The sequence below is a fragment of the Pedobacter sp. CG_S7 genome (genome assembly GCF_040544395.1).
Classification (GTDB): domain Bacteria; phylum Bacteroidota; class Bacteroidia; order Sphingobacteriales; family Sphingobacteriaceae; genus Pedobacter.
Genome location: NZ_JBEONS010000018.1, coordinates 1 through 57,671 on the forward strand (window position 1 = coordinate 1; position 57,671 = coordinate 57,671).

A 57,671-nucleotide genomic window follows, 5' to 3' on the forward strand; every position below is an offset into this window, starting at 1 on the left:
CAGATAATAATAGATCCGAGCAAGCGATCCGAAATATAAAGGTGAAACTCAAAGTGTCGGGTATGTTTAAATCTACTAAAGGTGCACAGAACTATGCAATCATTCGTTCCATTACCGATACATGTAAGAAAAATCAGCAGCAAATACTCAATGCCTTCTCAACTATTGCTAATTCATAGACAACCTGAGTCGTTACCCTGGTTTTAGATGGCTACACCAGGTTAAGTGGGGTTAAAATTTATCCGAAGCAACGAAAAATAACAGGGTATGTAAACAACGGAGAAGGATTTAAAAAAGGTTGGAAGAGCTTTTTTGTAATGACCTTTGATAAGGACATAAAAAAATATGGTACTTGGGAAAATAAGAATAATACCGTTTTACCAGATTCAGTTACAGCAGAAGGACAAGGCTATGGCGCTTATTTAGAATTTAAAGCAGGTGAAACCGTACAGGTTAAAGTTGCATCTTCTTATATCAGTGCAGAACAGGCCGAATTAAATCTTGTGAATGAATTAGGTGGAGATAAAAATTTAGAGCAGACAAAAAAGAAGGCAGCAGCGGTTTGGAATAAATCGTTAAATAAAATTCAGGTTGAAGGAGGTAGTTTAGCTGATAAAGAAACTTTTTATTCTTGTTTCTTTAGGGCAAGTTTGTTTTCCAGAAAGTTTTATGAAATTGGTAAGGACGGAATGCCCTACTATTTTAGCCCATACGATGGGCAGGTGCATGAAGGATATATGTTTACTGATACAGGCTTTTGGGATACTTTCAGAGCGCAGTTTCCATTAAACACCCTTATGCAGCCAACCATGCATGGTCAATATATGCAGGCTATTTTGGATGCTCAAGTTCAATGTGGCTGGTTACCTTCCTGGTCTTTCCCTTCCGAAGCTGGTAGTATGATCGGCAATCACGCCATTTCGCTCTTTACAGATGCTTGGGTGAAAGGAATCAGGACTTTCGATCCAAAGGCAGCATTAAAAGCCTATTTACATGAATCTACAAATAAAGGGCCCTGGGGACCTGCAAATGGACGCGATGGCTGGAAGGAATATGCTCAGTTAGGTTTTGTACCTTATCCAAAATACAGGGAAGCTACTGCAAAAACCCTGGAGTATGCTTATGATGATTTTTGCGGTTATCAATTGGCAAAAGTTACTGGCAATGAATTTTATGCTGATATTTTTAAACGCCAGATGTATAATTACAAAAATGTTTATGATCCATCTACAACTTTCATGAGAGGCCGTGATGCAGAAGGAAAATGGGCTCCAAATTTTGATCCCTTTGAATGGGGAGGTCCCTTTACCGAAGGGAATGCCTGGCATTGGCAATGGTCAGTTTTTCAAGATGTACAGGGCTTAATTAACATGATGGGTGGAAATAAGAATTTCACATCAAAACTGGATGCTGTTTTTACATCTCCTAATACCGTAAATGTAGGTAATTATGGTGGTATGATTCATGAAATGACAGAAATGGTCATGGCTAATATGGGTCAATATGCACATGGTAACCAGCCCACACAACACATGGTTTATCTCTATAATTATGCCAATGAACCATGGAAAGCCCAGTTTCATTCGCGTGAGATTATGAATAAATTATATGACGCTACAGAGAATGGTTACCCTGGAGATGAAGACCAAGGTCAAACCTCATCATGGTATGTTTTAAGTGCGCTAGGATTATATAGTGTAACTCCTGGTACTGGTGAATATGTATTTGGAAGTCCAATGTTTAAAAAGATGACCATTAATTTAGAAAATGGTAAAAAGTTCGTCATTGAAGCGCCACTCAACAGCAATGAAAACGTATACATCTCATCAGCTAGCTTAAATGGGCAAAATTATAACCAAAATTTCATTACGCATAGTGACCTTATAAAGGGTGGTGTTTTAAAATTAGAGATGAATGCAAAACCAAACAAATCAAGAGGAATAGCAAATGAGGATAAACCATTTTCTTTAACAAAAATGGATTAAAATGATCAATAGGTAGATATTCCAAATGATTTAAATTGGAGTATTATTTATCTTACTTTTTTTGGATTAGTTTCCTGATAAAAAAGTCGACCGTAGCATGGTTGACTTTCATTACATTTTCGTATTTCATCCAGTGGTGAGTATCGTCAACAATGACAAGTGTTTCTACAGGTGTGCCATTTTCCTCCAGTCTTTTGTTAAGATCGGTGCTTTGGCTGAATTGTACATTTCGATCATCATCACCATGAATTAACAATACCGGTGATTTCCATGTTGCTATATCTGCTGCTGGGGAAGATTCCCATGCCACTTTTGCAGCTTCCTCTGCGTCTGGTGCCTTCTCATAGCGGTCGGTCAAAGTAATGCTATTGTTTTTTCCAGCAGTTAAGTCGCCAAGGCTATGGATACTTACACCGGCAGCGAAAAGTTTTGAATCCCTGGCCAATGCCATATTGGTTAGGTAACCTCCATAAGACCCACCATAAACACCAATTCTTTTCGGGTCTATATTCTTTTGTTTGGTGAGCCATATCGCTGCCGCTTTAATGTCCTGGTATTCTGCTGCACCCTCCGAACCACAGTTTTCTGCATTTTGGAAATCATCCCCATAACCAATACCCATCCTATAGTTAACAGATAAAACAGTAAAGCCCAGGCTAGCTAAATATTGATTGAGGGCATAAGCATTCGTATAGTACTCAGAATAGTTCCATCCCAAAAGCATTTGCCTTGAAGGTCCGCCATGAATATATACAATAGCAGGTTTATTGGAATTGTTCCCTTTTCCTTTAAATAATTGGGCATGGATATTTAATCCGTCTGGTGCATTAAACATTACCTGTTCTGGTACGATCAGTTTAAAAGTAGGAAAGTCGGCTGGTACGTTTTCCTTAGCTAGGATTTGGAGGTTTTTAGCAAAATGCTCTACTTTATCGATTTCGACCAGTGCAGGAAGGGGAGGCTGCTGGCCAATAGTAGTTATAAAGGCAATGTGCTTGGAATCGCCAGTCACAATAGGGGTCCATTCCAGGTTAGTACCGTTACTAAATACTTCTAATGCTGCTTTATCGACTGGAACCTTTGCAATGTGGCGGCGGTCAATATCTTTTTTGTCGGACCCCGTATTAGCACTAAAATAAAGCCATTTTTTATCTGGACTTAAGGTGATGTGCTCAACCATAAATTTCCCCGGAGTGAGTAACAGTGGATTGCCTCCTGATACAGGTATACTATAAAGCTGTGACCAACCATTCTGGGCAGATAAAAAGATAATACGGTTATTGGCTGCCCAATCAAGATTGGTTCCACCATGTGTTCTAGCTGGTGATCCAGCAATGGTTTGAGGTGCTTTCCATAGCTGTGCTGCGTTGCCAGTTTTAACATCAGCTTTCCAGATAGCCCATGGCTGGTGTTTTTTATTAAGAATCTCATCGGGTGCACCGCCACTTCCTGCTGTGCGCACAAATACTAAACCAGATCCGTCTGGCGACCAGCGTGGTGACCTGTCTTTGTAAAAAGAAGGTGAGATCCATTTAATGGGCGTTTTGTCATTCACATAGATACCCACAAAGGAATGGTCTTTCCTATTGGATACAAATGCGATCGCAGCACCATCTGGTGCCCATTTTAATTCACTGGTAATACCACGAGCGGTAAAAAGCTGTTTGGCAGCAGAAGTGCCATCTACACCAGCCGTCCATGCCTGTCCGTTTTTAGTAAATAAAATCACATCACTTTTAGGTGATATCGATGGATTTTCACCTTCGCCGATCTCGATATGCTTTTTGCCATCGAAAGAGATGGAATGGATTTGTACTTTAGGCGGCTGGGGGTCTGAATTCACATTTACCGGAGCATCATCATTCCAATTAGAGCCATAATCACCGCCCCTTTTGAAAACCACCCATTTTCCGTCGGCAGAGATAGATAAGCTGCTGATTTCCTGGCCATCATCTGTATTGTAATTGGTAAGTTTTCTCGGTTTAAAATCAGGACCTTCAGCTACATAAATGTTTCTTTTTCCCTGTTCGTCAAATGCCCATGATATTTTAGATCCTGTGGCAGAGGTGGTTAAGTTGTTTGGAAAAGGATAGCTTTTAGCATCTTCTAATTTAAATGATTGTGCGCCTACATGAAAAAGGCAAGAAAAAAAGAGAAATACAGTAGAAAAAATATTTAATGTGGTTCTTTTCATGGGTTATAGGTGTAGGATTTTAATTTTAAAGCCTATTTAGACTTATTCTTATTGCTTATGACGTAAAATACAATAGATTTTACATTATTATGAACAAAAATAAAAAAATTAAGCTTTTAAACAGGATAAATTTTATCTTGCGTTTGATAAAAGTAACTAATTATTGTCTAATGGCTCCTTATTCATTGATTTTAGCTTTAATATCAGTTGCCAAACTCAACCAACCAACCATCATTAACCTAAATTACACATTATGAAAAGAAATTTTACATTAAGTATTTTACCCATTCTTTTTTTCTGGGCCTCTGCTGTCATGGCCCAAACAAAGGATATAAGCGGTAAAGTGTCCGATTCAGAAAATGCTGCAACCTTACCAGGGGTAGTTGTAAAATTAAAAGGCACAACTACCGTCGTTGCTACAAATAATAATGGTCAGTATTCCATTAAAGTGCCAAATAATGGAGGTACATTAACGTTCAGCTATGTAGGCTATGAAACAAAAGAAGTTACCGTCGGTTCTCAGACGGTTATCAATGTATCATTGAACACAGATTCCAAGCAACTAACAGAAGTGGTGGTTACCGCAATGGGAATCAAGCGTGAACAACGTTCTCTGGGCTATACCGCACAATCAGTAAGTGGAAAAGAACTTACTGAAAACCGCCAAAGTAATGTAGTGAATGCTTTGCAGGGAAAAGTTGCAGGTGTTACCATCAGCAGTACCGGTGGTGCGCCAGGTCAGGGTGCCAGGATACAGATACGTGGTGTTAACTCCATCGATCCAGGTCGTGATAATCAGCCACTATTTGTAATAGATGGTATTTTTATGGATAACAGCACTTCAAGTCAAGGTTCAGCGGCTTATGGAATGAGTAACCGCGCGGTGGATCTAAATCCAGATGATATTGAGTCTATGAATATTCTTCGTGGTGGTGCAGCTACAGCGCTTTACGGACTAAGAGGTGCAAATGGTGTAGTGGTTATCACTACTAAATCTGGTAGAGCTGGAGCTATTAAAATAGGTTACCAGGGAACATTTGGATTTGAAAATGTGAATACCATGCCAGAAATGCAGAATAAATATACGCAGGGATGGAGAGGTGTATATGATAAAGATAGTTTTTGGCCTTCATTTGGCCCTACTGTAGCAGAAGCGATAAAGCTAGATCCAACTCATCCGGCAAAATTGTATAACCATATGGAAGATGCTTTTGTAACCGGTAGTCAGTACCGAAATGGTGTAACTGTTTCTGGTGGATCAGAGAAAATGACTTTCCTAACCTCCGTGTCTCAACTTCAACACAATGGAATATTACCTTCCACAGATTTTAAAAATCTTCAAGGAAGACTAAATACAACGTTTAAACCAAGTGAAAAATTTAATGCTGGAGCATCTTTAAATGTTTCTAATTCTGGTGGTTACCGTTACAATGCCGGTAGATATATTGAGCAGTTGATTTACTGGTCTCCACGCCATGATGTAAATGATTATCTGGAAGATAATGGTACCATGCGTTCTTATGGTGCTACAACAAACCCCCGTTATTTAGCAGAAACCAATCGTTTTAAAGACGATGTATTACGACTTATTGGGAGTGCCAATGCTTCTTACCAACCTTTTAAATGGTTAAACCTTTCTTATCGTGCAGGAATTGATACTTACCGTGACAGCAGATTGAATACCGCTCCCGGATTTCAGGAGTTAGTGGGCGAACGTCTTGTAGAGGAAAACGGTACCGACGCTTTTCCGGGTAGAGGTTTAATAAATAATTACAGTAATAATTTCCGAAGTATAAACAGTACGTTTATCGCAAGTTTAACACATTCTTTATCCGAGAACTTGAGCGGAACCTTTCGTGTAGGTCACGACTTATACAACAGGACCGTTTATAGTAATTCTATGGAAGGTTCAGATTTAACGGTTTATAACTGGTACAGCTTAGGCAATGCCAAATTTTTAACAGGTGTTACTAAAGAAGAGTCCTACAGGTTAATGGGCATATTTGGAGAGTTCTCTCTGAATTATAAAGATTATCTCTACCTTACTTTAACAGGAAGGAATGATATTACTTCTTCATTGTTGAGTCCGAAAAACTCTTTCTTTTATCCTTCTGCCAGTTTAAGTTATATCTTCTCAGATCATATTAAACTTCCTGAGGTCATCAGCAATGCTAAATTTAAATTTTCTTACGCGCAATTAGGTAAAGATGCCAATCCTTATTCTACCAGTCGCGGTTTTGCTAGCTATACTGGTTTACCTACTGGTAATACTGGTTTTACCAGACCTTCATTATTAGGCTCTCCAGATCTTAAACCTGAGTTTACTGATACTTATGAGGGTGGATTTAGTATGCGCTTTTTTAAAGGAAGGGTTGGTTTTGATGCCAATTATTACCACTCCTTAAGTAGAGACCAAATCATTAGCGTGCCTATCTCTTCTTCCACAGGATATGTAACTGCAGCAGTAAATGCGGGTAGTATGAGAAATAAGGGCGTAGAAATCACGCTTACAGGTACTCCCGTGAAAAGTAAAGACTTTAGCTGGGAAACTACCTTAAACTACTCTGCAAATCGCAATAAAATTGTTTCTTTAAGACCAGGACTAACTGAAATTGTCGGTGCGAATGAGCATGGTTACCTCAATGCAAGAGTGACCATGAAATTGATACCAGGTGAGGCTTATGGAACTTTATATGGAACAGAATTTAAAAGGTATTTCACTCCCGATGAGATTGCTGCAAAATTAGATAAATCGGCTGAAGCAAGTGATCCTTCCCGACCACTTTTAATTGCAGCAAATGGATTTCCAATTGTAGGCGCTTCCTCTGATCAAAAAAAATTAGGTAATGTACAGCCTAGATGGATTGGTGGATGGAGTAATAATTTCCGTTATAAAAATGTTTCCTTAAATGTATTGTTTGATGCAAGAATTGGCCAGGAACGTTACAATCAGTTAGCTAATTATTATTCTGCTTTTGGTATGGCCAAGCGTACTGAAGATAGAAATGACCATAAAGTTTTTCAGGGTGTACTTGCCGATGGCAAAGTAAATACTAAAGAAGTATGGTTAGGACAGGGTATTGATCTGACAACTGGAATAAACTATAATGATGGCTATTACCGCTTATATGACAGAGGTGTGTCTGAGCCTTATGTTCAGGATGCTTCCTGGGTGAGGTTGCGCTCTATGACCTTGGGATATACTATTCCGAAGGAATGGATTCAAAAAAGCTTCGTTAAAAATGTAAACTTATCAGTAACTGGAAATAATTTGATCCTTTGGACCAAATATGATGGTTTTGATCCTGAAAGTTCAACTACAAACAGCGGATCCAACATTGAAGGCTTTGCCGGTATGACGTATCCTGCTGTAAGAAGCTTCCTTTTCTCATTAAATGTTGGTTTTTAAGATATTAAGATTATGAAAAAATATAATAAAATAGCAATTATCATCCTGCTTGCTGGTTTTACCGGAATGACTCAGGGATGTAAAGATTATTTCGATTTAAATGAAAATCCAAATTTGGTGCAACAACCTCCAATTAACGCCTTATTGTCTACAGCAACACATAAGGCAGGATTAAATAGTCAGCGCTTTGCCAGTTTCAACGCCTTTTATGCGCAATACCAGGCTAGTCCTTCAGCGGGTGGTGCAACAGATACCTACCAAATCACTGATAATTCTTCACAATGGGATAATGCTTATTATGCCATGGCTGATTTAAGTGACATGATCAAAAAAGCGGAAGCTAGTGGGGCTACTGAACATTTGGGTGTTGGCGAATTGCTGATGGCATATACTTTAGGTCTGGTAGCAGATACCTGGGGTAGTGCACCCTATAGCGAAGCATTTGGTGTTGAGGGTATTCTAACGCCAAAATACGATTCAGAAGAAGCACTCTATCAAACCTCCCTCACTTTAATTAATCAAAGTATTGTTAATCTTCAGAAAACTACCGCAACAATTAAACTTGATGCTACAGCTGACCTGATCCATAAGGGTAATCGGCAAGCATGGTTGAAAACAGCCTATGGTATTCAGGCCAGGTTTTTGAATAAAATTTCAAAAAAATCTACTTACAATCCAGCGAGTGTGCTTGCCGCAGTTGATAAATCATATATTTCAGGTACTGATGATGCAGGAATGGCTGTCTTTTCCGGCATTAATCCATGGGCACAGCTTGCCGTAAGTAATGCGAGTAATTTATTGGGTGGTTGGTTGTCGGAGAACTTTGTTGACCACATGAATGGAGTAAAATATGGGCTATTGGACCCTAGAATTGCCAAGATTACTGATAAAACAGTTACCGGCACTTACAAGGGTACACGTAATGGCGCAGGAAACTTAGGCCCTGCTGCAAATACAGTGCATGATGAGAATTATGTGAGTTTGATTTCTCCTTTAACCAACAGAACGTCTCCTTTATTTGTCCTTAATTATTTTGAACTTAAATTTATTGAGGCTGAAGCTGCTTTTAGATCAGGAGTTTCAGGTAGGGCTAGGGCATATACAGCTTATTTGGCAGGAATACGTGCCAGTATGGATAAATTGGAAGTTAGTGCTGTTGATCGTGAGGCTTATATTACCAATCCGATAGTAAGTGTAGGAGAAGCTAATTTAACTTTAAGCTTAATATTCAAAGAGAAATATGCAGCTACCTACTTAAGTGAAGATGCATGGAATGATGTCCGCAGAAACGATTATCAATATAAGGATTTCAAAATGCCTGAAGGTGCAGTAATCACTGGATTTATCCGTAGAGTGGCTTATCCTTCAGCCGAAAGATCTAAAAATGGTGTTAACGTACCTGCTGAAGTTTCACTTGACACACCACTTTGGTGGGATAAACCATAACCCAACCTTGTTTAATACCTCAAGGATATTGGATAGCGCTGATCTTTACTGCTTTGTAATCAGCAGGGATCAGCGCTTTTTTTTATTCAGGTGTTAGTATTTATTAAAATAGTAAAGAATTCTTATAAATAAAATTTATGTCAAATAAATATAGAGCAAGCCTTTATTCGCTGGTGCTTTGTTTTTTTATTTCTACAGCTTTTGCACAACAACAACAGGCAATCCCTCCGGGGCTTGATGATTATATCGATAAAGTGTTGCAATCATTCCAAGTCCCGGGTATTAGTGTTGGGATTGTCAAGGATGGGAAGGTTATTCTTGCCAAAGGTTACGGTGTTAAAAAACTAGGGGATCCCTCGCCGGTAGATGAAAATACCTTGTTTAGCATTGCTTCAAATAGTAAAGCCTTTACTGCAACAGCTATGGGTATGCTGGTTGATCAGGGAAAGTTGAATTGGGATGATAAAGTAATTAAATACCTGCCGTGGTTTAAAATGTCGGATGAGTATGTAACAGCTCACCTTACCTTACGCGATCTGTTTGTTCATCATAGTGGTTTGCCTGGTTATGCGAATGATATATTGTTATTTCCTCCTTCAACATTTTCCCGCAAAGAGTTGTTAAGTAAACTAAAGGATGTTAAACTTTCCCATGATTTTCGTACGGTTTATGCTTATGACAATATATTATACCTTGCCGCTGCTGAAGTTATAGAAGTGGTATCTGGAACAAAATGGGAAGATTTTGTTAAATTAAAAATCTTCAATAAGGTAGGTATGAATAGGAGTATAAGTCGCTTTTCTACCCTCAGGCAACAAGCTAATGTTGCTTATGCTCATGTGCTAAGAAGTGGTGAACTGCGTGTAATAGATACATTTTTTGATCAAAATATTGGTGACGCCAGTAATCCTGCGGGCGGTATTGCCTCCTCCGCTCTTGATATGTCCAAGTGGCTAATTACACAACTGGATTCTGGTCAGACTCCTGATCATCACCGTCTTTTTAAAGCCAATACTACTAATGAGCTCTGGAAAATTATCAGACCTATGCCCGTGGGTGAGGAACCTGAGTGGCTCAAGCCTGCTCAAAAACATTTTTATGGATACGTTTTAGGTTTTCGTACCTACGATTATCGCCAGCATCAAGTTGTAGGACATGGTGGCTTACTTAACGGGTTTGTTTCCCAAATAGCCATGATTCCAGATATGGATCTTGGTATTGTGGTATTAACGAATCAACTTTCTTCGGGAGCTTACTGGTCTATTATTAACCATATCATAGATTATAACCTAAAAGTGCAACCATTCGATTGGTTGGGCGGTTATAAAAAGGAGTGGGACAAATCTCTTGTCCGAAGAGATTCTGTTCAGAAAGCACAAAGCAATGTTTTGCCAGACAAAAGTTTAAAACTTAGTCTTCCGCTAGAGAAATATGCCGGTATTTATAAAGATGAATTAATTGGCAATATAGTAATCACCAATGGAAAAGATGGATTGAGTTTAAACTTTGTTAAATCGCCTCAGTACAATGCAAACCTCATTCATTTTCATGGAGACTTATTTATCGCCAATTATAAGAGTGAAAATATGGGAGAAGGACCTTTTTTATCTTTTTCGCTAAATCCGGATCGGACCATCCGCGAAGCGAAGTTTATTAGTTCATTCTCTGGTGCCGATCGTGACCTAGAAGATCTTGTCATTAAACCTGATCTAAAAACAATTTTGGATACTGCAGATTTAAAGAAGCGCATAAAAGTTGAAACCGATAAGCATAAGAATGCAGGTTTTGCTATAGCTTTTCGGGAGCTAAGCACTGGAGAAACTTTTCTGATGAATGAGAAAATCAGTTTTCATGCAGCAAGTACAATGAAGACCCCGGTGATGGCAGAGGTTTTTAAGCAAGCAGAGAAAGGTAAATTTTCTATTACCGAATCTATTACGGTATATAACGTTTTTAAAAGTATTGCCGGTGGATCAAAATATAGTTTAAAAGCTGAAGATGACAGTGAGCAGGATCTTTACAAAAGGATAGGTGCTAAGGTCACTTTTGAAGATTTGCTGCTACGCATGATTACCAAAAGCAGTAACCTTGCTACAAATATCCTGATTGATATTGTTGGAGCCAAAAATGTAAATAAAACGATGCGGAGTATCGGTGCGAATGATATACAGGTGCTTCGTGGCGTGGAAGACGGGAAGGCTTTTGAAAAAGGCCTGAACAATACGGTAACGGCTTATGATTTAATGTTGCTCTTTGAACGGATCGGTGATGGGAAAATGGTGAGTAAAAAAGCGAGTGATGCAATGATTGCCATTTTGATGCAGCAAACCTTTAGAAGTGTTATACCTGCCAGATTGCCTAAAGATGTTAGCGTAGCCAATAAAACGGGATCTATAAAAGGAATTTATAATGATTCTGGTATTGTATATCTGCCCGATGGCAGGAAGTATGTGGTCGTTTTGCTCTCCCGTGGTGTGGAGGAAGCAGCTGCAAAGAAAACCTTATCTGTCATTTCTGAGTATATTTATAACTATGTAGCTCCTCAATAAATTATCTTTCCATGCGTAAACCCGCTCTACAATAAGTAAAGCTGGTTTACGCATTCTTTGCCACTTTGGCTAAAACCGAGACTGACCTTCCCATTTCTTCAACAGTCTGATTTCCAAAACCCAACCTCATCGCTGTTAATTCTCTCGTCTGGTACAATAAAGTTTGCGGCAGATAAAGTCCTTTACGTGCACAATCCTTACTCATGCGCATCAGGTTAAGCTTTGGGTGCCATTTGGTCCAAATGGCCAAGCCTCCCGAAGGAGCAGAGAAGGAAACAAGCCCCTCCAAATGAGTTTTTAATAACGCGCAAAAAACATTCCTGCGTTCCTGATAAACTTTTAGTGTCTTTTTTAAATGCCTTTGTATTTCCCCTTCTTCCAAAAGTTCGGCAAGGGCCTGTTCCATTAAAACATCTCCCTGCGGGTCTACAAGGCCTTTTAATTTCCCTAGTTCGGCAATCAGGTTTTCCGGGGCAATCAGGTAGCCAGAACGGAAACCGGGAGCCAACGATTTACAAAAAGAACCAATGTAAACCACCATGCCCTGCGCGTCGGCACTGGCAAGTGGTAAAACCGGACTACTGTTATAGTGGAAATCATAATCATAATCATCTTCTAAAATGATGAAGCCATAGGTCACAGAAAGTTGTAAAAGAGCTATCCTTCTTTCTACACTTAAGGTTACTGTAGTGGGGTAATGGTGATGAGGGGTAAGGTATAGAACTCTTATTTTGTGACGAATAACTATCTCCTTTACTGCAGCTACGTCAATGCCATATTCATCTACAGGCACAGATAAGAGTTTTGCACCAACTTTCTGAAAAATCATATTGGCAACATAATAGCTCAGATCGGCCACCAACACCACGTCTCCTGCCGTTAGCAGCAGGTCAGCAGCCAGGTAAATGCCCATGTCTAAACCGCGGGTAATCATCACATTTTTTTTAGTGATATGCAAACCCCTCGTGTTGTTTAAATAGGTAGCAAGCAGGGCTTTAAAATAATCGCTACCTTCATTTGTGGCAAAACCAAGATGTTTTTGGTTACTTCTGCGCTTTAAATTGGCACCATAAACCCGCGATAAATCTCCTAATGGTGCTAAACGTACATCAGGTAGTCCATCTGTAAATTCAAGTTCAGCGTTAGTTTTTGCTGTACTTTGGTCTAGTAAAATGCTTTTCTTAAACTTATATCCTGTATGGGAAGGATATGTAGCCAAAAAAGCGGTGTCGAATGCTGTAGGTGCTGCACCGCCTAACGGAAATTTAGTGCAAATAAAAGTTCCTTTATTTGGCTTAACCTCTATCCAGCCTTGTGCATCCAGCTCATCATAAGCAGCAATAATGGTCTTTCGGTGTAAGACTAATGTTTCCGAAAGCTGTCTGCTTCCAGGCAATTGTACTCCTGCCAATAGTACCCCACGCTGTATCGCATCAATCAGCTGGTAAGCCAGTTGCAGGTAAATGGGCTTGTCGGCCTTACGGTCTATTTTGATTAAACCCTTAAATGATAATGTAACCGGACTACTCATAAATTGAAAACTGGCTCCTTTAGTGATCCGGCAAGATACTAAGTTTGTTGAAAAAATTGATTATGCCACTTCAGCAACTGCTTTCGCAAATTATCAGTAATGATTCCTGCCATGCCAAGTTCCTCAATACGCTTTCCTATATGGAAAACTCTGGGGCAAGGAAGATTTCTGCCAGCGAACATCCTCAAACAGTGACTACCCTGATTTTAAAGCATGCCGCAGAAGAACATCGTCATGCTTATTATTTAAAGAAACAAATTGAAAAAATCGCTCCTGGTATTTGCCCCACTTATGCCATGGAAACCCTGATGGCTCCTGCAGAAAGTTGTTGCTACCTCAATAAACTGGATGTATTTACCAGCAAGTATCTAAAGAAAGAATTGGGATTGAGTGGTTCAGACCTGCGTTACGCTGCTTATTTATTTGTAACCTATGCGATAGAGTTAAGGGCTGATGATTTATACCCTATTTATCAGTCGCAATTGACTAAATTAAAAAATAAAGTAACCGTTAAATCTATCATTCTGGAAGAAGCAGGCCACCTCGAAGAAATGATTATGCAACTCACTCGTTTTTCTCCCCATTGGCAACTTCATGCTGCGGCAATTGTAGCGATGGAAAATAAGCTTTTCATAAAGTGGATAGCCGCTTTGAATACTGCTCTTCATTAATGAACGCTTTTTTGAACCCTTCAATTGTTGTTTTAGGCAAGCGATTGGAGGGACGGCAACAGTCAGGTTTGTTGCGGAAATTACCTGTACCTCATACTTTGCTAGATTTTTGCTCCAATGATTATCTCGGTTTTTCCTCTTCAGAATCCTTGCAACAGCAATTTTCCATAGCAAAGCAAACTTATGGCAATGCACCTTTGGGCGCAACCGGTTCCAGGTTATTGACTGGCAATTCCATTTTTGCTGAAGACCTGGAACAGCACATCGCTAATGTCCAGGGCCAGCAAGCTGCCCTATTATTTAATAGTGGATATACCGCAAATCTTGGGCTTTTTTCTTGTTTGCCTCAAAAGGGCGATACCATTATCACGGATGAGCTTATCCACTGTTCTGTTATTGATGGCTGCAGGCTAAGCTTTGGTAAACGTTTAAAGTTTAAACACAATGACCTGTCCAGCCTAGAAGAAAAGCTGAAAATGAGCTCAGGTATTTGTTTTGTCGCTATTGAAAGCGTTTATTCTATGGATGGTGATCTTGCTCCTCTTCTTGAAATCAATACCCTTTGTCAGAAATATGGTGCTTTATTAATTGTTGATGAAGCACATGCTTTTGGCGTATTTGGCAAAGGTCTGGTACACCTTACAGGGTTAACTGAACAGGTCTTCGCCGTATTAATCACTTTTGGAAAGGCTTTAGGTGCCCATGGTGCCATCATTTTAGGAAGTCGCTTGCTGCGGAATTACCTCATTAATTTTGCCCGTTCTTTTATTTACAGCACCGCCATGTCCTTTTCGCAATTGCTGTACATTCAAATGGCCTATCAATTTTTGCAGAATCAGGAAGAATTAACAATAACGCTGCAATATAAAATAAGGCTTTTTCATAGCTGTTTGTCCCAAGTTAAGGAAGTCGAAAATCACCGCAGTGCTGTTCATGCGGTAATAATTCCTGGAAATAGTTCCGCCTATAAGGCAAGCCGCCTGTTGTCAGAACAAGGTTTTGCTGTCCACCCAATTTTAAGTCCGACTGTTCCAATAGGTAAGGAACGGCTCAGAATATGTTTACATAGTTATAATACAGATGAGGACATTAAAAGGCTTTGTCATTTTTTAATCAACGCGCTCTAAACCCATGAATAAACCCTTATTTGTTACAGGCATAGGTACTGGTGTAGGTAAAACCGTTGTTTCGGCCTTATTGACGGAACAGCTTAAAGCAGATTACTGGAAACCCGTACAGGCAGGTGATCTTGAATATGGCGACCTTGATACCGTGAGGAGCCTGGTTAACAACAAACAATCCGTATTTCATCCAGAAACTTATCGCCTTAAAATGGCTGCATCTCCACATAAAGCGGCATTATCTGAAAAAATAGTCCTGCAAAAAGAAGCTTTCAAGTTGCCAATGACTAAAAATCAGTTAATTATTGAGGGTGCCGGCGGACTAATGGTTCCGCTTTCCGATAGTTTAAGGATGATTGATCTCCTGATGCAATTTGAAGCGGAAGCCATCTTGGTCATCCGCAATTACCTCGGCTGTATCAATCATGCCTTGCTTTCTATGGAAGCACTCTGTAGTCGTCAAATCTCCATAAAGGCTGTTATTTTAAACGGCGAAATGGATGAGGATACCATTCATATATTGGTCAACTATTTTCCTGCTGCAACAGCCTTTGCCAGGGTTCCCGAGTTTAAATTGCTGAACAAACAATCGATCTTTCAGTGCCCAAATTTACTGTCAGCGCTTTAAATAGGCTATATAAACCATTGCTCCTGATTGCTTCATCGCCTTTGAAAAATAAATTATATTAGAATGACTATAGAGAAAAACATTAGAACAGATTGGACCCTCGAAGAAATTAAGGCCATCTATCATCAACCGTTGCTGGAATTAGTTTATCAGGCAGCTACCGTTCATCGCCTTTGGCATAAGGCTGCTGAAGTGCAGGTCTGTACTTTATTGTCGGTAAAAACCGGTGGCTGTACAGAAGATTGTTCTTACTGCGGACAAGCAGCGCGCTACCATACCGATATTAAGGTAAAGGCATTAATGTCGAGAGAGGAGGTTATTGCTTGTGCTGTTCGGGCTAAGGAGGCGGGCTCTTCGCGTTTTTGCATGGCTGCTGCCTGGCGTGAGGTTAGGGATAACAAGGATTTTGAACGTATCCTGGAAATGGTAGCAGGGGTAAATGACCTCGGCCTTGAGGTTTGTTGTACCCTAGGGATGCTCACCGAACAACAGGCACAGCGTTTACAGCAGGCAGGTTTATATGCTTACAACCACAACCTTGATTCTTCAGCGGGTTTTTATGAAGAGGTTATTACCACCAGAACTTATGGCGACAGGCTAAATACCATTAATCATGTCAGGAAAGCGGGTATAACGGTTTGTTCAGGCGGTATTTTAGGTTTAGGGGAAACACATGAGGATCGCATGGGTATGTTATTAACCCTGGCAACTATGGTTAAACATCCAGAGTCTGTGCCCGTAAATGCATTGGCAAGGGTAGCCGGAACACCATTGGGCGACTTCCCAAAAGTAGATGCCTGGGATATGGTGAGAATGATTGCTACCGCAAGGATTTTAATGCCTGCAGCAATGGTTAGGTTGAGTGCCGGCAGGGCCGAAATGAAGGAAGAGGAGCAGGCCTGGTGTTTTATGGCCGGAGCCAATTCAATTTTCACCAGCGAAAGTGAAACTTTACTGGTAACACCAAATCCAGGCTTCATAGAAGATAAAAAAATGTTCGAAACCCTTGGCTTAAAACCTTTAGTGAAAAAGAAAATAACGGAATAATGAAGACTTTAACACAGCGGGATCAGCAGCATATCTGGCATCCCTATACACAAATGCACACCGCGGCCCCAGCTATTCCGATAGTAAAGGGCAGTGGTGCTTATTTATTTGATGAAAATGGCAAGCGCTACCTCGATGCCATTTCCTCTTGGTGGGTAACCTTGCATGGTCATGCCCATCCTTATATTGCCGAGAAAGTAGCCGCTCAATTGCTGCAACTGGAGCAGGTTATTTTTGCCGGCTTCACCCATCCTCCCGCTATTGAACTGGCCGAAGTATTGCTAGCGCTGCTTCCTCCCGCTCAAAAGAAGGTGTTTTATACCGATAATGGTTCTACTGCCGTAGAAGTCGCCTTAAAAATGTGCCTTCAGTTTTGGAATAATAAAGGCCAGGACAGAAAAAAAGTGCTCGCACTTACAAATGGTTATCATGGCGATACTTTTGGTGCCATGTCTGTGAGTGGCAGAAGTGTGTGGACTAAACCCTTCGAAGGTTTGCTTTTTGAGGCGGTGTTTATTGATCCGCCGACTACAGCGAACCTTCCTGAGCTGAAGTCTTTTATCTCTCATAATGCAGCTGATACGGTTTGTTTTATTTATGAACCCTTGGTTCAGGGTTCTGCCGGAATGTTAATGTACAGTCCTGATTGCTTAGATAGTTTAATGCATCATTGTCGTAAAGAAGGGGTTTTAATGATTCAGGATGAGGTTTTTACCGGTTTTGGTCGTACAGGAAAGAATTTTGCCAGTGATCATTTAAAGGAGTTTCCAGATTTAATGTGTTTTTCTAAAGGACTTACTGGTGGAACTATGCCACTCGGGGTAACTACTTGTAGTCAGGAGATTTATGATGCTTTTCTTTCTGAAAACCAACATAAAGCCCTATACCATGGCCACTCCTTTACCGCCAATCCTTTGGCATGCACGGCAGCTTTGGCCAGCCTGGAACTCTTGCTATGTGCAGAAACACAGGCGCATATTGAACGAATCTGCCAAAAACACAGCGGTTTTTTAATCAAGCTTCAAAAGCATCCGCGCATAAGAACAGTAAGGCAAATAGGTACAATACTCGCCATGGAATGGGAAACAGGCATGGAAACTTCTTACTTTAATGGTTTTCGGGAAAAGCTTTATCCTTATTTTCTGGAAAAAGGGATTTTATTGAGGCCATTGGGAAACATTATCTACTTACTGCCGCCTTATTGTATGAACAATGAAGATTTGGATTATATTTATGTGGCTATTTTATCGGCACTCGAAGAAAATTAGACTTGATTGGCTCTTCCGCTTTAAATTAGGTTAACATTTGATCATATAAACTTCTCTTAACATTAAAAAAACATAGACTACCTAGCTTAGCTGAAAAAAAAATAGTCCATGAGAAAAGTTTATTTAATTGCTGCTGGTTTATTGTTTACACTCGGGCTGAAAGCCCAAGATACGGCTAAAGGATATATTTATGCAGATGTTAATGGTAATAAAAAGCATGACCGGTCAGAAAAAGGCATCAGCAATGTTGCGGTAACCAACGGTAAGGAAGTAGTAGTGTCTAACGAAAAAGGTTATTATGAACTTCCGATAAGTAATGATCAGATTATTGCGGTCATTAAACCTGCAGGTTACAAGGTTCAGGTAAATGAAAATAACCTGCCGCAGTTTTTCTACAACCATAAACCAATGGGTTCTCCTGCTTTAAAATATAAAGGCGTAGCGCCAACTGGTAAACTTCCGGCTTCCATAGATTTTCTATTGACGCCGGTAAAAGAAAATCAAAATTTTACAGCCTTGATTTTTGGTGATCCACAGCCATACAATTTACAAGAGGTTGATTACTTTGATAAAGGGGTGGTTAAAGAAGTGGAAGGAATTAAAAACGTTGCTTTTGGTTTAAGCATGGGCGACCTGGTTGGCAATGATCCTGATCTTTTTAACCCCTACATCAAAGCAATTCAGAAAATAGGTATTCCCTGGTATAACTTAATGGGAAACCATGATATCAATTTTGATGTTACAGATGACAAACTTTCAGATGAGTCTTACGAAGCACATTTTGGTCCCGCAGATTATGCCTTCAATTATGGAAATGTGCATTTTATTGTTTTAGATGACATCATTTATCCTGACCCTAGAGATGGAAAATCCTATTGGGGAGGACTAAGAAAGGACCAGATCGAATTTGTAAAGAACGACTTAAAGTTTGTAGCCAAAGATAAATTAATCGTACTTGCCTTTCATATTCCAATAGATCTAGCTGGAAAAAACGAAAGTTTCAGGGAAGCAGACAGGCTGGCACTTTTCGAACTTTTAGCTGATTTCCCAAATACTTTATCTCTCTCCGCCCATACGCATAACCAAAAGCAAGTTTTCTTTACCGAAAAAGATGGTTGGAAACAAGATAAAGCACACCACCATTATAATGTGGGTACTACATCTGGTAACTGGTATTCAGGAGAATTAAACGAACAAGGGGTTCCGGTTTCTACCATGAGTGATGGTACACCAAAAGGTTATGCTTTTATTAATTTTACAGGTAACCAGTATGATGTGGCTTATAAAGTTGCGGGTAAACCTGAGGCTTATCAAATCGAAATATCGGCACCAAAAGTTATTGAACATAACAAGAAAACTTCGGCTGCTATTTATGCCAATTTCTTTATGGGTGCAGAAAATGATACGGTAGTTTACCGTGTTGATAAGAGCAATTGGAAAAAGATGACCTACGTGCCAGAAAGTGATCCAGCGTTTTTAAATGTTTTGCACAAATGGGACCATACGGAAACTTTATTGTCTGGAAGACGACCGTCTGCAGTAGCAGAAAGTACACATTTATGGAAAGCTGCAGTGCCAAATAAACTTGCCCCAGGTGAACATACCATTGAAGTAAAAGCAACTGACAGGTATGGTAAAAGCTTTACACAAAGTAAAAAGTATAAGATCATTAAGCCTTAAGGTCAAGTTATAGCTGGCCCAGACCTCCTACCGACCTCATTCGCACTTAGTACCGGATTTCCGCTATGAGGTCCGAATGAGGTCGGTAGGAGGTCTGGATAAGGCTGGTGTTAAATACGAGTTAATTAATACTTATTGAAGAGGGTATACTCTTTAAAACAACAGCTTGCATGGGTTGCAGGGTGAGGTAAAAACTAGTTTTCCTTTTTTTTGCAACCCGTTTTTTTGTGAGCAGGTTATAAACATCGGTTTTTTCTGTTGCAGAAACCTTGATGAGAATAGTCTTTTTGGTGGTGTAAGGATTGTAGTAGAGGTATACGGGAAATCTGTTATCCCCATAAAAATCTGTTGCATTTAAATCCAGCTGCAATATTCCTTGCACTTCAGTTTCTTTAACGATACCTCCAAATATGCCTACATGGGCACTGCCGTAAACACTGAATTGAGATACTTCCGGATTTTTCCCCGGTACCCATTTTGGTCCATCACCCTGTGCAACAGGAGCTTTTAAGGAAGTATAGAGGCTGTCGTATGTAGAAGCTTTCGCCATGCCTTCATAAGCAATAACCCCTTTGGTAACGGCTGCATATTCAGGCAGCGTTTGGTGGGCTGCAGGCATATATTGCGGGTAAAAGAACCGGGATGCATTAACCGCATTGAGCATCCATTTGCCAATAGCATTAGCATATTCAGGCTTATATTTAACCAAAGGAACCAGGGGCCATGCGGCATCAAAAGTATTCATTAGAAAGCTATACCCACCATGGTCTACCGTGCTCCCTACTGTACCCGAAATATCAATGCCATTCCAATTACCGGTTAAAAAACCCCAGCCTTCCCGGCAAACGGCAGTACCGTTAAAAGTCCACTCCAGCATTTTTTGGACATCAAAATTCGTTCCCTGTTCCGCATTCATGCGGGCAGCAACATATGCCCCAAAAGGCATTAATAACTCATAAGTCGGGTTAATTTTCTGACTTTCCAAAGCGTTCATCGCATTGATGGCACCTTTCAGGTAACGCGGATCAGCAAATTTAAGGTAGGCTGCATAAAGTACATAAGCATGGCCCGCGGCAGCATCTGCCTGCACGCAGATATTGTTGGTCATGGGCTTCATTTTTCCATAATCAAAATAAGAATAATTATAGTTGCCGTTTAGAATAGAGTCGGCTTTAAAGAACTGCTCCGCAATCGTTTTTGCGATCTTTTCATACTGTGGTTCATCAGGATATTTTTCATATATCGCATAAAAAAGCACATTTGGGTAAACATCATACCACCAATCACGGCCATAACCACCCCCTAAAAGAGCTACCTCTGGTGCTGTATTGTTCATCATGATGTTCCAACCCGTATCACTGTTAAAATAGTTCTTTAACATGCTCACATAATTTATACCACTGGATTTACTTTTGTCAATCCCCACCAGTGAGGCGCCTAATACCGCACCCATATTAGCCAATGCCTCATGAAACATGCCTTTGTTGTTTTCTGGTCCCTGTCTTACATCGCCTATGGCTGTATAAATGCCAACTGTTGGTTGCTTAAAGTTTTTACCTGTGCTATCTATCCATACCAATGGCCAATATTTGCCTTTGCTGTTAAAATTATACACGGTACTGTCAAATTTTAAGGCCATTTCTCTCCAGTCAATAATTTTTAAAGGCTGCGGTACATCCGCCATTTCATTGACCCGTGCAATAGAAATCTGACTTACCTGGGCTTGAGCCAAGCTGGCTATCAAGAGCAATAGCAATAAGGGTTTAAAAATAAATTTCATACTGCGTTAAAGTTAATATTTGTATTATTTAGGTTACGTTAAGTTAACAGAATTTTTAGTCAAGTTAACGAACAATGCCGTTATAAAAAACATAAAGAACAATTAATGGGCTTTTAGCGTTTAAGAGAGGTACTTAAACATATAAATACCATGACCTATAAAGAATTACTTCAAACGCTTGCAAATCAGGCTGCTGTAAATTACAAGGATTACCTGCAAACTAAAATTGAAGCCTTAGTAAATTTAACCGATAACCTTTTGCCAGAAAAAATACAGCAATACAAGGATGCTGCCGAAGGATATGAGAAGAACTTTATCACAGTGCTGGCTATAGTAAAGAAAGAACAGTCGCTTGATCAAAGTGTTACCGAAGAAGATGTTAATAGTTTTCTGATTTAATAGGGTTATTATAATAGCCAAATCTTTGTTAGCTTTGTTAAGATATGCTGTCAAAGAAAACAAAGTACGCTATAAAAGCATTGGTTGCGTTGGGTAAAAATGTACAAAACCCACCTATGCAGATTGTAAGGCTTGCCGAGCAGGAAATGATACCTAGAAAATTCTTAGAACAGATTTTGTTGGATCTTAGGAATGCCGGTTATTTATATAGTAAAAAAGGTGCAGGGGGTGGATATAGTTTAAATAAAGACGCCAAAGATATTTACCTGGTAGATATTTTACGCATTACAGATGGGCCTATAGCCATGGTGCCTTGTGCCAGCATTAAGTTTTATCGAAAATGTGATGAATGCCATGATGAAGTGACGTGTGGCATCCGTAAAACATTTCTTGATGTTAGGGATGCTACGCTCAAAATATTGTCGCACACCTCAATTGCAGATGTTATTGCCCGTGAAAATGAAACGCCTCTAGTAATTGAAAAACCATAAAAGAAAGCTGAAATACCGTTATGAATAAAATGAAGATGGATTTTTTATCTAAAAAAACTTTGAGTGTGGCCTTATTAGCCACATTGCCTTTTTTTGCTTTGGCTCAAAAAGCAAACTGGCAAAATCTTGACCTTAAAACTGACTCAACCTTCGGTATCAGTACTGAAAAAGCGTATAAAGAATTATTGAAAGGCAAAAAAGCAAAGCCAGTAATTGTAGGTATAATTGATGGAGGTGTAGACTTTAATCATGAGGACTTGAAAACTGTACTTTGGAGTAATGCCAAAGAGGTTGCTGATAATGGTAAGGATGATGATAAAAACGGCTATATAGATGATATCCGTGGCTGGAATTTCCTGGGCTCTGCAAAAGGTTCTGTTAATCATGAAACTTTGGAATTAACAAGGATCTTGAGAAGAGATGAAGCTAAATTTGGAAATGTAGATGAAACTGCACTTGCTGCCGCGGATCTTCCCGCCTTCCAAACTTACAAAAAAATGCGTACCGAATATGAAGAGGAACTTTCTGAAGCAAAAAGTGGCCTGATTGGTATCAAGGGTTTTAAAAGTGCAATTGATGCTGTAGTAACAAAAATAGGAAAGGAAGAACCTACTCTTGCAGATTTTGAAAGCTTTAAAACAGAGAACGAAATGGAAGGCCGCATTAAAAATATGATGGCTGCACAATTACAGACACAAAGTTTTAAGGAATTTTATGATGCACAGATTGTAAAAGGCCTGGAGTATTATGAGGGAAAGGTTAACTATAACCTGAACATGGAATTTGACCCGAGACCAGAATTGGTTGGCGATAATTATGCGGATAGCAGAGAACGTGTTTATGGAAATAATGATATCGCAGGTCCGGATGCCAGTCATGGTTCGCATGTTGCGGGTATTGTTGCTGCCGACAGAAACAATGAACTGGGTGTTAAAGGGGTTGCGGATCATGTTTTGATTATGGGCGTTAGGGCTGTTCCTGATGGTGATGAGCGTGATAAAGATGTTGCCAATGCCATTCGCTATGCGGTTGATAATGGTGCAAAAGTATTAAACATGAGTTTTGGTAAAGCTTATTCCTGGGATAAAAAAGTGGTAGATGAGGCGGTAAAATATGCCATGTCTAAAGATGTGCTCATCGTGCAGGCCGCAGGAAATGACAATAAAGACTTAGAGGTTGAAAAAAGTTTCCCTGACCGCAGGTATGAAAGTGGTGGTGCTGCAGGAGCTTATATTGTTGTTGGTGCCTCTGGTTGGGTTGACGATGCTACTTTAAAAGCTACATTTTCTAACTATGGTAAAACTACAGTAGATGTTTTTGCACCTGGTGTAAAAATTAATTCTACTATTCCAGGTTCAAAATATGCTGAATTTGATGGTACGAGTATGGCTTCCCCAGTGGTTGCCGGTCTGGCCGCTTTAATACGTTCTTATTATCCTAAACTTTCTGCGCAACAGGTGAAAGATATTATCCTTAATTCTGTAGTTAAAGTAAACCATGATGTTAATGTAAAAGTAGGTGAGGAAATAAAATCTATTCCCTTTGCCGATTTAAGCGTAACAGGTGGAATTGTTAATGCTTTTAATGCATTAAAATTGGCTGAGGAAAAGAAATAAACCTTATTATTGTACTATATGGAACAACCCTTTCTATAAAAGATAATGGGTTGTTTCGTATTTTACAAATACATTTTGCTTCAATATGACTACTTCTTCTATTGACTTTTTTAAACTATCTCCAATGCCAATGTGGGTCTCTGATGTCAATACCCACGCAATTTTAGAGGTAAATCCTGCTGCTATCCTTTTTTACGGATACGACAGAAGGGAATTTCTGCAAATGACGCTGAAAGATTTTGAAGGAAATGAGGTGCAGACCTTGCTTGATAAAGAAGTCTATACGCATCGGAAAAAAAATGGTTCAAATGTGTACGTGCATTTGGTTTCTAATCTAATGGAATTTCAAAACAAAGAAACTGCTTTGTTTTTGGTTACTGATTTTACTAGCAGTATTGAGAGTGAAAGGAAAATCCGTGAAAGCGCTGAAAGGTTCAATATTGTCTCCAAAGCAACCAGTGATACCATTTGGGATTATACTTTAAGCACGAATCAAATTGTATGGAACCGTGGTATTAAAGGCATATTTGGGCATAAAGAGGTAATTAATCACACCACCAGCATGGATTGGTGGCGTAAGCATATTCATCCCGAAGATCAGCAGCGCGTTTTGGAAACCATGCGTGATAACCTTTGCGATAAAGTTGGCAGGTGGGAAGATGAATACCGTTTTAGGTGTGGTGATGGTAGCTACCGCAATGTTCTTGACCGATACTTCCTTGTTTTTGATGAGTTTGCAGTGCCTGTAAGAATTATCAGTGCCATGGAAGATGTAACCAAAAGGAAGGCGTATATAAAGGCAATTGAAGACCAGAATAAGCGGTTTAAAGAAATAGCCTGGATACAATCTCACATGGTTAGGGCACCTCTGGCCAGAATTATGGCCCTGGTTGATTTGATCAGTAATAATCAGTCTGACCATGATTACCAGGAAATGCTCGGTTATCTATCCAGTTCTGCTCAGGAATTGGATGCGGTGATCATCAATATTGCAGATAAATCACCTAATATTTAAACCTGAACGAGATCGAACTTCTTAAAAGCCCATTTGGACTGGTTATTTTTCGTAAACCACACTTTAAAACTTTGGTTTGGTGGAACGGTGAAATGAAAAGACAATTCTGTTTCTGCAACATCTTTTGGAATGAAACCCGGTAAAAGTGTCTCCGCAATAATTTTTATTTGTTCTTCTTTCATCATATTGCTTTAATTATTTTAGGATTTCTTCTTAAACACATCAGCCAATAGTTCATAAGAATGTAACCTTGCCTGGTGTTCAAAAATATGAGAAGTCGCCATTATTTCATCTACTTGCGTTTGATCTAAAAATGCTTGCAGGTCTTCAGCTATGGTGTCCTTACTTCCTACAAAGGTACAGGAAAGCATTTGATTCACCTGTTCTTGTTCGTATTCATTTAAAACATCGTCAATGCTATTTGCCGGAGGTTGAAGCAACTCTCGTTTTCCGGTAATAATTCCTTTAAATAATCGGTATAACGAAGTGGCTATTTTTTGTGCTTCACCGTCGGTATCTGCAGCAACAACATTAACGCAGGCCAATACATAAGGTGCATCAAGACTTTCAGAGGGTTTAAAATTATCCCTATAAATCTTAATTGCAGTGAGAAATTGTGCTGGTGCAAAATGACTTGCAAAGGCATAAGGTAGACCTAATGCTGCGGCCAGACGGGCACTATCAGTACTGGAACCTAAAATCCAAATGGGGATATCTAATCCTTCACCAGGAACTGCCCTTACGCTGCTCCTGCTGTTGTCGAGAGAAAAGTAAGTTTGTAGTTTTAAGACATCCTGTGGGAAGTTTTGTGCCGCTACCATTCGTTGTTCTCCGCGGATAGCCATTGCAGTTAGTTGATCTGTTCCTGGTGCCCTTCCTAGGCCTAAGTCTATGCGACCAGGAAATAAAGATTCGAGGGTGCCAAATTGTTCTGCAATAATAAGTGGGGAGTGATTAGGAAGCATAATACCTCCTGAACCTACCCTAATGGTTTTGGTTCCTCCTGCAATATAACCAATGACTACCGAAGTTGCTGAACTGGCTACGCTGGCCATATTATGGTGCTCGGCAAGCCAATAACGGGTATAACCCCATTTTTCTACATGCTGAGCCAAATCTAAACTGGTTTTAAAAGTGTCGGCAGGTGTTTTGCCCTCAATTACAGTGGCTAAATCTAATACAGAATAGGGAATGGAACTCAGTTGTTTCTTCATAGGATTGACTTGTGGTTCACAATTTACGGAGTATTTGTGTTAAATAGCTTTTGCCCCGGGGATATGACTTTAAATTGGCAAACGGATTTAGCTTTAATTTTTGGTAATATATTTTTTATTAGATTAATTTTTTTATACACTTGAACGGTTATTGTATAGCTATACTTAAATACTGCCATGTCGATTTTGATAAAAATGCTGAGGTATGCGGGGCTGCTGCTCCTCTTGTTTTCTGGTTTTTACTGTGATGCACAACGTTTTATTCCTGGATTTAGGTTTAGAAAGAAAATAACTTTTGATAAAAATAAAGTCGAGGTTAACCTTGCTAATAAATCTTATCTACTAAATTTCTTTGTGCTCGTTCAAGTGGAACATCCGGACCTTAAATACCTGGAAGATGCATTTGTAAATAAATTGACTAACCCCCAGGGGTTAGATATTTCATTTTCGAGTTCAACAAGTTCTACCGTTCCTTTAAAATTCCAGTTGGAAAGATATGAACCTGCTACGGGAAAATTGATGTGCTGGGTTCTTTTGCCTACGTTAGCGACCAAGGGGAGCAGTGAAATTTCTACTTCAATTTATCTTTACTATGGGGGTAATGAATTGCATGATCCTGGTAGTGCGGCAGTAGAAAGTATGTGGCAGGAAGATTATTATTCCGTACAGCATTTCAATGAAACTGCGGATGGTAAAATTGCCTCTGGTAAGCGGTTCAATGGCGTTTCTGATCAAAAAAATATTGCTGGTCATCCTGATGTGCAATTTTCTTTCTCTGCCTGGATAAAGCTGAATCAGGTTGGTCAGGAACAAATGATTGTTACCAACGATAGTATTGGAATTGGCGGTTATCAGTTGAAAATAAACAGCAATAATAAACTTGTCTTTCAAATTCAAAATTCAGTAAATACACGAACCTTTACCGGAACCTCCTTATTAAAAGTAAATGAATGGCGTTACATAACGATTTCTTGTAGGAGTGATGCCCTCGTTTTTTTGCTTGATGGTAATGTTGAATATTCTAATGCTGTGCTGAATTTAGTAATAGGTTCACCTGGACGAGTGGTTATTGGGGCTAGTAATTTGGCCGACCGTTATTTTAATGGGGTTATAGATGAATTACGAATTGCCAAAATTGCGCGTGAAAAATCATTGTTCATCACTGAATATATCAACCAAAAGGATCCTGCTGCTTTTTGTGCTGTTGGCTCCGAAGAAGAGAACCCAAATATAGCGCCCCTGTCTTTTACTTTCGTTGGTACCAGAGATAGCCGTTGGTTAATTACTGGCAATTGGAGTACAGGCATTTTGCCGGGGAATAATAAAAATATAAGGATTAAGGCCGGTATTACTGCTGATATTCCGGCAAATGTGGTATTGAACAAACTTTTACTGGAAACTGGTGCCCGAATAATTCTTAATGGTAACATGCAAGTGCTCCAAACTACTGAACTGGAAACTGGTGCTGCAATCTCTACCACCGCATCAGTCCTTTTAACGTTTGAGGGGAATGTAAAAAATAATGGGGCTATTGATTTAAGTGCAGTGGCAGCTAAAGTCCTTTTTTTGGGAAACAATGCCAACTTGAATTATTCCGGTACTGGTACAGCAATAGTCTCCTTACTGGAAATAAACCGGCCTGTTGAGGGTTCAATTGTAACTCTTTTGGCTCCCCTGCGGGTTAAAACGACACTGAATTTGTTGAGTGGTACCGTAAATGCTAACGGTAACCTGGTTTTATTAACCAATAATGGTTTTACGGCAGCTGTAAATCCGGTTTTGGGTAATGCCAGCATCATCGGGAATGTACAGGTGCAAAGTTTGATCTCTGGTTCTTTTCCAACTCCGGCAACTGGTCGTGGCTGGAGATTATTGAGCTCTCCGGTAAGGCATAGTGGCAATCCTGGGAATTACCAATACCAACTGCAGGCTATCAGTACCAGTATTTTTGTGACCGGTAAGGGTGGTGCTGTCAATGGTTTTGACCCATCACCAAACAATGGTGCAACAATTTATACCCATAATCAAGCATTACCGGGTGCCCTGGCCCAGAAATATATGGCTATCCCTCATATTCAAATGCAAATTCCTGTTGGAAAAGGATTTTTTGTGTATTCAAGGGGTAACAAACTTTTGCCAAATGCTTATCAGAATCAAATTCAAAGTCCGCCTTTTGCCAATGCAGCACCCTATACCATTACCTATATTGGGCCTTTATTTACGGGTGATTTGCTGGTTGAGGTTTTTAATAACAATAATGGTGCAGTGGGAGATGGCTTTAATCTTTTGGGTAACCCTTATGCAGCACCGATAAGATGGGGAAGTTTGTTGAAAGTAAATGTAGGCCCCTTTATTTGGTTTTATGATCCGCTTAATAATAATTACCGTGTTTCCAGCAATCCAGAGGAGATTATTCAACCTGGAACAGGTTTTTTTATTAAGGTAAATCAGGGTTTTACTTCTGGTTCGGTAGGGTTTAATGAAAATAGTAAAGTAATTCAATAAGGATGAAAGCACAAGTATTATGGGTAGCCTTTGTTTGTTTTTTCCTAAACAGTGCTGAAGCCCAAATTCAAGAAAACCGCTTAACCTTACGGTTAACAAAAGATGTTTTTTCGGATAGTTTCCTGTTAGTTTTTAAGGAAAATGGGAAGGAGGCAATAGATGATCAGGATGCACAGAAAATTGGCGATGGCTATGTGAGTATTTCAAGTCTCCATAGCAAAGAAATTAAACTGGCGATTGAGGAAAGGGCCTATCCAACGCAAAATATAGAAATGGCGCTGTTTGTGAAAGGATATGAAACGGGTTATTACCACTTGTTTGTGGAAGCAACGGATTTTAAAGGTACAGGAATCAGGCTCACTTTATATGATAAATTGCTCAACAAGAAAACGCCGATCCTTTTTAATGGAATAACCTGTTATGGGTTTACCATAGATTTGGCAGTATTAGAAAGTCAGGGCGGAAACCGATTTTCTATGCAATTCAATAAAGTCAGCAAAAATCCATCACTCTCTGTTGTTGAAGGGGCCTTAATGGCCTTTCCAAATCCTTTTCGGGATAACTTATTCCTTGATGTAAAAGATAACCATACCCCATTGGTAGAAATACGGCTAAAGGATCTGATGGGGAGGATAGTCTGGCGCAGAGAATTCAATGAGGTCCAGAAAAATGATGTTTTGACTTTGGAAGGGCTGCAACTGATTCCCGGAATGTATTTATTGGAGTGGAGGGATCGAAATGATCCTAAGAAATTTAAAACCTTAAAAATAATGAAGCATTGACTTGCTTACAAAAACACTTATGATAGCTTCATCACCTTTGAAAAAATAAATTATGCTCCTAAAAAAAATGATACTAATGATGGTCCTGACTTTAATGCTTTTACCTGTTTTAGCTCAGAACCCAGGCGTTCCGGGTGGCGACCCTGATGGGCCAGTTCCCATAGATGGTGGTATTTTCCTGTTAATGGCTTTAGGGTTTCGTTATGGCCTAAAATCAATCAAAAGAAACCGATAGTCTAAGAGAAGGATTCCTTAAACCAGGATTCCTTCTCTTTTTAAAATGTAGTTATAAATGCCTTCTATTGGTTTTTGTAAGATCGTGCCTATTTCTATCCCATTTGTTTTACAAACCTCACGGAGGATATTTTGATAGTAATAGGCAATGGAACCCACAAAGTGGCACTTCAATGTTTTATGATTACTGTAATCTTTAATATTTGTTTTCACAAATTCCTGAAATACCTCATTAATCAGCTTTATAATGAATGGATGATCTAGATGGTTGGTCATGAACTTGCTGAGGGAAGCCAGGTAAGTGTTGGGAAATGGATTTTGATAAACATTAGTGATAACGGTTTCCTTGTCTATTTTATATTCTTCAGCAAACAAAACCCCTAATTCTTTAGGCATGTGGCCATAAAGATAGCTGGTGACCAGTTTTTTCCCCAAATGTGTTCCAGCACCTTCGTCTCCCAATACGTATCCTAAGCCATGTTTGCTGGGGATTACATTTTTACCGTCGTAATAAGAGATGTTTGAGCCGGTGCCCAAAATACAGGTTAAGCCTGGTATATCTCCACAGGTTGCATACGCAGAGCCTACAAGATCGTTTTCTACACAAATAAAGGCATTTGTGAAAAATAAGGACAAACCGTTAGAAATCACCTCATGCTTATCAGGGGAAGAACATCCTGAGCCAAAAAAATAAATCTCTTTAACATCATCAGGATTAAAGCCAAGGTCTTTCTTCTTTGAAAAAAGTTTATATATATCCTGGGCATTGAGAAAGTATGGGTTTATTCCTTGTGTATGAAATCGAATTGGTTCATCAGGACTGTATCCCATCCAGTCTGTTTTAGAGGAACCGCTATCTGCAACTAAAATCATTTGCTAAATTTAAACATCTTATTGAATATTCAAAGTGCCACTGATTTCTTTTAGACTTATTTCTGTTAATTTAGCCTGATGCTGTGCATCCAGAAATCTGGTGATAGCTTGAATTGAATTTCTTTGTGCTTCTCTAAGTTCAAGAGGGGCAATACTTCCCAGTCTGTATTTGTCAAATGTAATGGCTAGATTTTGTTTGGCAATTTCAATATTTCCCTGTTCTACTTTAAGTAGGTCTAGGTTAGTTTGGTAATCCTGGTAAGCCCTTAAGAGGGTAGCACTAATGGTTTGCTGGGTTTTTTCCAGTGTCAGCTGAGATGAATTGATCCCTATTTTTGCATTGCGCTCGTTTTGCCGCTGCAAAAAACCATTGAAAATATTAATGCTGGCAGTTATCCCATAAGTAAGACCACGAGCTTGAAATTCCTTGTTAAATCCAGTAGGGTTGGTATTTCTTGAAAACCCATAGCCGCCATTTAAAGCAACAACAGGATATCGTTGTGCTTTTACTTCTTTTAAAGAAAGTTCAGCTACTTTTTTATTGATAAATGCGTTTTGTAAAACTGGATTAAGCAATAAAGTAGCCTCCTGAAGTTTCGAATAAAGGAGCTGGTCGTTGATCGCTATTTCCTCCCGTACCCTTATTTTGAGGTTTAAATCTCTGGCCATTACCTGGTTTAAATTAACAATAGCATTTTGTACCAAGTTTTTTTGTTGTAATAAAGCAGAGGTGTCGGTATTATAATCAACAGTTGCAGTAAGTACATCAAGTTTTGAACCTTTGCCGATTTGTAATTTGTTTTGAGCGATGCGTACACGAAACCTGGAAATATCCAAAGCACTGTCTGTAGCCGCAACTAACTGTTGCTGCCTTACCAAATCATAATAAGCATTGATGACTTGTGCAATGGTACTCAGTACGATTGCTTTTTCATTTACTTCTCCAAGTTTTTGCAGTTCCTTTAATTTATCATAGGTAGCAAACATCTTTAAGCCATCAAAAATGGTCCAGCCCATGTCAACACCGTAATTCATATTTGTGTTTCTAACACCATCGGCGTTTCTCTCCTCACCTGTAGAGGTGATTTGAGTGGTATTTTGATTACTGCCGCCCTCGCTAAAGTTACCCTGTAAGGCTGGGAGAATACCCGCATTACCATAGCTAACATTGTTTTTTGCGATTTGAACATCATTGTTCACTAGCTTGATGTCATAGTTGTTTTTCAGCGATAGGGCAATAGCTTCTTTCAGCGACAAATATTCCTGTGCACTTGCATTATTGAAATTGCTGGCCAAAAATAAAAGTAAGATAAATTTATACTGTTTCATTGCTTTCAATTTCAGATATGGCCTTTAAAGATTCTTTAAGTTCGGTGTTTTCCTTATGCTCCGATGACCAATAAGAATAGATGGCAGGAATTACAAATAAGGTAAGAATAAGAGAGAAAGTTGTACCACCAACAATTACTATCCCCATTCCCATACGACTTTTTGCTGCGGCACCTAAAGCCATTGCAATTGGAAGGGCACCTATGGCAATGGCCAGACTGGTCATTAATATTGGTCTTAACCTTGAAACCGAAGCTTCCCGGATAGCCACGTCCACACTTTTGCCTTGTTCTTTCAGTTGATTTGCAAACTCCAAAATCAGGATCCCGTTTTTTGTTACCAAGCCAATGAGCATAATGGTGCCGATCTGACTAAAAATATTCCAGCTTTGTCCAAACAACCAGAGCGATAAAAATGCACCAGCAACGGCCATAGGTACAGTTAAGATAATGATTGCCGGATCTTTAAAGCTTTCAAATTGTGCTGATAAAATGAGGTAGACCAATAATATAGCCAGTCCGAATGCAAAAAGGGTGTTCGAGGAACTTTCTTTAAAATCCCTTGATTCTCCGCCAAGATCGGTTGAAAATGTTTCATCCAGCACCTTTTTAGAAATCCTGTCCATGGCAGCTATCCCATCACCAATACTTTTACCAGGTGCCAGGCCTGCTGATACTGTTGCAGCACTGAAACGGTTGTTACGGTATAATTGCGGCGGACTACTCTCTTCTCTGGCGGTCACTACGTTATCAAGTTGTATCAGTTCTTGTTTATTATTTCTCACATATACAGAACTTAAATCCAGGGGATCCTTGCGGTTAGCAACCTCAAACTGTCCGATAACCTGGTATTGCTTGCCATTCATGAAAAAGTAAGAAAACCTTTGTCCGCTTAAGCCCAATTGTAATGCTGTGCCAATATCTTGCACAGAAACACCCAGGTTTTTTGCCTTTGCACGATCAATTGTCAGGTTGATTTCCGGTTTATTAAACTTCAAGTTCACATCCGAAGTGGTAAAGGTGGGGTCGTTTGATACTTCTTCCATAAACAGGGGCACTTTGTCCCTTAACTTTTCAAAGTTCTGTGCCTGAATAATGTAGTTTACTGGCAGGCCACCTCTTCTTCCAACAGCAATGGTGGGTTGTTGGGTAACCACCACTTTTCCTTCCGTATATTTTCTAGTGATATTGGTAAGGCTGGCAGCAATTTCTGCTTGTGAGCGATCACGGTCTCCAGGTTTAAGAAAACCCATTCTTACAAATCCACTATTGGCAGAGCCAGTACCGCCAAAACCTGGGGAGGTAATGGAAATGTTTATCAAGTTTTCAGGTACTGAATCTTTCACCATCTGGGTAATTTTCGACATAAAGCGGTCCGTGTAAGCAAAGGAAGTTCCTTCAGGAGTGGAAACGTTCATGTTGATGGCACTACGGTCATCGTAAGGTGCTGTTTCTTTGGGTAAGATATTCCAAAACAAGGCAATTAAACCAACGCAGACCAACAATATTGGGACAGAGAGCCATTTTCTTTTTAAGAATTTATTAAGATTTGTGGCGTAGTTTTCATTCAGTTTAGCAAAATAAGGTTCTGTCATATTATAGAACTTTGACTTCTTGTGCCCTGTTTTTTTCATCAGGTAAGCATTCAGCATCGGTGTTAAGGTAAGCGATACGAATGCCGAAATGAGCACCGCGGCACCAATCACGATGCCAAACTCCCTAAACAGCCGGCCTACAAAACCTTCCAAAAATATGACGGGTAAAAATACCGCCGCAAGCGTTATGGAAATAGAGATAACAGCAAAGAAAATCTCATTGGTTCCTTTTATTGCTGCCTCAAAAGGGGAGTAGCCTTCTTCTACTTTTTTAAAGATGTTTTCCGTGACCACAATTCCATCATCCACCACCAGCCCTGTAGCCAGAACGATAGCTAGTAATGACAGTACATTGATGGAAAACCCAAAAATGTACATGATGAAAAAGGTGAAAATTAACGACACCGGAATATCGATGAGTGGCCTGATGGCGATGGCCCAATCTCTAAAAAACAAGTAAATGATCAGGATGACCAGCACAAGTGAAATTAAAATAGTTTCAGCAACTTCAGTCACTGAGCTTTTAATAAAGCTGGTGTTATCTAATGAAATATTAAGTTTGATATCCTTAGGAATATCTTTCTGCAATTGCGCAAATCTTTTATAGAACTCTTCTGAAATTTCCAGGTAATTAGCTCCAGGCTGTGGTACCAGTCCAACAGCTACCATTGGTTTTCCAGATTCCCTCAGTACAGTTTCCTCATTTTCAGAACCTAGTACAGCAAAACCAATGTCTTTCAACTGAACCACGTTATTAGAATCGTTTTTTAAGATCAGGTCGTTAAATTCTTGCTCGGTGGTTAGTTTACCTAATGTTTTTACCACAAGTTCTGTGCTTTCACCAGTAATTTTACCCGACGGCAATTCCACGTTTTCGGTGTTTAAAGCAGTAACTATGTCTTGTGAAGTTAAACCATAAGCCGCTAATTTATCAGGGTCTATCCTGATGCGCATGGCATATTTTCTTTGACCCATGATTTGTACACCGCTTACACCAGAAATTGTTTGCAGTCGATCGGCAATAACATTCTCCGCAAAATCACTCAATTCCATCACATTACGTTGATCACTTTGAACAGTCATTATGATTACGGCATCTGAATTGGCATCGGCCTTGCTCACTACTGGGTTTCCATCAATATCTTTAGGTAAATTTCTTGCTGCCTGAGACACTTTATCGCGAACGTCATTAGCGGCGTCGTCAATATTTTTATTCAGGTTAAACTCAATAGTAATATTGCTGCTTCCCTGGTTGCTGGAAGAGGAGATATTTCTAATTCCGTCAATTCCATTGATAGATTTCTCCAGCGGTTCTGTAATCTGGGATTCAATAATGTCTGCATTAGCTCCAGGATAAGATGTACGCACGGAAACAACCGTAGGGTCAATATTAGGATACTCCCTAACGCCAAGAAAAGTATAGCCGATGACGCCAAAGAGCAGAATCATCAGGTTCATCACTATAGCCAGAACTGGCCTTTTTATACTGGTGGTTGAAATACTCATGTTGCTGCTGTACTTAGTTTTTAACGAGGGTAACATTTACCGGTGCATCCGGTTTCAGCACCATGGCTCCTGTGGTTAATACGGTATCCCCAACTTTAAGTCCCGAGGTAATTACGATGTTTTCTGCTGTTCTTGTGCCTGCTTGAACTGGCACTTGTAAGGCCTTTCCATTTTTACTGATATAAACTGTTTTCCCCTTTAATACCGGGATGATGGCTTCGTTGGGAATCAAAATAGCATCTTGTAAAGTATTAAGCGAAAGGGCTATGGTAGCAAAGGCTCCTGGCAAAAGTTCCATGTTGGGGTTTTGAGCCACCGCTCTAAGCTGGAGTGTTCTTGTTTGTGTATTAATACCGGGCTCTATGGCAAATACATTTCCGGTATGAACTTTTGCAGAGCCACTGGTTTTAAAAGAGATGGGCGAATCGACATAAATTTGTCCGGCGTATTTTTCAGGAACAGAAAAGCTGATTTTAATAGGGTCGATGCTCATTAGATTGGCAATAACTTTTGTTGGTGTAATATACTCACCGGTTGAAACCGAGCGTAGTCCAATTTTCCCACTGAAAGGGGCATAAATTGATCTTTTAGCCAGTTGTGCACGAATAAGTTGTGTTTGTGCCCTTAAGGAGAGTAAATCGGCTAAAGAAGTGTCATATTCTTCCTGACTGATTGCTCCTTTTTGTAACAACTGTTTTGCACGGTCCTCGTTTGTTGAAGAAAGCTTTTCCAGGGTCAGTGCTTGCTGTAATTGTGCCTGTATATCCCTGTCGTTAATTTTCAACAACAAGGTTCCTTTGCTCACATTAGAGCCTTCTTTGAAATATATGCCGGTAATTAAACCCGCAACTTCACTCTGCAAAGCAATTGATTCATTGGCTTCTATGGCACCTGTTATTCCAAGGTCGTTATTAAAGTCGCTAGTGTTTACCACTATTCCATTTACATTTAATGAAGGAGGAGGTCCTTTTTTATCTTTCCCTCCACCCGAACCGGCAATCTTCTGGTTAGCAGAAATCCGGTAATAGACAAAGTAAGCCATGGCAATGGCAATCAGGACGTAAATGATGTATTTAAGCTTCATAGATAGTCAGTGAGCAGATGTTAGGAGACAAAAATATTTAAATTTCTTATTAGGTTTGTGATGTATTAAGTATGTTACAGCTTAATTAAGTTTTGAACAGCAAAAGGTATAGATAAGTTATAAATTTGCTCGGACTAAAGTACTATAGTAAAACAAATTATTTGGATGAAAAAATCATTAGCAGGATTAGTCGTATTATTAACACTAAGTATGACGGTCAAATCACAGGTAAAAATAGGTTTTGAAATCAGTTTCATTGAACCACAAGCACATTATGCGGAAATAGAAATGAACATCGGTGGTTTAAATAAAGACTATGTGGATTTAAAAATGCCGGTTTGGGCCCCAGGGTCTTATCTGGTACGTGAATTTGCTAAAAGTGTAGAAGGTTTTAGCGCACAGGTAGCCGGAAAATCAGTTAAAACGGAGAAAATTGATAAGAATACCTGGAGGGTTTACCATGCAAAAGCCGATGCGGTTAAAATAAATTACCGTGTTTATGCCTTTGAAGTCTCTGTACGGACCTCTTTTATTGATGATGCTCACGCTTTTTTATCTTCTACAGGTATATTTATGTATCCTGATGGGATGCTAAAAACAGCTAGTACCGTTAAAGTTATTCCTTATAAAGGCTGGACGAAAGTTTCTACAGGTCTGGAGCCGGTTGCAGGGCAGCAATTTACCTACCACGCTGCTGATTTCGATATTTTGTTCGATAGTCCGATTGAAGTAGGTAACCAGGATGTATTTGAATTTACTGCTGCAGGCGTAAAGCATGAAGTTGCCATGTTTGGTGGGGGCAGTTATGATAAAGAGCGTTTAAAAGTCGATATGGCTAAAGTAGTAGCAGCTTCGACCGCTATTTATGGTGAAAACCCGAATAAGCATTATACTTTTATAGTACATAATTTTTCTAGAGGTGGTGGTGGCTTAGAGCATTTAAATTCAACTGTTTTAGGAGCCTCGCGAGACCAGTATACATCAGAGAAAGGTTATTATGGCTTTTTGGGTCTTGTTGCTCATGAATATTACCATTTGTGGAATATTAAACGCCTTCGCCCAGTGGCTTTAGGTCCTTTTGATTACAATAAAGAGAACTACACCACTAACTTATGGATAGCAGAGGGTTTTACTGCCTATTATGAAAATAAAATAATGCTGCGTGCAGGCTTTTCGAGTCCTGAAAAAATTGCTACTGATTTAGCGACAGCAGTTTCCAATGCGGAGAATACACCGGGTGCAAAAATACAGAGTGCAGCTGAGGCTAGTTTTGATGCCTGGATTAAATATTACAGACCTAATGAAAATTCTAACAATACCACTGTATCTTATTACAGTAAGGGAGAAGTGATCGGTTTATTGATGGATGTGGCAATTGCACATGCTACTAAAGGTACCAAAAGTCTTGATGATGTAATGAAAGCCATGTATTTACAAGGAAAAACCTTGAAAAGAGGCTATACTGATGCAGAATTTAAAACCATGGTAGAAAAAATTAGTGGCGTAAGCTTCACTGATTTCTATGCTAAATATGTAAATGGAACTCATGCTATTGAATACGATAAATATTTTGGTTATGCCGGAATAAAAATCAAGAATGAAAATGAAGGCAAACAAATTCCTTATATCGGAGTGGCTTCCAAAATTATTGAAGGTGGGGTATTTATTTCTTCCGTTTCCCGTAATTCTGCCGCTTGGGTAGGTGGGCTGAATGTGAATGATCAAGTGATTGGTGTTGATGGTAATCCTGTGGAGGCCGTTATTGAACGCATGCCTACTATAACAGATAAAAAAGTTGGTGATGTTGTTAAACTAGATATCGTTAGAGATGGTTTAAAGAAAACAATTTCAATTACCTTAAAAGCCAGTCCAAATTTAAAATTGGTTGCTGTTTTAGACGATCAGGCTACTGCAGCGCAATTGCTGGTTAGAAAGCAGTGGTTTGGAATTTAAATAAACCGTTAATACTATTAGAAGGCTGTTTCATTGTAAAAATGAGCAGCCTTTTTTTTATGGCTACTCGTGTTGAAATGGCAAAGACTATTTTGGTAGGTCGTTGGCAGGTCCTTGGTAGGTGGTTGGTAGGTCCTTGGTAGGTCTAAATGACCTGCAAACGACCTACCAGAGATAACCCAGCGTTATCTCAATCTTTAATGAAACCAACAGGAGTAAGCACTCTTTGGTTGTGCTGTTTTTGTCGATCATGAAAAAAAAAGTGATTACATAAATAAGGCTGTCATCATGATTAATGAGACAGCCTTATGTATTTTAAAAGCGATAAAAGTTGTTTCTAGAACGTAAAACGTATAGATAAGCCTAATCCAGAGCCATCAAATTGTGTATCAGGAGCAAGTTCAATAGCTGGTTTCCAATCTAATGAAAGATTCAAAGGAGCTTCAACAAATTTATAATCTAAACCTAAAACGCCATCAAGAGACACGTAAAGATCATTTGAATCGTAATGTTTGTATTTAACGGAACCTAAAGTACCACCAATACCATAATACCAATTTAAACCTGGTGCACCTGCAATAGGGTTGTAAATTTCATATAAGCCCGTTAAGCGGAAATAATTTACATCATGGTGTGATCTGAAATTTGCAATAATGTCCAGCATTTTATTTCCACCTAAACTGGTTTTAAAAGTTACGCCATTAGCGCTTCCAAAGCGTCCACCAATTGCATTTTTGTAATTCTGTGCATTGGAAGTGTTATACATAGCTAATGAAGTAAGAACAATTAGACTAAGAATAGTAAAGATTTTTTTCATAATATTTTAATGTGTTTTTATAATGCAAACCCAATATCAAAAATTATGCCGCTAGTTGTAGCTTGATTTAAATATTTGCTGGTATGCGCGTTTTTTACTCATTCCTTCCTAATTTTTTTAGTGATAGCTTGATTTAAATATTTGCAGGTTCGTGCACCTTCATAAATCATCACAATAAAGCATACCGAAATCAAAATTGGTTTTTTTACAAAATTTAATTTGTTAGATTTGGTTATCAGCATAAATACCAAATCTAAATAAGCAAAAAATGGGATCCGAGATAACACGTGTATTTGACTTACTCCAGTATAATTTAGAGCGATTTCCAAAAAATGAGTTTGTAAGTGGAAAAAGAGGTGGAAAATGGAATTCTTATAGTACCCTTCAGTTTAAAGAGATTGTTGACGATTTAAGTCGCGGTATGATTGCCAAAGGAATGGGTAAAGGTTCGCGTATTGCAGTCATGTCTCCAAACAGGCCTGAATGGAACATCACCGATTTTGCCATTATGCAGATTGGTGCTTTTCAAATTCCACTTTACCCCACACTGGCAGAAAATGACATTAGGTTCATTCTAAAAGATGCGGAAGTCAGCATGCTTTTTGTCGCAGATGAAGCGCTTTACCATAAAATTAAAATTATTGCGGCAGAGTTAGCACAACCCATAAAGATTTATACCATAGATGTGGTGCCCGGTGCAGATCATTGGAAATTATTGTCGGACGAAGGTTCCAAACAAAAGGAAATTAATTTAGAAGCCTATCGTGCTGCGGTGAGTAGTGAAGATATATTGACTTTAATATATACCTCAGGAACTACAGGTACGCCAAAAGGTGTAATGTTAACGCACAATAACCTGATTAAGAATTTTGAGAATTCAGCAGTGTTGCTGCCCCCGGGGATAACAAAAGGATTAAGCTTCCTGCCGCTCTCCCATATTTTTGAGCGGATGATCGTTTACCTCTATTTTTATTGTGGTGTTTCTGTTTACTATGCAGAAAGTATGGAAACCATTGTGGCAGATATACAGTTTGTAAAGCCTAGTGCTTTTTCTACAGTGCCCAGGTTGCTGGAAAAGGTTTATGAGAAAATAATGGAGAAGGGAAAGGCTCTTACGGGTGTCAAAAGAGGAATTTTCTTTTGGTCTGTTGCCCTTGCTGAACAATATGAAATTGAAAATGGGTGGTTTTATAACCTGAAGCTGAGCATTGCAAGGAAACTGGTATTTAAAAAATGGCAGGAAGCTTTGGGAGGTAATATATTGGTGATTGTATCAGGTGGTGCAGCACTTAACCCCAGATTGGCCAGAATATTTTGGGCTGCAGGAATGCCTGTATTCGAAGGTTATGGGCTTACAGAAACTTCGCCCGTAATTACGGTTAACCATTTTGGAGGCAATACCATGTTTGGTACCGTTGGAACAGCAATTGAGGGAATGGAAATCAAAATTGCTGAAGATGGTGAAGTGCTTGCCCGTGGTCATGCAATTATGAAAGGTTATTATAACCGGGATGACCAAACTGCCTTAAGCATAGATCAGGAGGGGTGGTTCCATACCGGTGATATTGGTGAAATTATTAATAGTAAGTTCCTGAAAATAACCGATAGAAAAAAGGAAATTTTTAAAACTGCAGGTGGTAAATATGTAGCACCTCAAATGCTGGAAAATAAATTCAAAGAAACGATTTTAATAGATCAGGTAATGGTGCTTGGCGATAACCGCAAGTTTCCGGCGGCGTTAATTGTGCCTAACTTTGTTGCGTTAAGGGCATGGGCAGCAAAGAAAGTGATTCCCTACACTACTGATGAAGAAATGATCAAAAACCCACAGGTTTTAGAAAAATATCAACAAATTGTTTTCAATAGCTGTAAGGATTTTGGTAAATGGGAGCAAGTGAAGCGCTTTGCCTTATTGCCAAAACCATGGAGTATAGAAGGTGGCGAGCTTACACCAAAACTAAGCTTTAAAAGAAAAGTAATTTTAGAAAGAAACAATGCTATTATTGAAAAGTTATATAAAGATGCAGAGAATTACAAGGGGTAACCCGTTAGTTCTACTTATTGCCCTGGTTATTCCATTAGTTTTAGCAGGCTGTGCCGGCGGACAATTAGGGGTTAAAAGCAGTAAGGAATACCGCAATGGAATGGTGGTGTCAGCAAATCAATTGGCTTCGCAGGTGGGCATTGCTATTTTAAAAAAGGGTGGTAATGCTGTTGATGCAGCTGTAGCTGTTCAATTTTCCCTTGCCGTAGTTTACCCTAACGCTGGTAATATTGGGGGTGGTGGATTTATGGTTTACCGTTCAGCAAAAGGTGAAACTAGTACCATAGATTATAGAGAAAAGGCTGCGGCAAAGGCTTCCAGAAACATGTACCTTGATAGTGCAGGACTGCCCATAGTGGAAAAAAGCATGTATGGATCGCTGGCTGCTGGTGTTCCGGGTTCTGTTGCTGGCATGTTTGAAGCACATCAGAAATATGGTAAACTTCCATGGGCTGATTTGATTGCACCTGCTATTGCCCTGGCTGATCAGGGTTTTGAGGTTAGTGAGCGCCAGGCTAACGAATTAAATGGATTGCAAAAAAGGTTTGCTTTGCTTAATCCTTCAGGCACTGCTTTTATGAAGGCTAGTGCATGGGCTGCTGGTGATCTGCTTGTGCAAAAGGAACTGGCAAATACTTTAACTCACATTAAGGAAAAAGGTAAAGCTGGATTTTATGAGGGAGCTGTGGCAAATGCTATTGTTGCCGAAATGCAGCGCTCGGGCGGAATTATAAGCTTGGAGGATTTAAAAAATTACGAGGCCATTTGGCGCAAACCAGTAGTAGGGATGTATAAAGGATTTAAAGTGATTACTATGCCTCCACCTTCCAGTGGTGGTATCGCGTTAATTCAATTGCTGAAAGCTGTAGAAGGTTACCCCTTAAAAAAATGGGGGCATAATACTGATTCAACAGTTCAAGTGATGGTAGAAGCTGAACGTAGAGTTTATGCTGATCGTGCTGCCCACCTGGGTGATCCTGATTTTTATAAAGTGCCGGGAATACAGTTGATGGATGCTGCATATATCAAAAATAGAATGAGCAGTTTTACATGGGATAAGGCTACATCAAGCACTGCTGTTAGTGCTGGCGTAGTGGCTCCGATGGAACATGAGGAAACTACCCATTTCTCTATAGTTGACCGAGAAGGTAACGCTGTTTCTATTACAACAACTTTAAATGGTTCTTATGGTGCTGGTGTTGTGGTTAAGGGAGCTGGCTTTTTACTCAACAATGAAATGGACGATTTTTCGGTTAAACCTGGTGCACCAAATATGTATGGTTTAGTTGGTGGAGAAGCTAATGCCATTGCACCAAATAAACGCATGCTCAGCTCCATGACTCCGGCCATCCTGGAAAAAGATGGAGACTTATTTATGGTAGTGGGTACGCCGGGAGGTTCAACCATCATCACATCCGTTTTTCAGACCATATTGAATGTTATCGATTTTGATATGAACATGCAAGCTGCTGTAACGGCAAAAAAGTTTCATCACCAATGGTTACCAGATGAAGTACAGGTGGAAACAGGAGCCTTGGATAGCGTAGCACAACGTGTTTTAGAGAGAAAAGGTTATATTATTAAGCCCCGTGGGCCAATAGGAAGGGTAGATGCAATTTTGAAAACCAAGTGGGGTTTTTACCAGGGAGGGGCTGATCCGAGGGGTGATGATCTGGCCATAGGCTGGTAGTTTAATAATTGGTATAAGTATTGTTAATTGTTTCCTTGATAGCATATATACTTAATTATAAAATCATGAAAAAAAACTTATTAAAATGCCTTTCGGCTACTTTTGCTGTAGCTTTAATGGCTAATGTGTTGCAGGCCCAGGAAACGGTTAATCCGCCTGTTAAATTAAATACATGGTCTATTGGTGTTAATGCGGGTGCTTTAACACCCATTTCACCCTTAGGTGGTAAAAATGATTTCTCCAACTGGAAGACCAATTTGGGTTATGGTTTATACATTAAAAAACAAATCACTCCTTACTTCTCTTTGAGGTTAGATGGAGTTAGAGGTAAATTAAGCGCAGATAATACCGAGCCTTTTGATAATGGTGTAGCAATTACAGGTGGTGTAAGTAGTTTTGAGACTGATTTAAATTATTCAGGTAGCTTAAATGCTGTGGTTAATATGTTTAATATTGATATGTTTCGTAAAGAAAATATACTTCAATTATATGTATCGGCAGGTGCGGGTTTAGCCGGTTATAAAACAAAGATTACCTCTGCTGCTGGAACAAGAGATTATACTTCAGATAACATTTCAGAACTAATTATTCCGGTAGGCCTTGGTGCTAAATTCAGACTGGCCGATAAGGTTAACTTTGATCTGGGTTGGACAGTCAATTTTGTTGATGGCGACAATCTTGATGGTTTTTATAAAGGGAATAATAACGACAAATATTCTTATGCACATGCAGGTTTAGAGTTTTCTCTTGGAAGTGGAGAGAAACAACTGGCATGGCATAATCCTGTAGCTTTAACTTACGATGAGGCTTTAGCGGCTAAAGAAACTGCTACTGCTTTAAAAGGAGTGGTAGATGCTCAAAAAGCAGAGAATGCTCGTCTAAGAGCAGATATGGATAATCTTTTAAAAGACAGTGATGGCGACGGTGTTGCTGATAAATTGGATAAATGTCCTGATACACCTGCAGGTATAGTTGTAGATGGTTCTGGTTGTCCACTAAAAGTTGCGCCTACCAAAGTTATTGTAACCGAGGCAGATCGTAAAATTGTGAATGAAGCAATTAGAAACCTGGAATTTGATTTAGGAAAATCAACACTAAGGGCTAAATCTTATCCAACATTAAACAGGGTTGCTGCTTTATTAGTGGAGAAAAACTTTAGCCTGAAACTTGCCGGACATACTGATATTACAGGTTCAATGAAATTGAACTTAGCCTTATCGAAAGACAGAGCAGAAGCGGTAAAATCTTATTTAGTGTCTCAGGGTGCTAATCCATCCAGAATTGAAGCAACAGGTTATGGTCCAAACCAACCAATTGCATCTAATAAAACTGCCTCTGGTCGTCAAAAAAATAGAAGGGTAGAATTTACCTTATTTTAATAGTCAGCGCTTAATTTTTTTAAAGCTGCATCTTAATCGGATGCAGCTTTTTTTTGTTTGTTTTTTGAGAAAATATACTTGCAAGAGCAGATATTATTCTTTAGCTTTGTTATGCAAGCATAATAATTTAATGAAACAGCAGGAAACAATAGATTCTTTATTAAAGGTGGTTTGGCAAAATATGGCCAATTCATATAACCAGATAGCTTCTGGATTTGAAATAACCCAAGCCATTGGCTATGTGTTGATTAATATTGAAAAAGAAGGCACACCGGTTTCCCGGCTGGCAGGACTGCTTGGTGTAAAAGCCACCAGCTTATCCCGGATGTTAAATAACATGGAGTTTCTTGGTTTGATTTACAGGGAGCCTTGTTTAGGCGATAAACGATCAGTAAAAGTTTATTTAACTGATTTTGGCCGCGAGAAGCGGCAATTGGCAAAAGGTGTAGTTATTTCATTCAATGAATACCTCGCTAAAAACTTAACAGTAAGTGAAAGAAATAACCTGATGACCACCTTACAAAAATTAAATACACTCACTTTAGCATATACAATTAATTCAGAAGATGATAAATAAAAAGATTAATAAGGTAGCAGTATTGGGTTCCGGTATTATGGGCTCACGTATTGCCTGTCACTTTGCAAATATCGGCGTAGAGGTTTTATTGTTAGATATTGTGCCCAAAGAAGGGGATAAAAACAGCATTGTAGCTATGGCTTTGCAAAATGCCATAAAAACAAATCCTTCTCCGGTTTACTCGAAGAAGGTGTTGAATAAAATTACCATAGGTAATTTTGACGATGACATGCCAAAAATAGCAGGCTATGATTGGATTATAGAGGTCGTTATAGAAAACCTTGACATCAAGAAAAAGGTGTTTGAGCAAGTAGAGCAATTCCGTAAACCGGGAACTTTAGTGACTTCAAATACATCAGGTATCCCTATCCACTTAATGGCGGAAGGTAGAAGTGATGATTTTAAAGCAAACTTCTGTGGATCTCACTTTTTTAATCCGCCACGGTATTTGCATTTATTGGAGGTCATTCCAACCCCACATACCAAACCAGAACTTGTTGATTTCTTAATGCACTATGGAGATAAATTCCTTGGTAAAACAACTGTTCTTTGTAAAGATACTCCTGCATTTATTGCCAACAGGGTAGGCGTTTATGCTATTATGGCATTGCTGCACCTGGTAGAGAAAATGGACCTTACCGTAGAAGAAGTAGATAAATTTACTGGTCCGGCTTTAGGCAGACCGAAATCTGCAACATTCCGTACTACAGATGTGGTAGGTTTAGATACCATGATAAAGGTAGCCAAAGGATTATATGATAATTGCCCGGATGATAAAGCACGTGCCTTATTTAAACTTCCTGCCTACGTTGAAAAAATGGCGGAAAAAAATTGGTTAGGCGATAAAACCAAACAGGGTTTTTACAAGAAAACTAAAAGTGCAGAAGGGAAAACAGAAATATTAGCTTTAGACCTGAAGACTTTAATATACCGTCCGCAACAAAAGGTTAAATCTTCAACTTTAGATTTAACCAAGCCTATTGAAAACCTTAAAGATAGAATGAAGGTATTTGTTGCAGGAAAAGATAAGGCCGGTGAATTGTTCCGGGCGGCCTCTTTTGGCTTATTTGAATATGTCTCTGATCGTATTCCTGAAATTTCTGATGAACTGTATCGCATTGACGATGCCATGCGCGCTGGCTTTAAATGGGATTTAGGTCCTTTTGAACTTTGGGATGCTATTGGTGTAAAAGAAGCTATCGAAGGCATGAAAGCTTATGGCCATAATGCTGCGCCATGGGTTCAGGAAATGCTGGATGCTGGTCATACTTCTTTTTATAAAGTTGAAGATGGTGTTAAAAAGTATTACGATATTCCTTCTAAAGGCTATAAGGCTGTTCCGGGTGCAGAAGAATTTATTATTCTTGATAACCTACGTGCCCATAAAACCATCTGGAAAAATTCTGGCGCTTCCATCATTGATTTAGGTGATGGCATTTTGAATGTAGAGTTCCATTCTAAAATGAATACCATTGGTGGTGATACGTTACAGGCTATTAATAAAGCGATAGATCTTGCGGAAAAAGAATACCGTGGGGTTGTTATCGGTAACGATGGTGCCAACTTCTCTGCCGGAGCCAATGTTGGAATGATCTTTATGATGGCTGTGGAGCAAGAATGGGAGGAGTTGAATATGGCTATCAGGGCTTTCCAAAATACTTCCATGCGTATCCGTTATTCTTCCATACCTGTTGTGGTAGCACCTCATAATTTAGCTTTAGGTGGCGGTTGCGAATTTAGTTTACATGCGGATCATGTGCAGCTCCATGCAGAAACCTATATGGGATTAGTAGAGTTTGGTGTTGGCTTAATTCCTGGTGGTGGTGGTACTAAAGAGTTTGCCTTGCGTGCATCGGATGAATTTAAGGATGACCAGATTGTTCAAAATGTACTGAAAGATCGTTTTTTAACTATCGGGATGGCCAAAGTATCTACCTCAGCGGTCGAAGCTTTTGAACTGGGTTATTTACAAAAAGATAAATATTCCATCTCCATGAATAGAAGTCGTTTAATTGCTGATGCCAAAGCGAAAGCGATTGAACTGGCTGAGGCTGGTTATACACAACCGGTTAGGCGTAAAGATATCAGGGTTTTAGGTAAACAAGGCTTAGGTATTGTTTATGCAGGTGCAAATACCATGTATTCTGGTCATTATATTTCTGAGCATGATAAAAAGATCTCAGAAAAACTCGGTTATGTGCTCTGTGGTGGTGATCTTTCGGCGCCAACAGAGGTAACTGAGCAGTATTTACTGGAGCTGGAAAGGGAGGTGTTTTTATCGCTTTGTGGAGAAAGGAAAACATTGGAACGGATCCAAAGTATTGTAACTAAAGGTAAACCTTTAAGAAACTAATTATAAATTCTAAAGACATAGACATGCAAGAAGCATATATAATAGCAGGATATCGTACAGCAGTGGGCAAGGCTCCACGTGGTGTATTTCGTTTTACAAGAGCCGATGATTTAGCTGCTGAAGTAATCAAACACCTTGTAGCCTCAGTTCCAAATTTAGACCAGGAACAAATTGACGATGTTATTGTGGGTAATGCTACACCAGAAGCGGAACAGGGGTTAAATATTGGCCGGATGATTTCTTTAATGGGCCTGAATACCGATAAGATTCCTGGGGTAACCATTAACAGGTATTGTGCATCAGGACTGGAAACTATTGCTACGGCTGTAGCGAAAATTAAAAGTGGTATGGCTGATTGTATCATTGCTGGTGGGGTTGAAGTAATGTCTGGTATGCCTTTTGGCGGCTGGAAAATTGTGCCTAATGTTGATGTTGCCAAAACTAATCCTGATTGGTACTGGGGTATGGGCTTAACGGCTGAGGCTGTAGCTAAAGAATATAAAGTGAGCCGCGAAGATCAGGATCAATTTGCTTTTCAATCTCACCAAAAAGCAATTGAGGCCATTAAAAATGGTCATCTCGAGGGTGGCGTTATTCCTATTACTATAACTGAGAATTATGTTGATGCCAACATGAAGAAACAAACCCGTAGTTATGTGGTGGATACAGATGAAGGGCCAAGAGCAGATACTTCTGTAGAGAAACTGGCGAAATTAAAGCCTGTTTTTGCTGCTGATGGTTGTGTTACTGCAGGTAATTCTTCTCAAACTTCTGATGGTGCGGCCTTTGTTTTAGTGGTTTCTGAACGTAAAATGAAGGAATTAGGTGTTGAGCCTATCGCTCGATTGGTAAGTTATGGTGTTGTAGGTGTACCGCCTAGAATTATGGGTATTGGACCAATTTATGCGATACCAAAGGCTTTAAAAATGGCAGGCATGACTTTAGATCAAATAGACCTGATTGAGCTGAACGAAGCTTTTGCTTCACAATCTTTAGCCGTTGTTAGGGAATTGGGCCTCAATACCGATATCCTGAACGTAAATGGGGGTGCAATTGCTCTTGGTCACCCCTTGGGTTGCACCGGAGCTAAACTATCTGTGCAGTTGTTTAGTGAATTGAAAAAAAGAGATAAAAAATACGGCATGGTATCCATGTGTGTGGGTAATGGACAAGGGGCTGCAGGTATTTTTGAAATGTTATAAACTGGATTTGGAAGATAAGATTATGGAAACTACAGAAAAGAAAACAATTAAAGGTGGTGAATTTCTAATTATGGATACCACTTACCAGGAGGTCTTTATTCCTGAAGAATTTGATGAAGAACAAAATATGATCGCACAGACCTGCCGTGATTTTTTGGCGGCAGAAGTTTATCCAAATCTTGATCGTATAGATCAATTAGAAGAGGGTTTAATGCCTTCATTATTAACTAAAGCTGGCGAACTGGGTATTTTAGGCGTGTCAATTCCTGAAGAGTTTGGTGGTTTTGGAAAAAACTTTAATACTTCTATGCTAGTTGCAGATGTAATTGGTGCAGGACATTCATTTGCTGTGGCCTTGTCTGCACATACGGGTATTGGTACTTTACCAATATTGTATTATGGAAATGAAGCGCAGAAAGCGAAATACATCCCTAAATTGGGTACCGGTGAATATAAAGCGTCCTATTGCTTAACAGAACCGAACGCTGGTTCTGACGCCAATTCTGGGAAGACAAAAGCGAAATTAACAGAAGACGGTAAACATTATGTCCTCAACGGACAAAAAATGTGGATCACCAATGGTGGTTTTGCAGACATTTTTATTGTTTTCGCAAAGATTGATGACGATAAAAACCTTACTGCTTTTATTGTAGAGCGCGACTTTGGTGGTATTACTATGAATTCTGAAGAGCATAAAATGGGTATCAAAGGTTCTTCGACCAGGCAGGTGTTCTTTAACGATTGCCCTGTGCCGGTAGAGAATATGCTGTCGGACCGGGAAAATGGTTTTAAAATAGCAGTTAATATTTTAAACATCGGTAGGATAAAATTAGCTGCAGCGGCAATCGGCGGTTCTAAAGCTGTGATTAACCAGGCTGTGAATTATGCTAATGAACGCGTTCAGTTTGATCGCCAGATCTCTAAATATGGTGCCATAAGGCATAAAATGGCAGAAATGGCTAGTAAGGTTTATGCTGTAGAGTCTGCAAATTACCGTGCAGGCCAAAACATTGATGATGCTTTTGATGCTTTGGTTGCTAGTGGAATGGATGAAAGTAAAGCGAAGTTAAAATCTACAGAGCAGTTTGCTGTAGAGTGCGCGATCCTGAAAGTTTGGGGTTCTGAAGTGTTGGATTTTGTAGTGGATGAAGGCGTCCAGATTTATGGTGGTATGGGTTATTCTGCTGATGCACCAATGGACCGTGCTTATCGTGATGCCAGGATCAATCGTATTTTTGAAGGTACGAATGAAATTAACCGTTTACTTACGGTAGACATGATGTTGAAACGGGCGATGAAAGGGGAATTGGACTTGATGACCCCAGCTACAGCGGTTGCTGGAGAGCTGATGTCTATTCCTGATTTTGGTGAAGATGAGGATACTTTGTTCGCTGCAGAAAAGAAAATTATTAAGAACTTGAAAAAAGCAACCCTGATGGTTGCTGGATCTGCAGTTCAAAAATTAATGATGAGCTTATCTAAAGAACAAGAAATATTAATGAACATTGCTGACATGGCTAGTTATGTTTATATCGCAGAATCTGTGATGTTAAGAACCGAAAAGTTGGTTAGCTTAAGAGGCGAAGCGGCCTGTGCTGGTCAGCTCAACATGATGCGTATTTATTTTGTAGAGGCTGTTGATGGTGTTCAAAAAGCTGGTAAAGAAGCTCTTTGGGCTTTTGCTGAAGGTGATGAGCAGCGAATGATGATGGTAGGTTTACGCAGGTTTACAAAAATGGAAGCCTTCAATGTTAAAGATGTACGTCAAAAAGTTGCTCAGGAGCTGATTGCAGCTAATAAATATTGCTATTAAATTATTAAATCTCGAATAGTGCAGGCGCCCTTTAGTTTTAAGGGCGCCTTTTTTTACACCCATTTGTTAAAATTGGTTAAAAATTGTTCTATCAGCAATAAAAGACTATTTTTGTGCATTATGTTAAAAAACAAGATTTTATTGGCAGCAATTGCTTTGGTGCTTAGCTTTTCTGCTTGTCAGAAAGAGGAACCTTACAATAGGGAAGCGCAATTAAAAACTGATACGGAGATCATTCAGAAATTTATTGTTGATCAAAAATTAACTGACGTAAAAGAAAGCAATGGTTTGTTTTACCAGGTTCTTACCCCAGGTACAGGTACTGCCACAATACAATTAACTGATACACTAACGGTAAATTATGAAGGCAAGCTTTTAGATGGGACAGTATTCGATGAAACAAAAGATGGTGCAATCAAACTTCCACTTAATCAAGTGATAGAAGGTTGGCAGAAAGGGATACCTTTGGCTAAAGAAGGCGGACAGATCAGACTGCTTATTCCTTCACCAATGGCTTACACCAATAGAAAGATTGGTGTCATTCCAGCTAATTCACCATTGGATTTTATAGTGGATATAGTTAAAGTAAGTAAAAAAACAAATTAATAATCATACGAATGCTTAAAAAATTAACTGCATCATATGCGCTTGCTTTAATCGGCCTAATTGTTCTTTTGGGCTCTTGTGCAAAAGAATATCAATCCATTGAATCTACGGATGATGCAAAAATTCAACAATACATTACAGCTAATAACCTAACGGTGACTAAAGATAGCTCCGGGTTTTATTACCAGATTATTAATCCTGGTACCGGAGATTTTTTCTTAAACACTGATTCTGTATTATACCATGCCTCTATTAAATCGTTATTAAAGGGAACAGCCTACTATACTGATCCTGCGAATGGTAATTTTGGAACCTATGTAGGTTATGCTAATAATTTTAACGGAACAAATATTCCTGCTATCAGAACAGCAATACTAGCCTTAAAACCGGGTGGTTCTTTAAGGGTATTATTGCCATCCTATATGGCTTTTGGCAGAAATGGGTTTCCTACAATTAATGTCCCTTCAAACGAGGTGATTGATTTATTGATAACCACGATGCCTGAGAAGAAACAAGCAGCGCTTGATGACAGGTTAATTCGTGAGTTTATTACGGCAAAAGGCATTACCGGAATGGTTAAAGGACCTGCTGGAATCTATTATGTAATTAATCAGCCTGGAACGGGTACTGATCCAATTAATGCAGGATCTACTGTTACCGTAAAATACTCAGGAAGGTATTTTGATGGAGTTGTATTTGATTCTTCTGCAGATGGAATTAGCTTAAGCTTAGCCAGTGTCATTCCTGGTTGGAGAAAGATTATTCCTTTATTGGTAAAAGGTGGTAAAGTTAGAATGCTTATTCCTTCTGGTGAAGGTTATGGTACTGCCGGTTCAAGTCCTATTCCTGCTAACGCTATTTTAGACTTTGATGTTGAAGTTACTGAGGTCACTAATTAACTTACATAGGATTCAAAGCTTCTTTAAAAACTTTTAATATTCTCTCTCTTGCAAAAGCATGTTCTACTATCGGTTGAACATGCTTTTGTTGTTTATACTCGGGTGCCCAACTGCAGATATATACATTTTGTGGGTCAAACTTCTTAGCCTGAAGTTCAGGGTTAAACACCCTGAAATAAGGTGCAGCATCGTTTCCACAACCACAAGCCCATTGCCAGCCACCAATATTACTAGCCATTTCATAATCCAACAGTTTCGCAGCAAAATAAGCCTCTCCCCACCGCCAGTCAATCAAAAGGTGTTTGGTTAAAAAACTTGCTACTACCATACGCACTCTATTGTGCATAAAACCAGTTTCGTTCAACTGTCGCATGCCAGCATCAACTAAAGGATAGCCAGTCTTGCCCATACACCAGGCATTAAACTCTGCTTCATTGTTCCTCCATTTAATCCTGTCGTAAGCTGGCTTGAAAGAAGTGTTTACCGTTCTGGGGAAATGCCACAAAATCATCATGTAAAATTCTCTCCACACCAATTCAGATAACCACTTTTCTACCTGCTTTTCCAATGCTTTGCGTACAGCATAACGAATGCTGACTGTTCCAAAGCGTAAATGTATACCTATATGAGAGGTTGTGTTGGCAGCGGGGAAATCTCTGCTCCTTTCATAACCTTTCAATTTATTTTCAAAATCTAAAGGAGGTATTTCCAAGACACCGAAATTAAAGCCTAATTCTTCAATCGAAGGGAAGGGCAATGTTCCAGTTTTAAATAGGTTAGGCGTATACTTTTCGACAGGGTAAGGTTTTATATAAAAATCATCCAGCTTTTTCTGCCATTTTTTAAAATAAGGCGTAAAAACCGTATAAGGTGTTCCATCGTCTTTAGTAACTTCATTCTTTTCAAAAATAACCTGGTCTTTAAAAGTATGGAAAGGAATGTTTTTAGCAGATAAAATAGAAGCTATCTGCAGGTCACGTTCCTGGGCATAAGGTTCATAATCGTGATTGGTGTATACCGCTTTTACTTCATAATTATTCAACACTTCCTGCCAGATTTTTTCTGGTGTACCTTGTTTAATCAATATGGAGCTACCCAAAAGGGATAATTGCTGCGCCATGTCTTGGAGCGTATGATAAATAAAACTAACCCTGGAATCTTTACGGTCATTAAGCTTATCGAGGATGTCAGTATCGAAAACAAAAAGAGGTAAAACAGGGATTCCACTTTTTAAGGCGTGATACAGCGCCGCGTGATCATTTAATCTTAAGTCTCTTCGTAACCAGCAGATACAGATATTTTCTTTCATTCTTTAGATTGGGCAGCATGGTAAATGTCTTTTAGCGCTGCATCCAGATCGGTGAAATTAAAAGAAAAACCAGTATCTAACAATTTCTGGGCAGAAATATTTGTACTCATTAAGGCAACGGTACTCATTTCACCGAGTAGAGCATTCAATATAGTTTCTGATATTTTAATTGGCCAAACCGGTCGGTTTAGCGCTCGGGCAATGGATTCGGTTAAGGTTTTATTAGTTACCGGATAAGGCGCACAAGCATTATATGGGCCGTTCATTTCCATATTTTCGAGGGCAAATAAATAGATTCTTAGGAGATCTTTAATGTGTATCCATGGCACCCATTGCTGGCCGCTGCCTAATGGAGCTCCGGCAAAGAAACGAATGGGTTTATCCATAGCTGCCAAACCACCTTCATTTTTTTTCAGCACAAAGCCAGTTCTTATTTTAACTACCCTAAGGTTTAAATCCTTGCCTTTATCAATTTCATTTTCCCATTTTTCACAGCATTCCGCTAGAAAACCATAGCCATTTTCACTTTCTTCTGTCAAGATTTCCTCCCCACAATCGCCATAATATCCTACAGCAGAAGCAGAGATGAATTCTTTTACCTGATTTGGTGTTTCCCTGATTGTTTTATATAGTAATGAGGTTGATAACACCCTGCTGTCAACAAGTTGTTGCTTGCGTTCTTTAGTCCATTTCTTTTCCGCAATATTTTCACCTGCCAGGTGTATAATGGTGTCGACTCGATCTAAACAAGCGGCATCTATTTTCTGCCGGTAAACATCCCAAAGGTAAACTTGTACATCTTTGACGTTAATCCGTTTCCTGGCCAAAATAGAAATAGTATGACCTTCGTTTTGTAAAGCGATGAGTAGTTCTTTCCCAATCATGCCAGTGCCGCCAGTTATTAATATATGCTTTTTCATCTTCTATGCAATATAACCTATTGATGGGCATATAAGTTTTAAAATTAATTTAATTGTCAGACTTTGTTTTGCTAGTGTAAATATTGTTGATAAACCTATTTTTAGGCAGTAAAATCGCTACTTTTAACTTTTCTATAAAAGCCCTATTTATCATGAAATCCAAAAAAATATTAGTTTGGTTTAGAAATGATCTCCGTTTACACGACAATGAAATGTTGGTGGAGGCTATTGCTAAATCTGATGATATTTTACCTGTTTATATTTTTGATCCTCGCAATTTCCAATTAACGCCTCAATATACCTATCGTTCTGGGGTAATTAGGGCTAAATTTCTGTTGGACAGCATAGCCGATTTAAGGAAGTCATTCCAGAGACTTGGTGGCAATCTGCTGGTATTAACTGGTTATCCTGAAGAGATTTTACCTGTTTTGGTAGAACGGTATGACATTGCGGAGGTTTATCACCATAGGGAAGTTGCGCATGAGGAAACCAAGGTGTCTGCCGATGTGGAAGATTGCCTTTGGAAATTAAGAATAAACCTCCGTCATTTTATTGGTCATACTTTGTATAATAAGGAAGACTTACCCTTTCCAATAAAAGACATACCCGATGGTTTTGCACAATTCAAAAAGAAAACCGAACGTGATGCCATTGTAAAAGCTTGCTTTTTGACGCCAGAAGTTATTGCTTTTGTAGCTATAGAAGAATGGGGTGATTTGCCTGCTGTAGAAGAAATTGTGTCGGCGGAAGCCATGATAGGGGAAGTGCATCAAGAATTAATTGGTGGTGAAGAGGAAGGACTGAAGCATTTAAATGCATTACTCGAGGAAGGTTCTACGATTTATCAAAAATCAACTGTAAAAGGGGCTACTGGAAAATCCGGTTTTTCTTCCAGGCTTTCTGCCTGGTTGGCATTGGGGTGTTTATCCCCAAGAATGGTTTATTGGTTGGTAAAAGATGCTGAAGAAACTTTTGGCACCAACCCTCATTTCAGCCAGATTTTACTCGGCTTATTATGGCGTGATTATTTTAGGTTCATGTTTAAAAAACATGGCCAACATTTTTTCAATGATTATGCTATGAAGCCTGAGCGTCTTTTTTCTGAAGATAGGGAAAAATTATTGTTTGAAGAATGGAAAAATGGAACTACAGGGAATGAGTATGTGGATAATTATATGGCCGAATTGAATACCTCTGGCTTTATTCCACATGCTGCACGCTTATTGTTGTCTACTTACCTGATATATGTATTAAAAATTGATTGGATTAAAGGAGCTGCTTATTTTGAAGAAAAATCTATTGACTATGCACCGGCAAATAATTGGTGTAATTGGGCTATTGTAGCTGGTGGAGGAAAAAATACTGGTACTATAAAAAGTGCTTTTGATTTAGATAAGCAATTTAAGTTGTTGAATTTAGTGGTTTACAAACAATAATTGTATTTTAAACCAATTTGTTTAACTTTTGTTGTATTAGATGTGAAGAGATTTTCAATAAGTGATATAGAGAGCCTGATCGGGATAAAAGCACATACGCTTAGGGCCTGGGAATCAAGATTTAATCTTGTGCCTCCTAAAAGAACGGCCACGAACATCAGGTATTATGATGAGAAGGATTTGAAAATACTTTTAAACATAGTAACCCTAAATGAGAATGGTTACAAGATCAGCAAAATTGCTGGTATGAATCCTGATCAAATTAATGTATTGGTTACCCAATTAAAAACAAATTTCAATAACGATACGGTACAGTTGCTTAACCTTTCTGAGGCTACGCTTAAATATGATGAGGATGGCTTTTCCAAAATTTTAGCGGCATGTATCAAAGAAATGGGCCTGATAAAAACCATGGATACAGTGTTGTTTCCTTTTATGAAAAGAGTAGGGATGCTTTGGCAGACCAGTACTCTTGATCCTGCACATGAAATTTTTGCCGCTAATTTGATTCGTGATCAACTCATTATCGCAATTGATAAAGTGAAAAAACCCAAAAAGGTGGAGCCTAAAAGATTTTTACTTTTCCTTCCTGAAGCGGAAACACATGAAACTGGTTTGCTTTTTGCGAGGTATCTATTGAAAGGATGTGGACATGATGTTTTGTATCTTGGGCAAGATATTCCATATGGAGACCTTAATAAGGTAATTAAAGCTTATGAACCTGATTATGCCTTCATTGTGCTTACCTCGTTAAACTTGGGTAAGAATGTGAATAAAATTATTGATAAAGTAATGGATAACCTGAAGGTTCCATTGTTGGTTGCGGGAAGTTTAATATCCGAATTTGACATCATGGGGAAGGAGCAGTTAGTTCCTCTGAAGAATGTTTGCGATATGGTCGACTTTCTTGAAGAAATATAAACAATTTTGCCTGTTTTGTAAGGTAAAATCCTAATTTTGCTGCACTTATAGAATTTGATACACAATGGATAATCTAACTTATCTCAGCGGCGAAAATGCCGAATACATAGATTCCTTATATAAAGCTTATAAAGAAGACCCGAACTCCGTAGAATTTGGATGGCAGAAATTTTTTGAAGGCTTCGACTTTGGCAGAAGCGCTGATAGCTCTGGAAATGCGCAAGCACCAGAATTGTTCTTCAAAGAAGTGAATGTACTGAACCTTATTAATGGCTACCGTAACCGGGGTCATTTATTTACGAAAACCAACCCTGTTCGTGAAAGACGTAAACACTTGCCAACTTTAGATCTGGAAAACTTTGGTTTAAGTAAGGCAGATCTGGATACTGTTTTTAATTCTGGAGTGGAAATTGGTATTGGTGCATCGAAACTCCGTGATATAGTTGCTTTCCTGGAACAAACTTATTGTGGTTCTATAGGAGCCGAATATAAGTTTGTCCGTACACCAGAGGTTTTGAGTTGGATAGAGCACAAAATGGAAACCTCCCGCAATACGGCTAACTTTTCTATTGAAGAAAAAAGAAGAATCTTAAAGAAGTTAAATGAAGCAGTAAGCTTTGAGAACTTTTTAGGCACTAAATTTCTAGGGCAGAAGCGTTTCTCTCTTGAAGGTGCGGAAGCGTTGATTCCTGCTTTGGATTCCGTTATTGAAAAGGGCTCTGAACTTGGTATTGAAGAATTTGTAATTGGTATGGCTCATCGTGGCCGTTTAAACGTGTTGGCCAATATCATGCAAAAAACTTATGCAAATATATTTGCAGAATTTGAAGGTAAAGGTTACAGCGCAGCCTCTCCTTTTGGTGGCGATGTAAAATACCATTTGGGCTATTCTACTGATGTCATTACTAATAATGGTAATAGTATTCACTTAAGTCTTTGTCCGAATCCTTCTCACCTTGAAACCGTTAATGGTGTGGTAGAAGGAATGACTCGTTCTAAAGTTGATTTCAAATATGCTGGTGATAATTCCCGTATTGCGCCAATTTTAATACACGGTGATGCTTCTGTTGCCGGACAGGGAATTGTTTATGAAGTAATTCAAATGGCTGGTCTGGAAGGTTATAAAACCGGAGGTACCATTCACTTGATCATCAATAACCAAATCGGTTTTACCACTAACTATAAAGATGCACGTACCAGTACTTATTGTACTGATATCGCTAAAGTAACACTATCGCCTGTTTTTCATGTCAATGGAGATGATGTGGAAGCTTTAGTTTATGCCATTAATTTAGCAATGGAATATCGTCAACGTTACAGAAATGATGTTTTTATTGATATTTTATGCTACCGCAGGTTTGGACACAATGAGGCCGATGAGCCAAAATTTACACAACCACTGTTATATAAAGCAATAGAGCAGCATGCTAATCCGCGTGATATTTATATTAAGCAATTGATTAGTGAAGGCAAGCTTGAGGCTAGTCTGGCGAAAGAAATGGAAAAAGAATTCCGTGGAATTTTGCAGCAACGCTTAAATGAAGCAAAAGAATTAACTTCTACCTATCAGGACGTTAAATTTGGTGGAGCATGGTCAGACATGCGGATCTCTACAGCTCAAGATTTTGAGTCTTCACCAAACACTGCTGTCGATGAAGCTATTTTGTTAGATATAGCCGCTAAAATCAGCACTTTACCTTCAGATAGAAAGTTCTTTAAAAAGATTGAGAAGCTTTTTGATGAACGTAAAAAGATGGCTAATACAACGCATGTATTTGACTGGGCTATGGGAGAGCAACTT

42 protein-coding genes (1 of these 42 running past the window's edge) are annotated in these 57,671 nt (G+C 39.2%); 30 read left to right on the top strand and 12 right to left on the bottom strand.

Features of this window, described 5'->3' with window-relative positions; genetic code table 11:
* Positions 1-236: 236 nt before the first annotated feature.
* Positions 237-1,985: a GH92 family glycosyl hydrolase gene (locus tag AAKU52_RS10810; protein WP_354333382.1), complete on the top strand. Its 1,749-nt coding sequence runs from the start codon at positions 237-239 to the stop codon at positions 1,983-1,985.
* A gap of 52 nt (positions 1,986-2,037) precedes the next feature.
* Here the strand turns inward: AAKU52_RS10810 and AAKU52_RS10815 are convergent, their stop codons facing one another.
* On the bottom strand, positions 2,038-4,179 hold the full coding sequence (locus tag AAKU52_RS10815) for a S9 family peptidase (protein WP_354333258.1): 2,142 nt from the start codon (positions 4,177-4,179) through the stop codon (positions 2,038-2,040).
* A gap of 253 nt (positions 4,180-4,432) precedes the next feature.
* On the opposite strand from AAKU52_RS10815, the gene AAKU52_RS10820 reads away from it, so the two are divergent.
* From AAKU52_RS10820 to AAKU52_RS10830, 3 genes are all read left to right on the top strand, one after another.
* Positions 4,433-7,588 (top strand): SusC/RagA family TonB-linked outer membrane protein, encoded by a 3,156-nt coding sequence (locus AAKU52_RS10820; RefSeq protein ID WP_354333260.1) that lies wholly within the window; start codon positions 4,433-4,435, stop codon positions 7,586-7,588.
* Positions 7,589-7,600: 12 nt separating this feature from the next.
* Positions 7,601-9,034, top strand: a complete 1,434-nt coding sequence (locus AAKU52_RS10825; protein ID WP_354333262.1) for a SusD/RagB family nutrient-binding outer membrane lipoprotein — start codon at positions 7,601-7,603, stop codon at positions 9,032-9,034.
* A gap of 137 nt (positions 9,035-9,171) precedes the next feature.
* Positions 9,172-11,583, top strand: coding sequence for a serine hydrolase (locus AAKU52_RS10830; protein WP_354333264.1), 2,412 nt, complete (start codon positions 9,172-9,174; stop codon positions 11,581-11,583).
* Positions 11,584-11,629: 46 nt separating this feature from the next.
* Here the strand turns inward: AAKU52_RS10830 and AAKU52_RS10835 are convergent, their stop codons facing one another.
* Positions 11,630-13,114 carry an aminotransferase-like domain-containing protein gene (locus AAKU52_RS10835; RefSeq protein WP_354333266.1) on the bottom strand — a complete coding sequence of 495 codons (1,485 nt, stop codon included), beginning with the start codon at positions 13,112-13,114 and terminating at the stop codon, positions 11,630-11,632.
* Between the two features lie 62 nt (positions 13,115-13,176).
* Here AAKU52_RS10835 and AAKU52_RS10840 point away from each other — a divergent pair, with 62 nt between their 5' ends.
* From AAKU52_RS10840 to AAKU52_RS10865, 6 genes are all read left to right on the top strand, one after another.
* On the top strand, positions 13,177-13,785 hold the full coding sequence (locus tag AAKU52_RS10840) for a hypothetical protein (protein ID WP_354333268.1): 609 nt from the start codon (positions 13,177-13,179) through the stop codon (positions 13,783-13,785).
* Complete coding sequence (locus AAKU52_RS10845) at positions 13,785-14,912, top strand: aminotransferase class I/II-fold pyridoxal phosphate-dependent enzyme (RefSeq protein ID WP_354333270.1); 1,128 nt, start codon at positions 13,785-13,787, stop codon at positions 14,910-14,912. The genes AAKU52_RS10840 and AAKU52_RS10845 overlap by 1 nt, the downstream gene beginning before the upstream one ends.
* A gap of 4 nt (positions 14,913-14,916) precedes the next feature.
* Entirely contained in the window at positions 14,917-15,534 is a 618-nt protein-coding gene (gene bioD / locus AAKU52_RS10850) for a dethiobiotin synthase (RefSeq protein ID WP_354333272.1), read from the top strand.
* Positions 15,535-15,597: 63 nt separating this feature from the next.
* A complete protein-coding gene (bioB, locus tag AAKU52_RS10855) occupies positions 15,598-16,581 on the top strand; it encodes a biotin synthase BioB (RefSeq protein ID WP_354333275.1) in 984 nt (327 codons plus the stop codon).
* Positions 16,581-17,849, top strand: a complete 1,269-nt coding sequence (gene bioA, locus AAKU52_RS10860) for an adenosylmethionine--8-amino-7-oxononanoate transaminase (protein ID WP_354333277.1) — start codon at positions 16,581-16,583, stop codon at positions 17,847-17,849. Before bioB ends, bioA begins: the two co-directional genes overlap by 1 nt.
* Positions 17,850-17,957: 108 nt before the next feature.
* On the top strand, positions 17,958-19,529 hold the full coding sequence (locus AAKU52_RS10865; RefSeq protein WP_354333279.1) for a calcineurin-like phosphoesterase C-terminal domain-containing protein: 1,572 nt from the start codon (positions 17,958-17,960) through the stop codon (positions 19,527-19,529).
* A gap of 121 nt (positions 19,530-19,650) precedes the next feature.
* Here AAKU52_RS10865 and AAKU52_RS10870 read toward each other — a convergent pair whose 3' ends face one another.
* Positions 19,651-21,309 (bottom strand): hypothetical protein, encoded by a 1,659-nt coding sequence (locus AAKU52_RS10870; RefSeq protein ID WP_354333282.1) that lies wholly within the window; start codon positions 21,307-21,309, stop codon positions 19,651-19,653.
* A gap of 150 nt (positions 21,310-21,459) precedes the next feature.
* Between AAKU52_RS10870 and AAKU52_RS10875 the strand changes: the two genes are divergently transcribed.
* The 4 genes from AAKU52_RS10875 to AAKU52_RS10890 all read left to right on the top strand — a co-directional run bounded on the left by AAKU52_RS10875 (position 21,460) and on the right by AAKU52_RS10890 (position 24,830).
* A complete protein-coding gene (locus tag AAKU52_RS10875) occupies positions 21,460-21,708 on the top strand; it encodes a hypothetical protein (RefSeq protein ID WP_354333284.1) in 249 nt (82 codons plus the stop codon).
* Positions 21,709-21,752: 44 nt separating this feature from the next.
* The gene (locus AAKU52_RS10880; protein WP_354333286.1) at positions 21,753-22,199 is read left to right on the top strand and encodes an RrF2 family transcriptional regulator; all 447 of its coding nucleotides are present in this window, start codon (positions 21,753-21,755) and stop codon (positions 22,197-22,199) included.
* A gap of 20 nt (positions 22,200-22,219) precedes the next feature.
* On the top strand, positions 22,220-23,815 hold the full coding sequence (locus tag AAKU52_RS10885; protein WP_354333288.1) for a S8 family peptidase: 1,596 nt from the start codon (positions 22,220-22,222) through the stop codon (positions 23,813-23,815).
* An 85-nt stretch (positions 23,816-23,900) separates the two neighbouring features.
* Positions 23,901-24,830 carry a PAS domain-containing protein gene (locus AAKU52_RS10890; protein WP_354333290.1) on the top strand — a complete coding sequence of 310 codons (930 nt, stop codon included), beginning with the start codon at positions 23,901-23,903 and terminating at the stop codon, positions 24,828-24,830.
* Here AAKU52_RS10890 and AAKU52_RS10895 read toward each other — a convergent pair.
* Together AAKU52_RS10895 and AAKU52_RS10900 are read right to left on the bottom strand one after the other, a co-directional pair.
* The gene (locus AAKU52_RS10895; RefSeq protein ID WP_354333292.1) at positions 24,827-25,015 is read right to left on the bottom strand and encodes a hypothetical protein; all 189 of its coding nucleotides are present in this window, start codon (positions 25,013-25,015) and stop codon (positions 24,827-24,829) included. The genes AAKU52_RS10890 and AAKU52_RS10895 overlap by 4 nt on opposite strands.
* A gap of 15 nt (positions 25,016-25,030) precedes the next feature.
* Positions 25,031-26,044 (bottom strand): LLM class flavin-dependent oxidoreductase, encoded by a 1,014-nt coding sequence (locus AAKU52_RS10900; protein WP_354333295.1) that lies wholly within the window; start codon positions 26,042-26,044, stop codon positions 25,031-25,033.
* Positions 26,045-26,221: 177 nt separating this feature from the next.
* Between AAKU52_RS10900 and AAKU52_RS10905 the strand changes: the two genes are divergently transcribed.
* The 3 genes from AAKU52_RS10905 (at position 26,222) to AAKU52_RS10915 (ending at position 29,566) form a co-directional block, all read left to right on the top strand.
* Positions 26,222-28,549, top strand: a complete 2,328-nt coding sequence (locus AAKU52_RS10905; RefSeq protein WP_354333297.1) for a LamG-like jellyroll fold domain-containing protein — start codon at positions 26,222-26,224, stop codon at positions 28,547-28,549.
* Between the two features lie 2 nt (positions 28,550-28,551).
* Entirely contained in the window at positions 28,552-29,331 is a 780-nt protein-coding gene (locus AAKU52_RS10910; protein WP_354333299.1) for a T9SS type A sorting domain-containing protein, read from the top strand.
* A gap of 67 nt (positions 29,332-29,398) precedes the next feature.
* A complete protein-coding gene (locus AAKU52_RS10915; RefSeq protein WP_502931027.1) occupies positions 29,399-29,566 on the top strand; it encodes a PID-CTERM protein-sorting domain-containing protein in 168 nt (55 codons plus the stop codon).
* Between the two features lie 17 nt (positions 29,567-29,583).
* On the opposite strand, the gene AAKU52_RS10920 is transcribed toward AAKU52_RS10915, so the two are convergent.
* Genes AAKU52_RS10920 through AAKU52_RS10935 form a run of 4 tightly spaced genes read right to left on the bottom strand, consistent with a single transcriptional unit; the run spans position 29,584 to position 35,951 of the window.
* Positions 29,584-30,438, bottom strand: coding sequence for an N-acetylglucosamine kinase (locus AAKU52_RS10920; RefSeq protein WP_354333303.1), 855 nt, complete (start codon positions 30,436-30,438; stop codon positions 29,584-29,586).
* Between the two features lie 18 nt (positions 30,439-30,456).
* Positions 30,457-31,767, bottom strand: a complete 1,311-nt coding sequence (locus AAKU52_RS10925; RefSeq protein ID WP_354333306.1) for a TolC family protein — start codon at positions 31,765-31,767, stop codon at positions 30,457-30,459.
* Complete coding sequence (locus AAKU52_RS10930; RefSeq protein ID WP_354333308.1) at positions 31,754-34,867, bottom strand: efflux RND transporter permease subunit; 3,114 nt, start codon at positions 34,865-34,867, stop codon at positions 31,754-31,756. Before AAKU52_RS10930 ends, AAKU52_RS10925 begins: the two co-directional genes overlap by 14 nt.
* 13 nt (positions 34,868-34,880) lie before the next feature.
* Positions 34,881-35,951 carry an efflux RND transporter periplasmic adaptor subunit gene (locus AAKU52_RS10935; RefSeq protein WP_354333310.1) on the bottom strand — a complete coding sequence of 357 codons (1,071 nt, stop codon included), beginning with the start codon at positions 35,949-35,951 and terminating at the stop codon, positions 34,881-34,883.
* A 165-nt stretch (positions 35,952-36,116) separates the two neighbouring features.
* On the opposite strand from AAKU52_RS10935, the gene AAKU52_RS10940 reads away from it, so the two are divergent.
* Positions 36,117-37,904, top strand: a complete 1,788-nt coding sequence (locus tag AAKU52_RS10940; RefSeq protein WP_354333312.1) for a M61 family metallopeptidase — start codon at positions 36,117-36,119, stop codon at positions 37,902-37,904.
* A 337-nt stretch (positions 37,905-38,241) separates the two neighbouring features.
* Here the strand turns inward: AAKU52_RS10940 and AAKU52_RS10945 are convergent, their stop codons facing one another.
* Positions 38,242-38,721 carry a hypothetical protein gene (locus tag AAKU52_RS10945; RefSeq protein ID WP_354333314.1) on the bottom strand — a complete coding sequence of 160 codons (480 nt, stop codon included), beginning with the start codon at positions 38,719-38,721 and terminating at the stop codon, positions 38,242-38,244.
* Positions 38,722-38,989: 268 nt separating this feature from the next.
* On the opposite strand from AAKU52_RS10945, the gene AAKU52_RS10950 reads away from it, so the two are divergent.
* The 9 genes from AAKU52_RS10950 to AAKU52_RS10990 all read left to right on the top strand — a co-directional run bounded on the left by AAKU52_RS10950 (position 38,990) and on the right by AAKU52_RS10990 (position 51,284).
* A complete protein-coding gene (locus AAKU52_RS10950; RefSeq protein WP_354333316.1) occupies positions 38,990-40,765 on the top strand; it encodes an AMP-dependent synthetase/ligase in 1,776 nt (591 codons plus the stop codon).
* Positions 40,743-42,455 (top strand): gamma-glutamyltransferase, encoded by a 1,713-nt coding sequence (gene ggt / locus AAKU52_RS10955; RefSeq protein WP_354333318.1) that lies wholly within the window; start codon positions 40,743-40,745, stop codon positions 42,453-42,455. The genes AAKU52_RS10950 and ggt overlap by 23 nt, the downstream gene beginning before the upstream one ends.
* A gap of 65 nt (positions 42,456-42,520) precedes the next feature.
* The gene (locus tag AAKU52_RS10960) at positions 42,521-43,834 is read left to right on the top strand and encodes a DUF6089 family protein (RefSeq protein WP_354333320.1); all 1,314 of its coding nucleotides are present in this window, start codon (positions 42,521-42,523) and stop codon (positions 43,832-43,834) included.
* Positions 43,835-43,964: 130 nt separating this feature from the next.
* Positions 43,965-44,411, top strand: a complete 447-nt coding sequence (locus tag AAKU52_RS10965; RefSeq protein WP_354333322.1) for a MarR family winged helix-turn-helix transcriptional regulator — start codon at positions 43,965-43,967, stop codon at positions 44,409-44,411.
* Entirely contained in the window at positions 44,401-46,764 is a 2,364-nt protein-coding gene (locus AAKU52_RS10970; protein ID WP_354333324.1) for a 3-hydroxyacyl-CoA dehydrogenase/enoyl-CoA hydratase family protein, read from the top strand. Before AAKU52_RS10965 ends, AAKU52_RS10970 begins: the two co-directional genes overlap by 11 nt.
* 23 nt (positions 46,765-46,787) lie before the next feature.
* Complete coding sequence (locus AAKU52_RS10975; protein ID WP_354333326.1) at positions 46,788-47,966, top strand: acetyl-CoA C-acyltransferase; 1,179 nt, start codon at positions 46,788-46,790, stop codon at positions 47,964-47,966.
* A 22-nt stretch (positions 47,967-47,988) separates the two neighbouring features.
* Positions 47,989-49,779, top strand: a complete 1,791-nt coding sequence (locus AAKU52_RS10980) for an acyl-CoA dehydrogenase FadE (protein ID WP_354333328.1) — start codon at positions 47,989-47,991, stop codon at positions 49,777-49,779.
* Between the two features lie 120 nt (positions 49,780-49,899).
* On the top strand, positions 49,900-50,385 hold the full coding sequence (locus AAKU52_RS10985; protein ID WP_354333331.1) for an FKBP-type peptidyl-prolyl cis-trans isomerase: 486 nt from the start codon (positions 49,900-49,902) through the stop codon (positions 50,383-50,385).
* 11 nt (positions 50,386-50,396) lie between these two features.
* Positions 50,397-51,284, top strand: a complete 888-nt coding sequence (locus tag AAKU52_RS10990; protein ID WP_354333333.1) for an FKBP-type peptidyl-prolyl cis-trans isomerase — start codon at positions 50,397-50,399, stop codon at positions 51,282-51,284.
* A 1-nt stretch (position 51,285) separates the two neighbouring features.
* Here the strand turns inward: AAKU52_RS10990 and AAKU52_RS10995 are convergent, their stop codons facing one another.
* Together AAKU52_RS10995 and AAKU52_RS11000 are read right to left on the bottom strand one after the other, a co-directional pair.
* Positions 51,286-52,593: a cryptochrome/photolyase family protein gene (locus AAKU52_RS10995; RefSeq protein ID WP_354333335.1), complete on the bottom strand. Its 1,308-nt coding sequence runs from the start codon at positions 52,591-52,593 to the stop codon at positions 51,286-51,288.
* Positions 52,590-53,513 carry a TIGR01777 family oxidoreductase gene (locus tag AAKU52_RS11000; RefSeq protein ID WP_354333337.1) on the bottom strand — a complete coding sequence of 308 codons (924 nt, stop codon included), beginning with the start codon at positions 53,511-53,513 and terminating at the stop codon, positions 52,590-52,592. The genes AAKU52_RS10995 and AAKU52_RS11000 overlap by 4 nt, the downstream gene beginning before the upstream one ends.
* Before the next feature lie 152 nt (positions 53,514-53,665).
* Between AAKU52_RS11000 and AAKU52_RS11005 the strand changes: the two genes are divergently transcribed.
* The 3 genes from AAKU52_RS11005 to AAKU52_RS11015 all read left to right on the top strand — a co-directional run.
* Entirely contained in the window at positions 53,666-54,949 is a 1,284-nt protein-coding gene (locus tag AAKU52_RS11005) for a DASH family cryptochrome (RefSeq protein ID WP_354333339.1), read from the top strand.
* A 42-nt stretch (positions 54,950-54,991) separates the two neighbouring features.
* Positions 54,992-55,870 (top strand): MerR family transcriptional regulator, encoded by an 879-nt coding sequence (locus AAKU52_RS11010; protein WP_354333341.1) that lies wholly within the window; start codon positions 54,992-54,994, stop codon positions 55,868-55,870.
* Positions 55,871-55,934: 64 nt separating this feature from the next.
* Positions 55,935-57,671 carry the 5' portion of a 2-oxoglutarate dehydrogenase E1 component gene (locus tag AAKU52_RS11015; protein ID WP_354333343.1) on the top strand. It continues 1,056 nt past the right edge of the window, so the window shows 1,737 of its 2,793 coding nt (coding positions 1-1,737); its start codon is at positions 55,935-55,937; its stop codon lies beyond the right edge, outside the window.

What these genes read in the sequence shown, in the direction of transcription:
- AAKU52_RS10815 (WP_354333258.1), bottom strand. Translation starts at nt 4,179, where the DNA reads ATGAAAAGAACCACATTAAATATTTTTTCTACTGTATTTCTCTTTTTT.
- AAKU52_RS10820 (WP_354333260.1), top strand. Translation starts at nt 4,433, where the DNA reads ATGAAAAGAAATTTTACATTAAGTATTTTACCCATTCTTTTTTTCTGG.
- AAKU52_RS10825 (WP_354333262.1), top strand. Translation starts at nt 7,601, where the DNA reads ATGAAAAAATATAATAAAATAGCAATTATCATCCTGCTTGCTGGTTTT.
- AAKU52_RS10830 (WP_354333264.1), top strand. Translation starts at nt 9,172, where the DNA reads ATGTCAAATAAATATAGAGCAAGCCTTTATTCGCTGGTGCTTTGTTTT.
- AAKU52_RS10835 (WP_354333266.1), bottom strand. Translation starts at nt 13,114, where the DNA reads ATGAGTAGTCCGGTTACATTATCATTTAAGGGTTTAATCAAAATAGAC.
- AAKU52_RS10840 (WP_354333268.1), top strand. Translation starts at nt 13,177, where the DNA reads ATGCCACTTCAGCAACTGCTTTCGCAAATTATCAGTAATGATTCCTGC.
- AAKU52_RS10845 (WP_354333270.1), top strand. Translation starts at nt 13,785, where the DNA reads ATGAACGCTTTTTTGAACCCTTCAATTGTTGTTTTAGGCAAGCGATTG.
- bioD (WP_354333272.1), top strand. Translation starts at nt 14,917, where the DNA reads ATGAATAAACCCTTATTTGTTACAGGCATAGGTACTGGTGTAGGTAAA.
- bioB (WP_354333275.1), top strand. Translation starts at nt 15,598, where the DNA reads ATGACTATAGAGAAAAACATTAGAACAGATTGGACCCTCGAAGAAATT.
- bioA (WP_354333277.1), top strand. Translation starts at nt 16,581, where the DNA reads ATGAAGACTTTAACACAGCGGGATCAGCAGCATATCTGGCATCCCTAT.
- AAKU52_RS10865 (WP_354333279.1), top strand. Translation starts at nt 17,958, where the DNA reads ATGAGAAAAGTTTATTTAATTGCTGCTGGTTTATTGTTTACACTCGGG.
- AAKU52_RS10870 (WP_354333282.1), bottom strand. Translation starts at nt 21,309, where the DNA reads ATGAAATTTATTTTTAAACCCTTATTGCTATTGCTCTTGATAGCCAGC.
- AAKU52_RS10875 (WP_354333284.1), top strand. Translation starts at nt 21,460, where the DNA reads ATGACCTATAAAGAATTACTTCAAACGCTTGCAAATCAGGCTGCTGTA.
- AAKU52_RS10880 (WP_354333286.1), top strand. Translation starts at nt 21,753, where the DNA reads ATGCTGTCAAAGAAAACAAAGTACGCTATAAAAGCATTGGTTGCGTTG.
- AAKU52_RS10885 (WP_354333288.1), top strand. Translation starts at nt 22,220, where the DNA reads ATGAATAAAATGAAGATGGATTTTTTATCTAAAAAAACTTTGAGTGTG.
- AAKU52_RS10890 (WP_354333290.1), top strand. Translation starts at nt 23,901, where the DNA reads ATGACTACTTCTTCTATTGACTTTTTTAAACTATCTCCAATGCCAATG.
- AAKU52_RS10895 (WP_354333292.1), bottom strand. Translation starts at nt 25,015, where the DNA reads ATGATGAAAGAAGAACAAATAAAAATTATTGCGGAGACACTTTTACCG.
- AAKU52_RS10900 (WP_354333295.1), bottom strand. Translation starts at nt 26,044, where the DNA reads ATGAAGAAACAACTGAGTTCCATTCCCTATTCTGTATTAGATTTAGCC.
- AAKU52_RS10905 (WP_354333297.1), top strand. Translation starts at nt 26,222, where the DNA reads ATGTCGATTTTGATAAAAATGCTGAGGTATGCGGGGCTGCTGCTCCTC.
- AAKU52_RS10910 (WP_354333299.1), top strand. Translation starts at nt 28,552, where the DNA reads ATGAAAGCACAAGTATTATGGGTAGCCTTTGTTTGTTTTTTCCTAAAC.
- AAKU52_RS10915 (WP_502931027.1), top strand. Translation starts at nt 29,399, where the DNA reads ATGATACTAATGATGGTCCTGACTTTAATGCTTTTACCTGTTTTAGCT.
- AAKU52_RS10920 (WP_354333303.1), bottom strand. Translation starts at nt 30,438, where the DNA reads ATGATTTTAGTTGCAGATAGCGGTTCCTCTAAAACAGACTGGATGGGA.
- AAKU52_RS10925 (WP_354333306.1), bottom strand. Translation starts at nt 31,767, where the DNA reads ATGAAACAGTATAAATTTATCTTACTTTTATTTTTGGCCAGCAATTTC.
- AAKU52_RS10930 (WP_354333308.1), bottom strand. Translation starts at nt 34,867, where the DNA reads ATGAGTATTTCAACCACCAGTATAAAAAGGCCAGTTCTGGCTATAGTG.
- AAKU52_RS10935 (WP_354333310.1), bottom strand. Translation starts at nt 35,951, where the DNA reads ATGAAGCTTAAATACATCATTTACGTCCTGATTGCCATTGCCATGGCT.
- AAKU52_RS10940 (WP_354333312.1), top strand. Translation starts at nt 36,117, where the DNA reads ATGAAAAAATCATTAGCAGGATTAGTCGTATTATTAACACTAAGTATG.
- AAKU52_RS10945 (WP_354333314.1), bottom strand. Translation starts at nt 38,721, where the DNA reads ATGAAAAAAATCTTTACTATTCTTAGTCTAATTGTTCTTACTTCATTA.
- AAKU52_RS10950 (WP_354333316.1), top strand. Translation starts at nt 38,990, where the DNA reads ATGGGATCCGAGATAACACGTGTATTTGACTTACTCCAGTATAATTTA.
- ggt (WP_354333318.1), top strand. Translation starts at nt 40,743, where the DNA reads ATGCAGAGAATTACAAGGGGTAACCCGTTAGTTCTACTTATTGCCCTG.
- AAKU52_RS10960 (WP_354333320.1), top strand. Translation starts at nt 42,521, where the DNA reads ATGAAAAAAAACTTATTAAAATGCCTTTCGGCTACTTTTGCTGTAGCT.
- AAKU52_RS10965 (WP_354333322.1), top strand. Translation starts at nt 43,965, where the DNA reads ATGAAACAGCAGGAAACAATAGATTCTTTATTAAAGGTGGTTTGGCAA.
- AAKU52_RS10970 (WP_354333324.1), top strand. Translation starts at nt 44,401, where the DNA reads ATGATAAATAAAAAGATTAATAAGGTAGCAGTATTGGGTTCCGGTATT.
- AAKU52_RS10975 (WP_354333326.1), top strand. Translation starts at nt 46,788, where the DNA reads ATGCAAGAAGCATATATAATAGCAGGATATCGTACAGCAGTGGGCAAG.
- AAKU52_RS10980 (WP_354333328.1), top strand. Translation starts at nt 47,989, where the DNA reads ATGGAAACTACAGAAAAGAAAACAATTAAAGGTGGTGAATTTCTAATT.
- AAKU52_RS10985 (WP_354333331.1), top strand. Translation starts at nt 49,900, where the DNA reads ATGTTAAAAAACAAGATTTTATTGGCAGCAATTGCTTTGGTGCTTAGC.
- AAKU52_RS10990 (WP_354333333.1), top strand. Translation starts at nt 50,397, where the DNA reads ATGCTTAAAAAATTAACTGCATCATATGCGCTTGCTTTAATCGGCCTA.
- AAKU52_RS10995 (WP_354333335.1), bottom strand. Translation starts at nt 52,593, where the DNA reads ATGAAAGAAAATATCTGTATCTGCTGGTTACGAAGAGACTTAAGATTA.
- AAKU52_RS11000 (WP_354333337.1), bottom strand. Translation starts at nt 53,513, where the DNA reads ATGAAAAAGCATATATTAATAACTGGCGGCACTGGCATGATTGGGAAA.
- AAKU52_RS11005 (WP_354333339.1), top strand. Translation starts at nt 53,666, where the DNA reads ATGAAATCCAAAAAAATATTAGTTTGGTTTAGAAATGATCTCCGTTTA.